This window comes from Streptomyces sp. NPDC002156 (assembly GCF_053593675.1).
Genome location: NZ_JBSFDA010000027.1, coordinates 1 through 57,241, shown reverse-complemented (window position 1 = coordinate 57,241; position 57,241 = coordinate 1). Strand labels below are relative to the sequence as shown.

At 71.3% G+C, this 57,241-nt stretch carries 48 protein-coding genes (1 of these 48 cut by a window edge); 23 read left to right on the top strand and 25 right to left on the bottom strand.

What is annotated here, in order from left to right; genetic code table 11:
* Nucleotides 1-1,448: the 5' portion of a methionine--tRNA ligase gene (gene metG / locus ACWCRB_RS14485; protein ID WP_450996343.1), read on the bottom strand. It extends 277 nt beyond the left edge of the window; 1,448 of the gene's 1,725 nt are visible here — the first part of the coding sequence; it begins with the start codon at nt 1,446-1,448; the stop codon falls past the left edge of the window.
* Between the two features lie 168 nt (nt 1,449-1,616).
* Nucleotides 1,617-3,395, bottom strand: coding sequence for a VWA domain-containing protein (locus ACWCRB_RS14480; protein ID WP_450996342.1), 1,779 nt, complete (start codon nt 3,393-3,395; stop codon nt 1,617-1,619).
* A gap of 322 nt (nt 3,396-3,717) precedes the next feature.
* Here ACWCRB_RS14480 and ACWCRB_RS14475 point away from each other — a divergent pair, with 322 nt between their 5' ends.
* Nucleotides 3,718-5,790 carry a PhoX family protein gene (locus tag ACWCRB_RS14475; RefSeq protein WP_450996341.1) on the top strand — a complete coding sequence of 691 codons (2,073 nt, stop codon included), beginning with the start codon at nt 3,718-3,720 and terminating at the stop codon, nt 5,788-5,790.
* Between the two features lie 11 nt (nt 5,791-5,801).
* Here the strand turns inward: ACWCRB_RS14475 and ACWCRB_RS14470 are convergent, their stop codons facing one another.
* Nucleotides 5,802-6,746: a LysR family transcriptional regulator gene (locus ACWCRB_RS14470; protein WP_450996340.1), complete on the bottom strand. Its 945-nt coding sequence runs from the start codon at nt 6,744-6,746 to the stop codon at nt 5,802-5,804.
* A 250-nt stretch (nt 6,747-6,996) separates the two neighbouring features.
* On the opposite strand from ACWCRB_RS14470, the gene snpA reads away from it, so the two are divergent.
* A complete protein-coding gene (gene snpA / locus ACWCRB_RS14465; RefSeq protein WP_450996339.1) occupies nt 6,997-7,632 on the top strand; it encodes a snapalysin in 636 nt (211 codons plus the stop codon).
* A gap of 102 nt (nt 7,633-7,734) precedes the next feature.
* Here the strand turns inward: snpA and ACWCRB_RS14460 are convergent, their stop codons facing one another.
* The 3 genes from ACWCRB_RS14460 to ACWCRB_RS14450 are packed head-to-tail and all read right to left on the bottom strand — an operon-like array spanning nt 7,735 to nt 11,500.
* Nucleotides 7,735-9,681 (bottom strand): FUSC family protein, encoded by a 1,947-nt coding sequence (locus ACWCRB_RS14460; protein ID WP_450996338.1) that lies wholly within the window; start codon nt 9,679-9,681, stop codon nt 7,735-7,737.
* 30 nt (nt 9,682-9,711) lie between these two features.
* Nucleotides 9,712-10,689 carry an endonuclease/exonuclease/phosphatase family protein gene (locus ACWCRB_RS14455; RefSeq protein WP_450996337.1) on the bottom strand — a complete coding sequence of 326 codons (978 nt, stop codon included), beginning with the start codon at nt 10,687-10,689 and terminating at the stop codon, nt 9,712-9,714.
* A 28-nt stretch (nt 10,690-10,717) separates the two neighbouring features.
* Nucleotides 10,718-11,500, bottom strand: coding sequence for an alpha/beta fold hydrolase (locus tag ACWCRB_RS14450; protein WP_450996336.1), 783 nt, complete (start codon nt 11,498-11,500; stop codon nt 10,718-10,720).
* A 101-nt stretch (nt 11,501-11,601) separates the two neighbouring features.
* Between ACWCRB_RS14450 and ACWCRB_RS14445 the strand changes: the two genes are divergently transcribed.
* Nucleotides 11,602-12,960 (top strand): aminotransferase-like domain-containing protein, encoded by a 1,359-nt coding sequence (locus tag ACWCRB_RS14445; RefSeq protein ID WP_450996335.1) that lies wholly within the window; start codon nt 11,602-11,604, stop codon nt 12,958-12,960.
* On the opposite strand, the gene ACWCRB_RS14440 is transcribed toward ACWCRB_RS14445, so the two are convergent.
* Entirely contained in the window at nt 12,866-13,807 is a 942-nt protein-coding gene (locus ACWCRB_RS14440) for a hypothetical protein (protein WP_450996334.1), read from the bottom strand. The two genes, ACWCRB_RS14445 and ACWCRB_RS14440, sit on opposite strands and share 95 nt — an antisense overlap.
* A 155-nt stretch (nt 13,808-13,962) precedes the next feature.
* On the opposite strand from ACWCRB_RS14440, the gene ACWCRB_RS14435 reads away from it, so the two are divergent.
* Nucleotides 13,963-14,394, top strand: coding sequence for an SH3 domain-containing protein (locus tag ACWCRB_RS14435; RefSeq protein ID WP_450996333.1), 432 nt, complete (start codon nt 13,963-13,965; stop codon nt 14,392-14,394).
* Between the two features lie 48 nt (nt 14,395-14,442).
* Here the strand turns inward: ACWCRB_RS14435 and ACWCRB_RS14430 are convergent, their stop codons facing one another.
* Nucleotides 14,443-14,856, bottom strand: a complete 414-nt coding sequence (locus ACWCRB_RS14430) for a hypothetical protein (protein ID WP_450996332.1) — start codon at nt 14,854-14,856, stop codon at nt 14,443-14,445.
* 99 nt (nt 14,857-14,955) lie between these two features.
* Between ACWCRB_RS14430 and ACWCRB_RS14425 the strand changes: the two genes are divergently transcribed.
* Nucleotides 14,956-16,167 (top strand): PP2C family protein-serine/threonine phosphatase, encoded by a 1,212-nt coding sequence (locus tag ACWCRB_RS14425; RefSeq protein ID WP_450996331.1) that lies wholly within the window; start codon nt 14,956-14,958, stop codon nt 16,165-16,167.
* A gap of 95 nt (nt 16,168-16,262) precedes the next feature.
* Nucleotides 16,263-17,909 carry a hypothetical protein gene (locus tag ACWCRB_RS14420; protein ID WP_450996330.1) on the top strand — a complete coding sequence of 549 codons (1,647 nt, stop codon included), beginning with the start codon at nt 16,263-16,265 and terminating at the stop codon, nt 17,907-17,909.
* Here the strand turns inward: ACWCRB_RS14420 and ACWCRB_RS14415 are convergent.
* A complete protein-coding gene (locus tag ACWCRB_RS14415) occupies nt 17,906-19,162 on the bottom strand; it encodes an amidohydrolase (protein ID WP_450996329.1) in 1,257 nt (418 codons plus the stop codon). The genes ACWCRB_RS14420 and ACWCRB_RS14415 overlap by 4 nt on opposite strands.
* Before the next feature lie 233 nt (nt 19,163-19,395).
* Between ACWCRB_RS14415 and ACWCRB_RS14410 the strand changes: the two genes are divergently transcribed.
* Complete coding sequence (locus ACWCRB_RS14410; RefSeq protein ID WP_450996328.1) at nt 19,396-20,190, top strand: membrane protein; 795 nt, start codon at nt 19,396-19,398, stop codon at nt 20,188-20,190.
* Between the two features lie 113 nt (nt 20,191-20,303).
* Here ACWCRB_RS14410 and ACWCRB_RS14405 read toward each other — a convergent pair whose 3' ends face one another.
* Nucleotides 20,304-21,131, bottom strand: coding sequence for an NPP1 family protein (locus ACWCRB_RS14405; RefSeq protein WP_450996327.1), 828 nt, complete (start codon nt 21,129-21,131; stop codon nt 20,304-20,306).
* 271 nt (nt 21,132-21,402) lie between these two features.
* Between ACWCRB_RS14405 and ACWCRB_RS14400 the strand changes: the two genes are divergently transcribed.
* Complete coding sequence (locus ACWCRB_RS14400) at nt 21,403-25,404, top strand: nSTAND1 domain-containing NTPase (protein ID WP_450996326.1); 4,002 nt, start codon at nt 21,403-21,405, stop codon at nt 25,402-25,404.
* On the opposite strand, the gene ACWCRB_RS14395 is transcribed toward ACWCRB_RS14400, so the two are convergent.
* Nucleotides 25,397-26,593 carry a glycoside hydrolase family 64 protein gene (locus ACWCRB_RS14395; protein WP_450996325.1) on the bottom strand — a complete coding sequence of 399 codons (1,197 nt, stop codon included), beginning with the start codon at nt 26,591-26,593 and terminating at the stop codon, nt 25,397-25,399. The genes ACWCRB_RS14400 and ACWCRB_RS14395 overlap by 8 nt on opposite strands.
* Before the next feature lie 110 nt (nt 26,594-26,703).
* Nucleotides 26,704-27,288, bottom strand: a complete 585-nt coding sequence (locus ACWCRB_RS14390) for a hypothetical protein (protein ID WP_450996324.1) — start codon at nt 27,286-27,288, stop codon at nt 26,704-26,706.
* Nucleotides 27,289-27,466: 178 nt separating this feature from the next.
* On the opposite strand from ACWCRB_RS14390, the gene ACWCRB_RS14385 reads away from it, so the two are divergent.
* Entirely contained in the window at nt 27,467-28,681 is a 1,215-nt protein-coding gene (locus ACWCRB_RS14385; protein WP_450996323.1) for a helix-turn-helix domain-containing protein, read from the top strand.
* Nucleotides 28,682-28,685: 4 nt separating this feature from the next.
* On the opposite strand, the gene ACWCRB_RS14380 is transcribed toward ACWCRB_RS14385, so the two are convergent.
* Complete coding sequence (locus ACWCRB_RS14380; protein WP_450996322.1) at nt 28,686-28,997, bottom strand: DUF6401 family natural product biosynthesis protein; 312 nt, start codon at nt 28,995-28,997, stop codon at nt 28,686-28,688.
* A gap of 57 nt (nt 28,998-29,054) precedes the next feature.
* Nucleotides 29,055-29,435, bottom strand: coding sequence for an ATP-binding protein (locus ACWCRB_RS14375; RefSeq protein WP_450996321.1), 381 nt, complete (start codon nt 29,433-29,435; stop codon nt 29,055-29,057).
* 119 nt (nt 29,436-29,554) lie between these two features.
* Here ACWCRB_RS14375 and ACWCRB_RS14370 point away from each other — a divergent pair, with 119 nt between their 5' ends.
* Together ACWCRB_RS14370 and ACWCRB_RS14365 are read left to right on the top strand one after the other, a co-directional pair.
* Entirely contained in the window at nt 29,555-30,403 is an 849-nt protein-coding gene (locus tag ACWCRB_RS14370) for a helix-turn-helix domain-containing protein (protein WP_450996320.1), read from the top strand.
* Nucleotides 30,363-30,626, top strand: coding sequence for a DUF397 domain-containing protein (locus ACWCRB_RS14365; protein WP_450996319.1), 264 nt, complete (start codon nt 30,363-30,365; stop codon nt 30,624-30,626). Before ACWCRB_RS14370 ends, ACWCRB_RS14365 begins: the two co-directional genes overlap by 41 nt.
* Here ACWCRB_RS14365 and helR read toward each other — a convergent pair.
* From helR to ACWCRB_RS14350, 3 genes are all read right to left on the bottom strand, one after another.
* Nucleotides 30,610-32,817: an RNA polymerase recycling motor ATPase HelR gene (gene helR / locus ACWCRB_RS14360; RefSeq protein WP_450996318.1), complete on the bottom strand. Its 2,208-nt coding sequence runs from the start codon at nt 32,815-32,817 to the stop codon at nt 30,610-30,612. The genes ACWCRB_RS14365 and helR overlap by 17 nt on opposite strands.
* Nucleotides 32,818-32,821: 4 nt before the next feature.
* Nucleotides 32,822-34,054 carry a glycosyltransferase gene (locus ACWCRB_RS14355; RefSeq protein ID WP_450996317.1) on the bottom strand — a complete coding sequence of 411 codons (1,233 nt, stop codon included), beginning with the start codon at nt 34,052-34,054 and terminating at the stop codon, nt 32,822-32,824.
* Between the two features lie 151 nt (nt 34,055-34,205).
* Nucleotides 34,206-34,451 carry a hypothetical protein gene (locus ACWCRB_RS14350; RefSeq protein WP_450996316.1) on the bottom strand — a complete coding sequence of 82 codons (246 nt, stop codon included), beginning with the start codon at nt 34,449-34,451 and terminating at the stop codon, nt 34,206-34,208.
* A gap of 259 nt (nt 34,452-34,710) precedes the next feature.
* Between ACWCRB_RS14350 and ACWCRB_RS14345 the strand changes: the two genes are divergently transcribed.
* The gene (locus ACWCRB_RS14345; RefSeq protein ID WP_450996315.1) at nt 34,711-36,231 is read left to right on the top strand and encodes an NCS1 family nucleobase:cation symporter-1; all 1,521 of its coding nucleotides are present in this window, start codon (nt 34,711-34,713) and stop codon (nt 36,229-36,231) included.
* Nucleotides 36,232-36,309: 78 nt separating this feature from the next.
* Nucleotides 36,310-36,549: a hypothetical protein gene (locus ACWCRB_RS14340; protein WP_450996314.1), complete on the top strand. Its 240-nt coding sequence runs from the start codon at nt 36,310-36,312 to the stop codon at nt 36,547-36,549.
* Nucleotides 36,550-36,642: 93 nt separating this feature from the next.
* On the opposite strand, the gene ACWCRB_RS14335 is transcribed toward ACWCRB_RS14340, so the two are convergent.
* Nucleotides 36,643-37,548: a hypothetical protein gene (locus ACWCRB_RS14335; RefSeq protein ID WP_450996313.1), complete on the bottom strand. Its 906-nt coding sequence runs from the start codon at nt 37,546-37,548 to the stop codon at nt 36,643-36,645.
* 112 nt (nt 37,549-37,660) lie between these two features.
* Nucleotides 37,661-37,825 (bottom strand): hypothetical protein, encoded by a 165-nt coding sequence (locus tag ACWCRB_RS14330; RefSeq protein WP_450996312.1) that lies wholly within the window; start codon nt 37,823-37,825, stop codon nt 37,661-37,663.
* Between the two features lie 129 nt (nt 37,826-37,954).
* On the opposite strand from ACWCRB_RS14330, the gene ACWCRB_RS14325 reads away from it, so the two are divergent.
* From ACWCRB_RS14325 to ACWCRB_RS14300, 6 genes are all read left to right on the top strand, one after another.
* On the top strand, nt 37,955-39,298 hold the full coding sequence (locus ACWCRB_RS14325; RefSeq protein ID WP_450996311.1) for a helix-turn-helix domain-containing protein: 1,344 nt from the start codon (nt 37,955-37,957) through the stop codon (nt 39,296-39,298).
* Between the two features lie 79 nt (nt 39,299-39,377).
* Nucleotides 39,378-40,415 (top strand): permease, encoded by a 1,038-nt coding sequence (locus ACWCRB_RS14320; RefSeq protein WP_450996310.1) that lies wholly within the window; start codon nt 39,378-39,380, stop codon nt 40,413-40,415.
* Nucleotides 40,412-41,176, top strand: a complete 765-nt coding sequence (locus ACWCRB_RS14315) for a TIGR03943 family putative permease subunit (RefSeq protein WP_450996309.1) — start codon at nt 40,412-40,414, stop codon at nt 41,174-41,176. The genes ACWCRB_RS14320 and ACWCRB_RS14315 overlap by 4 nt, the downstream gene beginning before the upstream one ends.
* 68 nt (nt 41,177-41,244) lie before the next feature.
* Complete coding sequence (locus ACWCRB_RS14310) at nt 41,245-41,853, top strand: RNA polymerase sigma factor (RefSeq protein WP_450996308.1); 609 nt, start codon at nt 41,245-41,247, stop codon at nt 41,851-41,853.
* Nucleotides 41,850-42,521, top strand: a complete 672-nt coding sequence (locus tag ACWCRB_RS14305; RefSeq protein WP_450996307.1) for a hypothetical protein — start codon at nt 41,850-41,852, stop codon at nt 42,519-42,521. The genes ACWCRB_RS14310 and ACWCRB_RS14305 overlap by 4 nt, the downstream gene beginning before the upstream one ends.
* A 128-nt stretch (nt 42,522-42,649) precedes the next feature.
* Entirely contained in the window at nt 42,650-44,737 is a 2,088-nt protein-coding gene (locus tag ACWCRB_RS14300; protein WP_450996364.1) for a TerD family protein, read from the top strand.
* A gap of 66 nt (nt 44,738-44,803) precedes the next feature.
* On the opposite strand, the gene ACWCRB_RS14295 is transcribed toward ACWCRB_RS14300, so the two are convergent.
* The 3 genes from ACWCRB_RS14295 to ACWCRB_RS14285 all read right to left on the bottom strand — a co-directional run bounded on the left by ACWCRB_RS14295 (nt 44,804) and on the right by ACWCRB_RS14285 (nt 49,949).
* Complete coding sequence (locus ACWCRB_RS14295) at nt 44,804-45,127, bottom strand: MiAMP1 family antimicrobial peptide (RefSeq protein WP_405536273.1); 324 nt, start codon at nt 45,125-45,127, stop codon at nt 44,804-44,806.
* A 134-nt stretch (nt 45,128-45,261) separates the two neighbouring features.
* The gene (locus ACWCRB_RS14290; protein ID WP_450996306.1) at nt 45,262-46,836 is read right to left on the bottom strand and encodes a hypothetical protein; all 1,575 of its coding nucleotides are present in this window, start codon (nt 46,834-46,836) and stop codon (nt 45,262-45,264) included.
* A 104-nt stretch (nt 46,837-46,940) separates the two neighbouring features.
* Complete coding sequence (locus ACWCRB_RS14285) at nt 46,941-49,949, bottom strand: BTAD domain-containing putative transcriptional regulator (RefSeq protein ID WP_450996305.1); 3,009 nt, start codon at nt 49,947-49,949, stop codon at nt 46,941-46,943.
* Between the two features lie 103 nt (nt 49,950-50,052).
* Here ACWCRB_RS14285 and ACWCRB_RS14280 point away from each other — a divergent pair, with 103 nt between their 5' ends.
* A complete protein-coding gene (locus ACWCRB_RS14280) occupies nt 50,053-50,808 on the top strand; it encodes an ANTAR domain-containing protein (protein WP_450996304.1) in 756 nt (251 codons plus the stop codon).
* 1 nt (nt 50,809) lies between these two features.
* Here the strand turns inward: ACWCRB_RS14280 and ACWCRB_RS14275 are convergent, their stop codons facing one another.
* On the bottom strand, nt 50,810-51,784 hold the full coding sequence (locus ACWCRB_RS14275; RefSeq protein ID WP_450996303.1) for a hypothetical protein: 975 nt from the start codon (nt 51,782-51,784) through the stop codon (nt 50,810-50,812).
* A 173-nt stretch (nt 51,785-51,957) separates the two neighbouring features.
* Between ACWCRB_RS14275 and ACWCRB_RS14270 the strand changes: the two genes are divergently transcribed.
* Complete coding sequence (locus tag ACWCRB_RS14270) at nt 51,958-52,950, top strand: nucleoside hydrolase (protein ID WP_450996363.1); 993 nt, start codon at nt 51,958-51,960, stop codon at nt 52,948-52,950.
* Between the two features lie 164 nt (nt 52,951-53,114).
* Here ACWCRB_RS14270 and ACWCRB_RS14265 read toward each other — a convergent pair whose 3' ends face one another.
* The gene (locus ACWCRB_RS14265) at nt 53,115-54,065 is read right to left on the bottom strand and encodes an LAETG motif-containing sortase-dependent surface protein (protein WP_450996302.1); all 951 of its coding nucleotides are present in this window, start codon (nt 54,063-54,065) and stop codon (nt 53,115-53,117) included.
* A gap of 322 nt (nt 54,066-54,387) precedes the next feature.
* Between ACWCRB_RS14265 and ACWCRB_RS14260 the strand changes: the two genes are divergently transcribed.
* The gene (locus ACWCRB_RS14260; protein WP_450996301.1) at nt 54,388-56,076 is read left to right on the top strand and encodes a glycoside hydrolase family 13 protein; all 1,689 of its coding nucleotides are present in this window, start codon (nt 54,388-54,390) and stop codon (nt 56,074-56,076) included.
* Between the two features lie 6 nt (nt 56,077-56,082).
* Here the strand turns inward: ACWCRB_RS14260 and ACWCRB_RS14255 are convergent, their stop codons facing one another.
* Complete coding sequence (locus tag ACWCRB_RS14255; protein WP_450996362.1) at nt 56,083-56,769, bottom strand: DUF4142 domain-containing protein; 687 nt, start codon at nt 56,767-56,769, stop codon at nt 56,083-56,085.
* Nucleotides 56,770-56,946: 177 nt separating this feature from the next.
* Between ACWCRB_RS14255 and ACWCRB_RS14250 the strand changes: the two genes are divergently transcribed.
* Entirely contained in the window at nt 56,947-57,141 is a 195-nt protein-coding gene (locus tag ACWCRB_RS14250) for a hypothetical protein (RefSeq protein WP_450996300.1), read from the top strand.
* The last annotated feature ends 100 nt before the right edge of the window (nt 57,142-57,241 follow it).

The window sequence follows — 57,241 nt, the reverse complement described above, 5'->3', positions numbered from 1 at the left end:
TCGGTCTTGATCTCCAGCCAGGGGGCCTTCTCCTCCAGGTAGGAGTTGCCCGCCGACCAGAGGGCGCGCAGGGCGGCCGCCGCCTTGCGGAACTGGAGCGCCTCCAGCTGGTTCTCGTACTCCGCGAGCAGCTCGGCGATCTGCTCGCCCAGCTTCGTCTCCGCCTCGCCGGCCGCCGAGCCCGCCGGGACCTCGTCGCCGAAGCGCTTCTTCGAGAAGGAGAGGACACGGTTGACGAAGTTGCCGAGGGTGTCCGCCAGGTCCTTGTTCACCGTGGCGGTGAAGTGCTCCCAGGTGAAGGAGGAGTCGTCGGACTCGGGGGCGTTGGCGATCAAGAAGTAGCGCCAGTAGTCGGCCGGGAGGATGGCCAGGGCCTGGTCGGTGAAGACGCCCCGCTTCTGGGACGTGGAGAACTTTCCGCCGTAGTACGTCAGCCAGTTGAAGGCCTTGACGACGTCGACCTTCTTCCACGGCTCGCGGACGCCGAGTTCCGTGGCCGGGAACATGACAGTGTGGAAGGGGACGTTGTCCTTGGCCATGAACTCCGTGTACCGGACGGGGTTGTCGCCGCCGTCCGCCTCGTACCACCAGGACTTCCAGTCCCGGTTCTCCGGGTCGAGGTCCGACCACTCCTTCGTCGCGCCGATGTACTCGATCGGGGCGTCGAACCAGACGTAGAAGACCTTGCCCTCCGCCGCCAGCTCCGGCCAGGTGTCCGCCGGGACCGGGACGCCCCAGTCGAGGTCACGGGTGATCGCGCGGTCGTGCAGGCCCTCGGTCAGCCACTTGCGGGCGATCGAGGAGGCGAGGTGGGGCCACTGGCCCTCGTGGGCGGCCACCCATTCCTCGACCTCGTGCTGGAGCTTCGACTGGAGGAGGAAGAGGTGCTTGGTCTCACGGACTTCCAGGTCGGTGGAACCGGAGATCGCGGACCGGGGGTTGATCAGGTCGGTCGGGTCGAGGACGCGGGTGCAGTTCTCGCACTGGTCGCCGCGCGCCTTGTCGTAGCCGCAGTGGGGGCAGGTGCCCTCGACGTACCGGTCCGGGAGGAAGCGGCCGTCGGCGGGGCTGTACACCTGCCGGATCGCGCGTTCCTCGATGAACCCGTTCTCGTTGAGCCGGCGGGCGAAGTGCTGCGTGATCTCGACGTTCTGCGGGGAGGAACTCCGCCCGAAGTAGTCGAAGGCCAGCGCGAACCCGTCGTACACCGCCTTCTGCGCGTCGTGCGCCTGCGCACAGAAGTCCGCCACGGGGATGCCCTGCTCCTTGGCCGCGAGCTCGGCCGGGGTGCCGTGTTCGTCCGTCGCGCAGATGTAGAGGACGTCGTGACCGCGCTGCCGCAGGTACCGGGAGTAGACGTCCGCCGGGAGCATGGACCCCACCATGTTGCCCAGGTGCTTGATCCCGTTGATGTACGGAAGGGCGCTGGTGATGAGGTGTCGAGCCATTGCGGGCTGCTCCCAAGTCGCTACATGGAGTGACGGTTTTGGTGTGTTTGGACCGTCTACGAACCTTGAAATCGTAGCCGACTGGTATGGGGCGCCCGCCTCCCGTTTTTGCTCGGTGGGAGGCGGGCGGGGTGGTGCGGGGTGGTGGGTGCGTGCGGTGTCTTTGCGCTACGGGCGCCAGTTCGCCAGTACGCCCTCGTACAGCTCCGTGTCCGTCAGTTCGCGCGGGGTCGGGCCCGCGTGGAAGAAGGACGTGTTGTCGGTCTTCAGCTTGCGGAGGTAGTCGAAGGCCTTGTTGTCCTGCTCCCCGAAGGCGACGAAGGAGAAGAAGACGGCCGGGTGGCTCTTCGCCGCGTCCGTGAGGGACTGGGTCGCGGGGGTCTTGGCGTCCGGGGCGCCGTCCGTCTGGAAGACGACCAGGGCGGGGTCGGTGGTGCCGGACTTCTGGTAGTGCGTGAGGACTTCCTCGACGGCCACGTGGTAGCTCGTACGTCCCATGCGGCCGAGGCCGGCGTGGAGTTCGTCGATCTTGTTCTCGTGGTCGGGGAGGGTCAGCTCGCCGGTGCCGTCCAGTTCCGTGGAGAAGAAGACGACGTGGACCTGGGCGTCGGGGTCGAGGTGGGCGGCGAGGGCGAGGGTCTGCTCGCCGAGGGCCTGGGCGGAGCCGTCCTTGTAGTACGGGCGCATTGACGCGCTGCGGTCCAGGACGAGGTAGATCTTGGCGGGGGTGTTGGTGAGGTTGAGGGTGGTGAGGGTTTCGGTGGCGGCGTTGTAGGCGGTGAGGAGGGTTGCGGGGACGGGGGTCTCGGCCTCGGCTTCGCCATCGGCCGTGTCGGTGTTCCCACCCGCACCGCCCGTGGCGCTTTCGTTGTCGGGTGCGGGTGGCCCCTGTGGGGCTTCCTCCGCGTCGGCGGCTGCCGGTTCCAGGTCGTCAGCAGGCTCGGACACGGACTCCGGTTCCGTTTCCGGCTCCGCCGTCACTTCCGGGGCTTCGGGAGCGGACTCCTCGGCGACCGCTTCGACCTCGGGCTCGGGGGTCGTCTCGACGACCGCCTCCGCCTCGGGCTCGGCGACCGCTTCAGCCTCGACCTCGGGCTCCGGCTCCGGCTCCGGAGCGACCTCGGTCACCTCAGCTACCGGCTCAGCCTCGGGTTCGGCCTCGGTCACCGGCTCGGCCTCGGGTTCGGCCTCCGGCGTCGGCTCCTCGGCGACAGGCTCGGCCTCGGGCTCAACCTCGGCTACCGGCTCGACCTCGGGTTCGGCCTCGGCTACCGGCTCGACCTCAGGTTCGGCCTCGGCCACCGGCTCGGCCACCGGCTCGGCCTCAGGTTCGGCCTCCGGCGTCGGCTCCTCGGCGACCGGCTCGACCTCCGGCTCAACCTCGGGCTCGGGGGTCACCTCGGCCACCGGCTCCGGCTCGGAGGTCGCCTCGACGACAGCCTCAGCCTCAGGCGCAACCTCAGGCTCGGGCTCCGGCGTCACCTCGCCCTCGGCAACCGGCTCAGCCTTTACCTCGGCCTCCGCCTCAGCCTTCTCCTCCGCCTCCGCCTCCGCCCCAACCTCAGCCGCCGGCTCCGCCTCAGTTGCCGCAGGCTCCGCCTCGGCGGTAACCGGCTCCGCCTCGATCGCCACCGGCGTCGCCTCAGCCTCGTCCACCGGCTTCGCCGGCTTCGGGACCGTTACGTTGTCGAAGGCTGCCGACACCAGGTCGTCCACCACCGATGACGGGGCGGGGGCCGGAGTGGGCTCCGGCGCAGGTGCCGGGATGGTCGCTTCCGGGGTTTTCGGGGGTTCCGTCAGGGTCGGTTCCGGGGACGGTGCCGGAATCTTCGGCTCGGTGGCCTCCTGCTGAGGAGCCGACTCCGCCTCCCGCGCGGGCGCCGCCTCGGCGTCCCGCCCCTTGCGTGACTTGCCGAACGCGTTCCGCAGGAGAGTGAGAATGCCCATGTGCGCAACCCTTCACGTGAGTTGTAGCCCGTCAATCCCTGGCCAGGACGGACACGTAAGGTTAGCGGGCCGCGCTGGCGATCTTGGGCTGGGTCTTTCACGGAACCCGACGGACGTCAAGGGTGCCACTCCGCCAACCTCGAAGTCCCCTCCCCGTCCCCCTCCCCACCAGGCCGCGAGCATGCCATTCGCGTCCCCAACACCCTTACCGCTCCCACAGGTTCACCGTCCGTTCACCCGGCGGCCCCGCCCCTGCACCCCCGCCCCCCTAGGTTCACGCTGACACCAAGGGCACGTATGGGGACACCAAGGGGAGAGTAAAGTGCGCAAGCTGCTGCCGTTGATCGGATCGCCGTCCGAATCGCATCCGGGTGGCCGGTCCGCGATGACCTGCCGTTTCCGGTGTGGTGACGCCTGCTTCCACGAGGTTCCCAACACCAGTACCAACGAATACGTCGGCGATGTGATCGCCGGCGCCCTCAGCCGCCGTTCCGTGATGCGGGCCGCCGCCGTCGTCACCGTGGCCACCGCGGCCGGTACCGCCGTGAACGTCGCCGGCGCCCAGGGTGCGGAAGCAGCCACCGCGGCCACCTCCGGTCACCCGCGCCCCTCCCACTCCTCCGTGCCGCGCGGCCTGCGCTTCACCGCCGTCGAGCCCAACACCGCCGACGCCGTGACGATCCCCGGCGGCTACAGCCAGAACGTCGTCATCCGCTGGGGTGAGCCCATAGTCAAGGGTGCTCCCGCCTTCGACCCGGAGAACCAGACCGCCGCCGCGCAGGCCGGTCAGTTCGGGTACAACAACGACTTCCTCGCCCTGCTCCCCCTGCACGGCAACCAGAAGATCCTCGTCGCCAACCACGAGTACACCGACGAGATCCTGATGTTCCGCGGCTACGACGCCGCCAACCCCACCCGCGAGCAGGTCGAGATCGCCTGGGCCGCGCACGGGCTCTCCGCTGTGGTGGTGGAGGGGGACCGGAGGACCGGGAAGCTCACGCCCGTACCCCGCCACCCGCTCAACCGGCGCGTCACCGCCACCACCGAGTTCCGGATCACCGGACCGGCCGCCGGGTCGGATCTCCTCAAGACCTCCACGGACCCGACCGGGCGGAAGGCCTTCGGCACGCTCAACAACTGCGCCGGCGGCACCACCCCGTGGGGGACCACCCTCCACGGCGAGGAGAACTTCAACCAGTACTTCGCCAACGCCTCCAGCGCCACCGACAAGCGGTACGGCATCGGCACCGGCGCCAGCGAGCGCAAGTGGGAGCGGTTCGACAAGCGGTTCGACGTCGCCCAGGAGCCCAACGAGGTTCACCGGTTCGGCTACGTGGTGGAGTTCGATCCTTACGACCCCTCCTCCACGCCCCGCAAGCACACCGCCCTCGGACGCTTCAAGCACGAGGGTGCCACCATCCGGCTGACCTCCGACGGGCGTCCCGTCGCCTACACCGGCGACGACGAGCGCTTCGACTACTTCTACAAATTTGTTAGTAGTAAGCGGATGCGGCACGGGGATTCGCGGTCCGTCCGCGAGCACAACCTCTCTCTGCTCGACGAGGGCACTCTCTACGTCGCCAAGCTCACCGGTGACTCCCCCGCCATCGAGATCGACGGCACCGGCAAGCTGCCCGCCGACGGTGAGTTCGACGGCAGCGGTACCTGGATTCCGCTGGCCACCGCCACCGCCAAGGGTGCCGTCTCGCACGTCGAGGGGATGAGTGCCGAAGAGGTCTTCGTCTTCACGCGGCTCGCCGGTGACAAGGTCGGCGCCACCAAGATGGACCGGCCCGAGGACATCGAGCCCAACCCGAAGACCGGCAAGGTCTACGTCGCCCTCACCAACAACACCAACCGCGGTGTCGGTACGAACGCCAAGGCCGACGAGCCCAACCCGCGCAACGCCAACAAGCACGGCCACGTCCTGGAGCTGACCGAGCGCTGGAACCGGCCGGAGAGCACCTCGTTCGCCTGGCTGCTCTTCCTCGTCGCGGGCGACCCGGACGACCCGGCGACCTACTTCGCGGGCTTCCCGAAGGACGACGTCAGCCAGATCTCCTGCCCGGACAACGTGGCCTTCGACCCGCACGGCAACCTGTGGATCTCCACGGACGGTGCCCAACTCGGTTCGCACGACGGCCTGTTCGGCGTGGCGACCCAGGGTGCCAGGCGCGGGGAGCTGAAGCAGTTCCTGACCGTGCCGAAGGGCGCCGAGACCTGCGGTCCGGTCATCGGGGAGCGCCAGGTGCTCGTCGCCGTGCAGCACCCGGGCGAGATCACCGGCGCGACCGTCGAGGCCCCGGCCAGCACCTGGCCCGACGGCCCGGGCACGTACGTCCGCCCGGCGGTCGTCGCGGTGTGGCGCAAGGACGGTTGCGACATCGGCAGCTGACCCAACGGTATCTAGGGGAGGGCTGGGACCGGGCGAGTTTTCGTACCGCTCTGTTCCAGCCACTCCCGGTACGCCGGTGCCTGCCGCGCCACCTCCTCGTACGCCTCCGCCAGCGCCGGATGCACTCCGTCGAGGTCCGTCTCCGTACGGGCCGCCAGTAGCAGCCGTACGCCGAGCGGGTCGCCGTGGAGTCGGCGTACCGCCATCTCGGGGCGTGGCAGGCAGGTCGCCTGGCAGACGGTGACGACCTCGCCGGTCGCCACCAGCGAGGCCGTGGTGTGGTAATCGCCGTGCAGGACACGGGGGTTGAGGCCGGCGGTGCGCAGCATGCGCAGTACGGCGTCGAACTCGCCGTCGACCGTCTCGTCCACCATCCAGCGGTCGCCGGCCAGCTCGGAGAGGTGGACGACCGGTCTCGCGGTGGCCGGGTGGTCGGCGGGCAGGGACACGAACTGGGGTTCCCGGTCGACCAGTACGCGCAGGCACACGCCGTCCGGGACCCGGAGCGGGCAGCCCTCGACCTCGTGCACGAACGCCACGTCCAGCTGGCCGTCGGCCACCATGCGCAGCAGCGCGTTCGCGGAGACGTCCATGCGGAGCGTGGGTTCCTGCTGGCGCTGGCGCAGTCGGCGGAGCCAGCCGGAGAGGGCGCGACTGGCCGTCGAACCTATGCGTAGTTGGGGGCCTTCTGCCGCTGCCGCCCTCGCCTCCGTGACGAGGGAGCGCATCTCAGCCACCAGAGGTCGGGCCCGGCTCAGGACCACCCGGCCGAGCGGTGTCGGACGGCAGCCGGCCCGGGTACGGGTGAACAGCTCGCCGCCCAGTTCTTGTTCGATCCGGCGCAACTGGGTGCTCAACGAGGGCTGGGCCACGCCTAGTTGGCGGGCGGCGCGGTGCAGGCTGCCGGTGTCGGCTATGGCGCAGAGCGCCCGTAGGTGTCTCACCTCTAGTTCCATGCGGGGGGCTCCGCCTGGGTTGCGCGCATGTTCGTGTCCATGTCATCCGACGGTACACAGAGTGCGGGTCGGTGGGGGCTGGTCGCGCAGTTCCCCGCGCCCCTTTGGGGCGCGACACCTCGTCCGGCGACAGAGGTACGAGGCCGGCGATAGGGGCGGGCTATCGCCACTTGCCATCATCACAGCCGCCGTACAGGGACCGACACTCACGATACGACGACTGACTCACCCCCCACTCAAGGAGTCATCGATGCGCAAGTCCACCTCTGGTGTCGTGGCGGCGGCGTTAGGTCTCAGCCTGGCAACTCTCGTGCTGGGTACGGCGGTTCCCGCGACGGCCAGTCCCACCGTACGGGCCTCGTACGCCGGGTCGGCCGAGGAGGCCGCCGCGAACAAGGCGTTCTTCGAGGCCGTACTGAAGTCCGTCGCCGAGAAGCGCGCAGCCAACCCGCGCTCGGCGGCTGCCGTCACCGTCGTCTACAACGCGTCCCGTGCGCCCTCCTTCAGCGCCGAGATAGCCCGCTCCACCTCGATCTGGAACAGCTCGGTGACGAACGTGAAGCTCCAGTCGGGCACCGCGGCCGCCGCCGACTTCACCTACCGCGAGGGCAACAGCTCGAACGGTTCGTACGCCTCGACGGACGGTCACGGCAGCGGCTACATCTTCATCGACTACGCGCAGAGCGAGCAGTACGACCCGACCCGTATCACCGCCCACGAGACGGGCCACGTCCTCGGTCTGCCCGACCACTACTCCGGCCCGTGCAGCGAGTTGATGTCGGGCGGCGGTCCCGGCACGTCCTGCACCAACGCCACCCCGAACGCGGCCGAACGTGCCCGAGTGAACCAGCTGTGGATCAACGGGCTTGCCGCAGCCCTGCGCTAGCACCCCAGCAGCACACCCCACGTAACACCCCAGTAGCCCCCACCCCCCACAGGCGCGGGCCGTCCCTCTGCACAGGGACGGCCCGCGCCCCCCTTCCTCCTCCTACTCGTGCGGTGACGTGATCGCCCGTGCCGCCGCCACCTCCTGCCGCAGCGGCTCCAGCACACTGTCCGCCGGTCCGCTGAGGTCCGTACGCACCGCGTACAGGGTCTCCACGCGGCGCAGTCCGTCCGACAACTCCCGCAGCTGTACGGCGACTTGCGCGATCTCGGCGTCGGACGGAGGCTTCGCGCCCTGCTTGATGTGGACCCGGGCCGCGGTCGTCGCGTCGACGATGCGTTCCACCGCGACGACCAGGGGCCACCAGGCCGCCGCCCGTCGTCCGGTGGGCGGCGGTTCGGTCAGGGCGCGCTGGAACTCCGTACGGACGACGGAGAGATCGCGGTAGAGGCGGCGCCGCATACGGGCGCGGACCGCACCCTCGGTGTCCGGGCGGAACGCCGATTCCACATAGCGGGCCGTGTCCGCGACCGCGTCGGCGAGGCGGTCGCCGACGCGGGTGTGCCAGCTCTCCGGCCAGAGGAGATAGCCCGCGACCAGGGCGATTCCGCAGCCCATGAGGGAGTCGAGCAGTCGGGGCAGCAGCAGGCCGGTGCCCTGGTGGTTGAGGATGTCGGAGAGCAGGAGGATCACCGGGGTGATGGCGGCCGTCTGGTAGCCGTATCCGCGCGGGGTGAACGCCGGGATCAGCGTGGCGAGGAGCAGGATCACCGGTACGTCCCACCAGCCGCGCGGCACCTGGACGAGCACCGCCGCCGCGACGACCAGCCCGGCGACCGTGCCCAGGGCGCGCAGCAGCGCCCGGGAGAAGACGGAGCCGAAGTCGGGCTTCAGGACGAAGGTGATCGTGAGAGCGACCCAGTACGAACGCGGGACCGGGACGATCGAGACCAGCACCTGCGCCAGGCCGATGCACAGCGCGAGACGTACGCCGTAGCGCCAGGAGTCGGCGGACAGGACGACGTCCCGGGCGGCGCCGGCGGCGCGTGCGCGCAGGGCGCCCGGTCGCCCTAGCCTGTCCTCGACCCCGGAGACACGCAGGTCGGGGGAGCGGCTGCCGACCACCTCGGCCGCGTGGCGCAGCGCCTGTTCGACCGCGCGGCCGGTGTGGTCGGTCGGGGCGGGGATGCTCTGCCCTATCGGGCCGCCGTAGCCCGTGTCGACGGCGTCGGCGAGGTGGCGGACCGCCTCCGGGACCTCGGGCGGCAGTGGGCGGCCGGCCTGGTGGGCGGCGGGGGCGGCTTCGACGACCGGGGTGATCGCGTTCAACTGGGCGAGCAGCCGCACGAGTTCGGGGCTGCGGCCGTGGTGGCGGGCGCGCCGGGCGAGGACGAGGTCGTACGACTGGTTGAGGGACTGGGTGACGGCCTGGCGGGCGTCCTCGTAGCCGTCGGTGGCGCAGGCGGCGAGCAGTTCGGCGACCGTACGGTAGGTCTGCGCGACCGCCGCCCGCTCCGGTACCCCCGACCGCAGCGGCCAGGCGAGCAGGGCGAGGGCCAGGACCAGCAGGCCGCCGCCGGACATCAGTACCGGCGCGAGCCACCACGCCCCCGGCAGCGGCAGGCCTGCCCCGATCACGGAGTTGAGGAGCAGCAGCAGTCCGGACACGGAGGCCACCGCGCCGATCGTCGAGATCATCCCGGAGACGAGGGCCACGCAGGTGACGGCGACGACGGCGGTCCAGCCCTGGCCGTAGACGAGTGAGCCGAGGGTGACGCCGAGGGCGCCGAAGAACTGGGGGATCGCGATGTTGAGGATGCGCATCCGGTAGGCGTCGGCGGTGTCCCCGATGACGCCCGAGAGGGCGCCCATGGAGGCGAGGGCGCCGTAGGAGGGGTGGTCGGTGGCGAGGCCGATGGCGAGGGGGAGCGACATGGCGATGGCGGCGCGGGCCATGGCGGGGCGGTTGACGGGCGGGGCCGGCTGGGGCTTGAGGTTCCGCACCAGCCAGTCGGGAGGTGTGAGGCCGATGGGGAACTCGCGGGGCATGGCCCCATTATCGCCGCAGGGGCGCCACTCTCACCGGGCGCGTTCGCGCTGGTGGAGGGCCAGGTCGACGACCAGCGCGCGGTGATCGCTGTCGGCGATGCCGAGAAAACGGGCGTCACTCGCCGAGAACTCCCCGGAGACGAGCACATGGTCGATCTGCGCGCCGGCCGTCGGCGCGGTACGGGCGGGCCAGCTCGGCGTACGGGCGGCCCCCGCCAGCCGGGCCGCGTCACGCAGTCCCGTGTCGAGGAGACGGCGGAAGGCGGCGTGGTCCTGGGAGGCGTTGAAGTCGCCCGCGAGGATGGTGGGCGTACGGGAGGGGTTCTCCGCGGCGAAGTCGCGCAGGGCGCCCAACTCCTTCCGCCAGAGGCCGACTTGGCCGGGGATCGGCGGCATCGGGTGGGCGAGCTGGACCCGTACGGAGTGACCGCCGGCCAGTTCGGCGACCGCACCGGGCATGCCCATCGTGCTGCCCGGAATGCCCTCCGTACCCTCCAGCGGAAAGCGGCTGAGGATGACGGAACCCTCGGAACCGGCCCCCGGGACGGCCTCCCGGTAGGGATAGACACTGTCGAAGGCGGTCGCGAGAGCGTCCTCGCAGCGGTACTCGCACTCCTCGACGAACACGAGGTCGGGCCGCTCCCGCCGCACGACCGGGATCAGCGCGCCGGTGCCCTCCCCGAACTCCACGTTGGCCGTCAGCACCCGTACCTCGGCGGCGACCGTCCCACCGGGCTCGCTCCCCGTCCCGTACGGCTGGGTGAACCACCCGGTGACCGCCAGCAGTACCGCGCCCCACACCATCCCGGCCCGCCAGCGCGCGAACAGCGCGAGGAGCAGGCCGGCGGCGGTGGGGGCGAGCAGCCAGGGCAGGAAGGCGAGCAGTTGCGGTACGGGGGTCACGGCATCGGCGTCGACGGCCCGGCACACGACGACGACACTGACCGCACCGAACCCGGCGCCCACAGTCCGGACCGCCGCCGTCACCCAGCCACCCCGTAGTCCCACGGCTCGACGATACGGGGGCCCGCGAGGCTCAGGGGGCCGTGTCGATGCGCGCCGCCAGGAAGTCGGCGAGGGCCCTGTTGAACTCCGTCGGACGTTCCAGGTTGGGCATGTGGGCCGCGTGTTCGATCACCTGGAGGGTGGAGTCGGGGAGCGCCGCGTGCATGGCCTCGGCGTCGGCGACCGGGGTGAACTCGTCGTCGGCGCCCACGACGACCAGGGCCGGGACGGTGAGCCGGGTCAGCAGGGGGCGGTAGTCGGGGCGCAGGGCCCGGCCCCGGAGTGCCGCCGCCGCGCCCCGGGGGTCCGTGGCCGTCATCATGCGGCGGACGTGGGCCTTGACACCCGCGTCGGCGTACGGCGCCACCATCTTCTCCAGCACCTCGTCGGAGTACCCGCCCATGCCCTCGCCGAGCAGCCGGTCCGCCATCGCGTTGCGGGCCACGTGCCCCTCCGGGGTCTCGGGTGCGGGGAAGGTGTCGGCCAGGACCACACCCCGGACGCGCTCCGGGAACCGGGCACAGCACTCCATGACGATCTGGCCGCCCATCGACAGCCCGCCGAGCACACACGACTCGACCTTCGCCTCGTCGAGCAGCGCCTCGATGTCCTGCGCGAACCGCGAGAGCGGGGTGACGGCGTCGGGGGCGAGCGGGGAGGTGCCGTAACCGCGCAGATCGGGGGCGATGACCTGGCGGGTGGCCGAGAACTCCTCGATCTGCTGGGTCCACATGGTGTGGTCGAACGGGTGGCCATGAATCAGAACAAGAGGGGCAAGGGGAATAAAGGGTGTATTCGGGGTAAGGGGAGCCATGTGGACAACCCTAGATCGCCCCAACTCCTCGGTGCAATAAGATCTTTGCTCTCGGTGCAATCCGGCCGGGACGGCAATTCGCTTCTGTACGGGGGTACTTGATGGACGACGACTACCGGCGTCTCGCCGACCGCATAGCCGACGACATCGCCAGCGGACGCCTCCGGCCGGGCGAACGGCTGCCTCCGCAGCGGGCGTTCGCGCGGCGGCGCGGGATCGCCGGGTCGACGGCCGGGCGGGTGTACGGCGAACTCGTACGGCGTGGACTGGTCGTCGGCGAGGTCGGACGCGGCACGTTCGTCCGGGCCGCGCCACCCGCGCCGAACGGGCGCGCGCTCGCCGAGCCGGTGGCCGCCGCCTTGGCCCCGAGGGTCAACATGGAGCTGAACTACCCTTCCGCGCCAGGCCAGTCGGAGCTGCTCGCCCCGGCGCTCGCGCCTCTCCTGCGGCCCGATGTGCTGACGGAGGCGCTGCGCCCGGCGCCCGCCGACGGCACCCCCGAGGCCCGGGCGGCGGTCGCCAGGCTCCTCGCCACCCCGGGCTGGCGGCCCGACCCCGACGGCGTCCTCTTCGCGGGCAACGCCCGGCAGGCGATCGCCGCCACCCTCGCCTCCCTGGTCCGGCCGGGCGGCCGGGTCGGCGTCGAGGCGCTGACGTATCCGCTGGTCAAGGAGATCGCCGCCCGGCTGGGCATCGTCCTGGTGCCGCTGGCCATGGACCAGGACGGCGTGCGCCCCGACGCCCTCGCCGCCGCCCACCGCAGCGCTCCCCTGTCCGCGCTGTACGTCCAGCCGACGCTGCACAACCCGACGTCGGTGACCATGGGCGAGGGGAGGAGGCGTGAACTCGCGCGGGTGGTGCGGGAGTTGGTGGTGCCGGTGGTGGAGGACCGGATCTGGTCGTTCCTCACCGACAGGGATGTGGGGGAGCCTCTCGCCGCTCACATACCCGAACTCGCCCATGTCGTCGACGGGTTGTCCAAGCGGGTCGCGCCCGGGCTCACCGTGGGCTTTCTCGTCGTACCGCCGGCCCGGGCGGAAGCCGTCGGGGCGGCCGTGCGGTCGGGTGGGTGGAGTGCGGGGCGGTTCGCGCTGGAGGCGGGTGTGCGGTGGGTCGAGGACGGGACCGTCGCGCGGCTCGTGGCCGCCAAGCGGGTGGACGCGGCGCGTCGACAGCGGCTGCTGGCACGGGAGTTGGCGGAGTTCGGGGGCGCCGTGCGGTCCGATCCGTACGCCTACTACGCCTGGTGGGAGTTGCCCGCGTCCTGGCGGGCGGACACCTTCACGGCCGCCGTCGCGGCGCACGGGATCGCCGTCACGCCCGGGGGCGCCTTCGCCGTGGGGCCGCAGCGGGCGCCGGACGCCGTCAGGCTCGGACTCGCGTCGGCTCCGGAACCGGAGCTGGCGCGGGCGTTGCGGACGCTCGCCGCAGTCGCCCGGCGCGGCCGTACCGGTCGGTGACCCACATGCTGAGGGCGACGGCGAGACCGAGGGCGAGGAGCAGCCAGGAGACCGTGCGGAGGGTGGCCGTCAGGGCGTCGTAGACGGCGCCGGCGGCCGGTGCGGAGACGCCCGGCGGCAGGTCGGAGAGGGTGAGACGGCGGACGATCACGAGCGCGACGCCGAGCAGCGCCCCGCCCAGCGCCGTACCGAGGGCGGTCGCCGTGATCGCACGGCGGCGCCGGACGGCGAGTGCGATACCGGTGACGGCGAGGACGCCGGCCGTCACCGGAAGCCAGAAACCGGCGACTTCGAGCACGCGAAAACCCTTCCGGAGCGGTACGAGATCCTGGGCGGGCAGCACCGCGACCTCGGTGTGCGCGATGGGGATGTGGCTCGCCAACGGCACGTGGTCGTCGGTGAGTTGGCGCTTGACCTGGGCGGTGACCGGCGCGAGGTCGATGGTGACGGCGCCCTCGCCGCCGTAACTGCCATAGGGGCTTTGTGTGCTGGGGTCGTCGTCGCGCAGGGCGTGCAGGACGGCCTCGTGGGTGGCGCGGTTGGCCGTGTCCCAGGCCGCACGGAAGGCCTCGGTGCGGGTGAACGAGTGCACCGCGTCCTGCACGAAGTGGTTGGCGCCGACATCGAAGGGGCCGACGTCGATCGCGTGCACGATCCCGGCGCCGAGGTTGTCCGCGATGGCGTCCTGGACGTCCGGGTTCTCGGCGAGCGGCGCCATCATGGTGACGTACCGGCCGGTGTCGGCGAGCCCGTACGCCGCCCAGGCCGAGAGCGCGCCGAAGGGCAGCAGCAGGCACGCGAGGGCGGTGAGGGCGGCCGACAGGGCGCTCCGGAGACGGTGAGGCACTCCCCCAGGCAAGGGCCCGGGGGCGGGAAGCGCGAGCCGGTTGACTGCATATGGGCGTGCGGGACAAGCCTCTGCGGTGGAGCCTCCGGTGGAGCGTTCACCCGAACGGGTGTTTCCTGGTTTTGGGGCGAAGGAGGGGAAGAAGGAGGCGGACCATGCGCACCACCCCGGCCTTGCGGACTCTGACCGCGGCCCTGTTCACCGGCGGAATCCTGGCTGTGCCGGTCGGTACGGCGATGGCGGCCACGCCGGCCGGTGCGGACGGCTCCCGAATCCGGGGCACCGTCGTCTCCGCCGGTGACCTGAACCTGCGGAAGCAGCCGACCACCGACTCGGCCGTCGTCGGGCAGCTCTCACCCGGCAGCCACGGCCACGTCGAGTGCTCGGTCGTCGGACAGACCGTGCGCGGCGACCCGCACTGGTACTGGCTGCCCGGCGTCAACGCCTGGGCCAGCGCCGCCTTCATCGACACCGGAGGCAGGTCGGTGCCCAGTTGCACCGACCCGTGCCCCGAGTGGAAGGACGACGACGGCCAGTGGAGCTTCTCCGGGACGTGGAGCTTCAGCTGGAACGTCACCTTCGGCTGAGGCTTGAGGCTTGGAACTGGTTCTCGGCTGAGGCTTGGAACTGGTTGCTCATTCCACCTTGTGACCGGCCGCGTCCTCGTGCGTGTAGTAGCGGTAGAACAGCACCGCGAGGACGAACCCGGCCACCATCAGCGCGTTCCCCGTCGACCGCAGCACACTCGCCCCGGTCTGGCTGTACAGGAACCCGAACGCGACCCCGGCGAACGAGGCCCACGTCACCGCGTGCAGCTCCCGCTTCAGGCGCGGTGCCAGCGCTCGTACGCCGATGAAGGCCACCACGAACGCCAACGCGGTCACAAAGCCGAAGAGGACGTTCCAGCCGGTGATCGGGCCGCCGTCGCGCCGGTTGGCCGCGGCCCAGAAGCCGTAGACCAGCCCGAGCAGGACGGGCAGCGTCCGGTTCACGGCCTGGTGGGTCCGGGCGCTGAAGATGTCCGGGTAACCGGGCGTCGCGTGAGCCATGAGAGTGCTCCTCTCTTCTCGCCCCCGCCCTCCAGAGCACACCTGTGAAAGGCCGCTGGCAAGTCGACAGGGGGAGGCGGCCGTGTTTCGCTGGGTTCCATGAAGCCGGTGGGCCGGGCGGGCCCGGTGGGCAGGGTGGGCACGGACGAGGGGCCCGCCCTCCCGCCCGTCCCCGCCGGGCGCGGCCTCGGCTGGCTGCCGCCGCTGGTGCTGCTCATCGGGATCGCGGTCCTCGACTGGAACACCACCGGCGAGTTCCGGATCATCTCCTGGATCGTGCTGGTGCCCGGGATCGCCGCCGCGCTGTGCGGAGTGATCGGCACGTCCGTCTTCGCGGCCCTCTCCCTCGCCACCTACGTCTTCGTCGACGGCGCCTGGCCGCACCAGTACCAGACCGGGCTGCCCGACTTCATCCTCGTCGCCCTGGGCGGGGTCCTGGCCGTCCTCGCCTGCGCGGTCCGGGTGCGCGGTCAGCGGCGCATGCTGCACATGCGGGACGTCGCCGAGACCACCCGCCGTACGGTGCTGCGCCCGCTGCCCCCGGGCTGGGGCGGCCTCGACCACGCGGCGGTCTATCTCGCCGCCGACGCCGTCGCCCGGGTCGGCGGCGACTTCTACGACATCCAGCCCGGCCCGCACGGCACCCGGGTCCTCATCGGTGACGTCCAGGGCAAGGGGCTCGGCGCGGTCGAGGCGGCGGCCGCTCTCCTCGGCACGTTCCGGGAGGCCGGGTACCACGAACCGGCGCTCGCGACAGTCGCGGAACGGCTGGAGGTACGGATGCTGCGGCACGTCCGCTACCGGGCGGCCGTCGGCCGTGACGAGGGGGACCGCTTCGCGACGGCCGTGCTCATCGGCTTCCCCGAGGAGGCAACGGAGGCAACGGAGGCAACGGCCGAACTCGTCGTCGAGGTCGTCAACTTCGGGCACGAGCCCTCCCTGATCGTGTCCCCCGACGGGGTACGGAGTCTGCCGCCGGGGGACGGACTCCCGCTCGGGCTCAGCGAGTTGACGCTCGGCGGCGACGCGCTGCCGTCCGTGGCACGGGTGCCGCTGGCCGCCGGGGAGACCCTGCTCCTCGTCACCGACGGGGTCACCGAGGCACGGGACGCCGACGGGGTCTTCTTCCCGCTGCGCGAACGCGTCACCGAGGCCGTCGCCGAGGATCCGCGCACCGCCGAGCCGCCGCGCCTGGTGGCGTTCGTACGGGACGGCACGCTGCGGCACTGCGGTGGTCATCTCGCCGACGACACCACGGTGTTCGCGGTGCGGGTCGTACAGGCCGACGTACAAGCCGACCAAAGAGGGTGATAGCCCTCCCGGCAATCCCCCTTCGCAGTCGCACCGGTTACGGTGCTGCTTAGGTACGTGACTGTCGTGAGGGAAGTGAGGGGAGGGACGGGCTCATGGCTGGAACCACAGGAACCACCGGAACCACCGGAACCGCTTTTCTGCTCGCCGCCTCGCCCATGGGCAAGGGCTGTCTCGTGGACGCGGCGTCCGTGCTGCCGGTTCTCGCCGCCGTCTCCCCCGCCGTGCTGTCCGGCACCGACACCGCGAACGTCGTCGAACTCGCCGACCCGCTGGAGCCGCAGGCCGTCCTGACCCGGCTGCGGGCGGCTGCGGTGGCCCCTGGTCCCCTCACCATCTACCTCACCGGCCAGCTCCAACTGGACCGTAAGCAGCACCTTCCGCATCTCGCGCTGGCGCGTACGACGCCTGCGACGGTTCGCTACACCGGGTTTCCGTGGCACTGGATCGGGGAGGAGCTGCGGCTGCGCGCCCCGGGCACGACGACGCTCTTCCTCGACCTGCATGCCGATGCCGCCGCGTGGCAGTACGTCACTGGGCGGCCGTTCGAGGTGGGGCGGGGCGTGAGTGTGTACGGGCGGGTGGCTCCGCCGCCGGGGCGGCGGGTGGTGGCTGTGCCGGCGTACATGCGGACGGTCGCGACGATTCTGCGGAGCGGGTATCGGCCGGATGCGGGGCAGTTGCATCAGGCGGTGCTGGGGCGGTTGTCGTCGGAGGGGGCGGCTCTTGGGGATGTGGTGCTGGCGTGGGACGCGGGGGTGAACGCCGGGGTTGTTTCGCCCCCGCCGCCCCTACCCGTCCCATCCGTACCTGGGGGCTCCGCCCCCAGACCCCCAGAACGCGCTGAACGCGCTCGTCCTCAAACGCCGGACGGGCTGGAGAGGCGGGCCGGAGCTGAAGGGGCACCCGGCGGAGCTGCTGAGGCACCGCCCGGGCTGAAGGTACTGGCCGGTGCCGAGAAGACGCCCACCGGCGCCGATGAGGTCCCGGACGTACTGAAGGTGCTCACCGGAGCCGATGGGGTGCCGGGCGGGCTGGATGTGCTGGCCGGAGCCGAGAAGGCACCGAGCCGGGGAGACCAGGCACCGGCCGGAGCTGAAATGGTTCTCGGCGGAGCCGAAGAGGTGCCGCACGGACTGAAGGTGCTGGCCGGAGCAGGAACGGCAGCTGGCCGAGGCGACCAGGTGCCGGGCCGGGGCGAAGCCGCAGCGGACCGTGGCGACAAGGCGCCGGGCCGAGCCGAGAACGTACCGGACCGAGCCGAAAACGTACCGGGCCAGAGCCGCAACGCCCCGCCCGGGCCCGACAGCGACCCCCACACCTTCATCACCTCCGCCGTTCAAGCCGGTCGTCACGGCGACGCCGATGTGCTTGCCGCTCAGTGGGAGCAGGCCGCCTACCTGGCTCACGGTGCCGCCTCCGAAGACGCGCTGCACTGGACCGAGGTCCGGGCCGATCTCGCCATGTTCGCGGGGGATCCGGCTCGGAGTTGCCGGGCTTGGTTGGCCGTTGCCGGGACTCGGCTCAGTGCTGGGCAGGCGCCAGATGCACCCGCCGTCGAGGCGGCTGTCGACCGGGCGCACCACCAGTGGACGAGCCTCGGCGAGAGCGCCGACGCGCGTGAACTCGGACCCGTGGTCGTCGAGTTGAGGCGCCGCGTGCCGGGGCGGCGCGAGGGTGCGGTACGGCATGCCGAGCGGCAGCTGGAGAAGCTGGGGTCGGCCCAGCGCGTGCCCGGTTAGGGCACCACCGTCAGTACCGTCAGCGCCCCCGACACCAGCGTCCGTACCCCCGGCGCCACCGTCGACAGGTCCGGGGCGAACAGTGGGCTGTGGTTGCTCGGGACCGCCGCGAGCTGTGTCATCAGGTCGCCGCTCCCCTCTGCCGCGTTCCACGCCTCCGCCGGTGTGGTCGTCACGAACCAGTAGCTGTACGGGAGTTGGTCCACCGCCAGGTGGGCGAAGTCCTCGCTGCCCATCGCCGGGCCGGGGTCGAAGACCGTGCCCGTGCCGAAGACCTCGCGGTGGGTCTCCGCCACCTGTTCGTCGAGCGTGGCGTTGTTCACCGTGACCGGGAACGTCGCGCCGACCCGGATCTCCGGCTCGGTCGGGCAGCCCGCCGCCAGGCACTCGCCCTGGGCGATGCGCCTGATCGCGGCCAGCATGCGGTCCCGTACGTCGTTCGACTGGGTGCGCAGGTTCAGGGCGATACGGGCTGTGGTCGGGATGATGTTGTGGCGGGTGCCCGCCTCGATCACGCCGACTGTCAGGACCGCCGAGTCACGCGCCGCCACCTCGCGCGAGACGACTGTCTGGAGGCGCGTGACGATGTACGCCGCCGTCACCACCGGGTCGATCGTCGTTTCCGGGCGGGAGCCGTGGCCGCCTCGGCCGTGCACCACGATGTCCACGTCCGTCGACGCCGACATGATCAGGCCCGGCACGTGCGGGTACAGGCCCGCCGGGCCCGGTGCCGCGTGCTGCGACAGCAGGGCGTCCGGGCGCGGGAAACGCTCGTACAGGCCGTCCGCCAGCATCGCCCGCGCGCCCTCGCCCGTCTCCTCCGCCGGCTGGCCGACCAGGATGAGGGTGCCTTGCCAGGTGTCCCGGCCCGCCGCGAGGGCTTGGGCTGCTCCCGCCAGCCATGTCACGTGCAGGTCGTGGCCGCAGGCGTGCATCACGCCGGGGACCGTGGAGGCGTACGGCAGGGCCGTCTCCTCGTGCACCGGGAGCGCGTCCATGTCGGCGCGGAGCAGGACCGTCGGGCCGTCGCCGTTGCGCAGGACGCCCACGACGCCCGTGCCGCCCACGCCCTCCGTCGTCTCGTACCCGGACTTCCGCAGGCTCTCCGCCAGCAGCCCCGCCGTGCGGTGTTCCGCCAGGGACAGTTCCGGGTGGCGGTGCAGGTCGCGGTACATGTCCTCCAGCGCCTGGACCGGGAGTTCGGCGGTCAGGTCGAGCGCTGTGCGGGCTGCGGGCGAGGGAGTCGTCGTCACGGAGGCAGCGTATTCCCCGGATGTGCAGATCCAGGTTCACTCGTTCGGCCGCGCACCCCCGGCCGTCCCCCGCCCCCGCTGATATCCACGAGGAGAGCCCCGTGCCCCTCAGGGGCGCGGGGCTGTGACATTTGCGGCTCCGCCCCGTGGGCGCGACCAGCCCCCACCGGGCTGCAGACAGAACACGACGCATCCCGCGGAGCGCACATCACCTAACGAAGGAAGACCACCCCATGGTCACCAGCAGCAGTACCAGCACCACGCTCGCCGTCGACTTCACCCAAGGCCTCGACGACGCCTGGTCGAAGATCGCCCAGTTCGTGCCGAAGCTCATCGGCTTCCTCGTCATCCTCGTCATCGGCTGGTTCGTGTCGAAGCTGATCGCCCGTGTGCTCGACCGCGTCCTGCGCAAGGTCGGCTCCGAGCGGCTGTCCGAACGGGCCGGTACGGCACGGTTGTTGCGGGACTCCGCGTACGACATGACCGGCATCGTCTGCCGGATCGTCTACTACGCCCTGATGCTGATCACGCTTCAGCTCGCCCTCGGCGTCTTCGGCGCCAACCCGGTCAGCACGATGATCAACGGCATCGTGGCCTGGCTGCCGCGCGCCATCGTCGCGGTCGTCCTCATCGTCGTGGCGATGGCCATCGCGAACGCCGTGCGCGGGATCGTCGCCGGCGCGCTCTCGTCCGTGTCGTACGGCCGTACGGTCGCCGCCGTCGTCTGGGGCTGCATCGTGGCGCTGGGCGTCATCGCCGCCCTCGGCCAGGCGGGCATCGCCACCGATGTCACCCGGCCGGTGCTGTACGCCGCTCTCGCCACGGTCGCCGGCATCCTGATCGTCGGGCTCGGCGGCGGCATGATCGAGCCGATGCGCCAGCGCTGGGAGCGGATGCTGACGACGGTCGAGCGCGAGACCGTGACCGCCAAGGGGAGCGTCAGCGCCTATCAGGCGGGGCGTGCGGACGCCCTCGCCAACCAGCCGGTGCGGGAGCGGACAGACCTGCCGCGTACGACCGACATGTGATCCATACGGTCATGACGGGTGCCGCCGGTGGGACGGAGGGGGAGTTGATGTCCCACCGGCGGCCGTTCATGCGGGGCCGGGCGTCACGAACCCGGTGTCGCTGACCCGGGGGGTCAGAACGCCGGGATCGCGGACTTGGCCCGGCTGTCGGCCTCGCGGGCCTTGTTGATGTTGGCCTGGAGGTTGCCGGTCAGCGGGAAGTTGGCCTTGCCCCACTTGGAGTTCCACAGGGCGTTGCGCGGCGCGTCGGCCATGTTCTCCATGGTCACCAGGGCCGGGCGGTCCCAGGTGCCGTTGCCCCAGACCACCGGGCTCTCGCCCCACTTGGCGAAGCGGAAGGCGTGGGTGCTCGCGCCGTCCTTGTGGTAGACGATCTCGACGCGGTTGAAGTTCTGCTCGCCGTTCACCCGGCCCATCGGCACCTCGTTGATCGGGTGGGTGCTGTAGCCGCCGTGCCGGGAGGCGGACAGGAAGCGGGGGCTCTCCTCGCCCTGCTTCTGGAAGACCACGACGGACTCCCAGTCGTGGCGGTGGCCGAAGGCGTCGGCGCCGTTCAGCGTCTGGTCCTTCTCGAAGTAGAGCGCGTAGACGTACGCGCACCAGCCGTTCTTGCACCAGCCCTGCGAGTACGTGTTGGCCTTGCCGGGGTGGCGGCAGCCGCCGGTGATCGTCCCGGTGTTGTCGAGGCCGCCGTTGAGCTTGCCGCTCGCGTCGACCGCCGCGACGGGGAAGCAGCTGTCCGAGTCGTAGTCGAAGAGCGGCATGTACTTGTTCTGGAAGGTGCTCGCGTTCCACGGCAGCGGGTTCAGGACGGCGGCGTTGGCGCTGCCCGTGAGTCCGACGGTCAGGCCGGTGGCGCTGAGGGCGACGAGCGCGGCCCTCGCGAAGCGGGACTTCTTGCGGTTCTTGACTGCCTGGACTGCCTTGACTGCCTGAGACATGCGGGTGCTCTCCACTTGCTCGGTGCGGGGGGCGGTGCTGAACCGAGACTGGCAAGCGCGGAGTTGACCGGCACCCCTTTTCATCACGTCAATCAATTCCCGACGCTCCACACCACGTTGTTCGGCGCCGCTTTCCATGGCTGTCATCCGCGCCACACCTCGGCCACACAGTGTTTACGCCGCATCCGTACCGAACGTAGGTTGACCGCCCCGAAAGCGGTTGCCATCCGCTGCGTCGGCGTGAACGAAGTGGACGAAAGTGGGTGGACCCGTGGGGCGTCCCGAGAGACCCGTGGACCCCGAGGCGGGTCCCGTGCAGCGGCTCGCTCATGAGCTGCGGGAACTGCGCAAGGCGGCCGGCGGCCCGTCGTACCGGACGATGGCCGAGGCGGCGGGCTTCTCCGCGACGACGTTGTCCGACGCGGCGGCGGGGAAGCGCTTGCCGTCACTCCCCGTGGTCCAGGGGTACGTACGGGTGTGCGGCGGCGACCCGGGTGAGTGGGAGACCCGGTGGAAGGACGCCGACGCGGAGGCCGCGGGCGCCCTGCGCGCGGAGACGGAGGACGCGGCGCCGCCGTACCGGGGGCTCGCCCGTTTCGAACCGGACGACCGCGCGCTGTTCTTCGGCCGGGACCGGCTGGTGGACGAGCTGAAGGAGCTGGTGTGCTCGCACCGGTTCGCGGTGGTGTTCGGGGCGTCGGGGAGCGGGAAGTCGTCGCTGCTGCGGGCCGGGCTGATCCCTCGGCTGCGGGAGGAGATCGCCGACCTCGGCTGCCCGGCCGTGCTGCGGGTGCTCATGCCCGGGGCCAGACCCGCACAGACGTACGGGCATCTGCTGGTCCCCGCCGAGGGGGAGCCGGAGAGCTGGGTGGTGGTCGACCAGTTCGAGGAGGTCTTCACCCTGTGCCGGGACCGCGCGGAGCGGAACCGGTTCATCGACCTGCTGCTGGCGGCCCGCGACCCGAGGAGCAGGCTCAAGGTCCTCATCGCAGTACGCGCCGACTTCTACCCCCGCTGCGCCGAACACCGCGACCTCGCGGACGCGCTGTACGGGGCGGGCCTGCTGGTCGGCCCCATGACGGCGGACGAGCTGCGGGAGGCGGTCGTCGGCCCTGCACAGGCCGCCGGACTCCTCGTCGAGCGGGAGTTGACCGCGCGGATCGTGGACGAGGTCCTCGACCAGCCGGGCGCGCTGCCGATGCTCTCCCACGCCCTCCTCGAAACCTGGCGTCGGCGGCGCAGCCGGCTCCTCACCCTCAGCGCGTACGAGGCCACGGGCGGGGTGAGCGGCGCGATCGCCGCGACGGCCGAACAGGTGTACGGACACCTGTCCCCGCCCCAGGCACGCACCGCCCGCCGGCTGCTCCTCGGCCTGATCGAGCCGGGCCGGGGCACCGCCGACACCCGGCGCCCCCTCACCCGCGCCGAACTCGCCGAATGGGCCGACCGGGACGTCCCGGCCGTAGTGGAGCAGCTGGCCCGCAACCGCCTCGTCACCGTCGACGAGGACGACATCCAGCTCGCCCACGAGGCACTGATGACCTCCTGGCCGAGGCTACGTGGCTGGATAGAGGAGGACCGCGAGCGCATCCGCCACCACCGGCGGCTCGCGGAGGCGGCGCGTGCGTGGCTGGAGCACGACCGTGATCCGGGTGCGTTGTACCGGGGGAGCCGCCTGGTCCGCGCGGAGGAGTTGTTCGGGGTGTCCGGGGCGTCCAGGGCGTCCGGGGGAGCCGGGGCAGCTGGGGCGGCCGGGAGGGCCGGGAGCGGTGGCGGGGGAGCCTCTGACCGGCCCCGGGGATGGCGACCTCGGGGATGGCGGGCGCGCGCCAGCGCCCCGCCAGGGGCGCGGGGAACTGCGCGACCAGCCCCCACCGCCCCGCGGCGAACGAACAACCCGCCAACCGAAGCGCTCACTACCAGCGCCCCTGAACTGACCGCCCCGGAACGGGAGTTCCTCACCGCTGCCCTCGAAGCCCGCGAGGCCGAGCGCCGGGCGGCGACGGTCACCGCTCGCCGCTCCCGCACCCTCGTCGGCGCGCTGTCCGCCGTACTGGCCGTGGCGACGCTCATCGGACTCGCCGCCTGGACGCAGCACGAGGACAACGAGAGGCACCGCACCGACACCGCCGCCCGCCGGATCGCCGAGGTCGCCGACGCGATGCGGACGACCGACCCGCACACCGCGATGCTGCTGGGCGTCGCCGCCTGGCGCGTCTCCCCGCTGCCCGAGGCCCGCCGCGCCCTGCTCGGCTCCCTCGCCCAGGCGGAACACGCCATCTTCACCGACCCCGCCCCGGGCAACGGCCCCGCACGCTTCCTCGCCGACTCCGGCCGGACGCTGCTCAGCGTCGACGGCCGCACCTGGCGTACCTGGAACGTGCTCAAGGGTCGCCGCACCGCCTCCGGACGGCTCCCGGCCGGGCAGGTCCTCGCGGCCGGCCCCGACGCCCGGGTCCTCGCGATCGCCGGGGACGACGGCATCCGCCTGTGGGACACGGCCACCGACCGCTGGACCGGCGACCCGCGCCCCCTCCCCTTCACCTCCGACGCCGACATCACCACGGGCGGCTACCTCGTGAGCGACATCGACGACGACCGGGTACGCCTGCGGTCCCTGACCGACGGAGACGTGCTGTACGAGGGGCGGGCGCCGGGCCTGGTCACCCCGGCCGTGAGCACCGACGGCCGCCTGGTCGCCGTCTGCCCCGCCGACGGCTCCCCGCAGGTCTGGGACACCGCCCGCCACCGCGTCCGCCCCGGCCCGTGGGAGCGGGCCCAGGGCCTGTGCGGCGAGGAGGAACAGACGGCCCTGGTGTTCGGCGGCGCCGGCGGCGACCGCCTCGCCGCGCTCTCGAAGTCCGGCGCGAAGGTCTGGGACACCGAGTCGGCCCGCGAGGTCGCCGACATCGCCGAACCGGGCGCGGAACGGGCCGTGTTCACGAAGGACGGCACTTTCCTCGCGACCGCCGACGGCGAGGAGATCCGGGTGTGGCGGCTGTCCGACCCGGCGGCCCCCGTGTTCCGGCACCCCCTCAACAACCAGCACCTGTACGGACTTTCCTGGGACCCCGCCCACCCGAACATCCTGCGCTACCTCGAAGGCGGCGCCGTCCACTGCCTGGAACTGGGCCCGGCGGTCACCCCCTCCTGGCGCGAGCACCCGCTGACGGCCGTACGGATGAGCCCGGACGCCCGCACGTACGCCACCGCCGAACTCGTCGGCGACCGCTACCGTTTCGAACTCCGAGCCACCTCCGACGGCCACCTCCTGAGCACTCTCCCGGCCCCGCCCCGGCCGGTGTCGACCGACCCCGCCGACCCGGTGATCCCGGAGCACATGGTGGCCCTCCTCGCCTTCAGCCCCGACGGCAAGACACTCTCGTACGGCGTCTCGGCCCCCGGCAGGAATGCGGCCCCGCAACGCTTCACCGTCTGGGACACCACCCACGCCCGAGCCCGCGCAACCCTGGACCTGGCGACCGGCGAGTCCGCCGCCCCGGTGGTCGCCCTGGCCCTGGGCCCAGCGGGCGACACCCTGTACGCGACCCGCCTCCCGGTACTGGGCGAGCCGACGAACGAGGCGTGGACGACCGTGACGGGTCCTCGACCGACGGTGATCCCCGGCCTGACCAGCACCCACCTGGCCGTCCGCCCCGACGGCCGCCTCCTCGTCGGCGACAACCGAACCGCCCGCCTGCCCGCGACGAAGACCGGCGGCAACGTCACCGGCAAGGTCACCGGCAACGTCACCGGCAAGGTCACCGGCGAGGAGCTGGTCCAGGGCGAGCAGATCGGCGCCCTCGCCTTCGCCGCCGACGGTTCACGCCTCGCGGCGGGCGACCAGACCGGCCGAGTGGCCCTGTGGGACGGCGAGTTGAGCCACCGTACGGGCATCCTGCGCAACGTCTTCCCCGCTCCCCTCGGCGAGGAACCGGAGTCGGTCAGCGCGCTGGCGGTCAGCCCCGACGGCGCGACCCTCGCCGTCGGCGGCAGCACCGGCACACTCCAGCTCTGGGACATCGCCACCCAACAGCCCCTGGGCGGCCCGCTCACCACACCCGGCGAGCAGATCGACTCCCTCGCCTTCGGCGCCGACAGCGGCACGCTGTACGCGGGGAGCGCCCATGTCCCGCTCCAGCGGTACGTCGTGGACGCGGACCGGGCGGCCACCCGGGTGTGCGCCCGGGCGGGCGCCGGCGCCGATCTCTCGCGGGAGCAGTGGGAGACGTACGTGCCGGAGGTGCCGTACCGGAAGGTCTGCGTCAGCTGAACGGGTCGAGCGTGATGTACGCCGTCTGCGGGTTGCTGTCGTTGACCAGCGACTCGTGGGCGCCGACATCGTCGAAGGCGAAGGCGTATGCCTTGCCGTCGGCCATCTGCGCGTGGATCGTCCGGGCGTAGTGGTTGGTCACCGAGTCCTGGTAGAAGCCGGCCGAACTCGTGTCGGGCTGGCTGGAGTTGGTCAGGAGCGTGGAGCGGTTGTAGCCGGCGCACAGGGTGCGGGAGATCGGGCCGCGCACCTGGTCGTTCGGGGCGTCCAGGAGCTTGTGGCAGCCGAAGACGCTGTCGGCGTCGGGCTTCTGGAAGGTGGTGACGACCGCGCCGGAACCGTTGGTGAAGTTCATGACGTTGCCGGAGACCCTGCCGTAGTACTTGGTGGCGGGCTGGTCCGCGAAGGGCGTCACCGTCAGCGTGGACGTGGCGTACTTCGTCCACACCCGGTTGATGTAGTCGTCCATGACGGTGCCGGGGAGGGCGCCCGCCTCGATGCCGTGGCCCGGGGAGAGGGCGCGCAGGATCGTCCCGTCGGAGCGGGTCTTGACGAGGCCCGCCCAGCCGCCGGGCTGCGCCCGCAGGGCGTTGAAGACCCCGGCGTAACCGCCCGCTTTCAGATGACCGGTGTTCTTGACGGCACCGGAGGTGTTCTTGACGCCGACCGCGTACGGGGCCGAGAACATGTCGACCTGCGTGCTGTTGAGCCACAGGCCGGCGTCGTTCAGCGTGTACTCGGTCCAGTTGAAGAGGATGTTCGCGTTCGGGTCGGAGGGATTCTGCACGGCGGGCTGCACGAGACCGCCGGTGGTCAGCTTGAAGACCAGCTTCTGGCCGTAGGAGAAGTAGACCCGCCCGGAGAACTTCGGCATCCGGAGCGTCATCGTCTGCCCGTTGGCCGGACCGGCGATCGACGCGTCGGGCGCGGGGGTCGGCGGGTTGCCGCCGACGGGCCAGGCGTGGAACGTCCCGTTGGCGTCGGCCCAGCCCTGCTGTCCGGTCGAGAGCAGGGTCCCGATGTTGTAGACGTAGATCTGGTCGCCGCGCCCGGAGTTGTTCTTGAAGTCGAGCGGGATGGTCGTGGGCACCGCGGCCGCCGCGCGGGTCACGGGCCCGGCGGCCGTGAGTCCCGTGGCGACGGCCGCTGCGGCGACCAGGGGCACCAGCACCTTCCGAGTGGCAAACAAGTTCGTCCTCCTCGTGTCCTCGCATGCGTGCTGTGTTTGCTGCGCGTGCTTGAGAGCGCTCTCAGATTGCTCTCGTGAACGGGACACGTCAAGGTCTAGACCAAGATGGGTCAGCGAGCGCTCGTGGTCTCGATGCCGGAGATGTGGTTGTACCGCTCCACCAGCACGAAGAGCTTGATCTTCTGCGTCGTTGTCCCGCTGCCGAAGGTCAAGGTGACGACGACCTCGTGACTGTGACCCATGCTCCCGTTGTCGGCCACCGTCCACCGCACCGGCACGTTCTGGGCCCGCAGGACGCCGTCCACCCCGTTCTTCTTCTCCCAGGCCGCCAGCCGCTTGGCGAAGTCGGGCGTCAGGTAGTGCTTGCGGAGCGCCGTGGCCAGCGCGGCATCCGGGTCCGTGTAGTCGCCCTTCGCGTCGACGTACGCGCCGTAGAAGTCGGCGACCCGGGTCACCACTTGGCCGGTTGTGCCGCTGATCGGCTTCTGCGCGGTGGCGGCCGCCTTTGTGGACACCTTCGCGGAGGCGGGGACGGACGCCTGCGCCGACATCTGCGTCGACACACCGAGTCCGACAGCCAGGGCGAGGCCGACGGCGACGGCCGCGAGGCGGCGGCCCGGACGACGGTGTGCGGGGTGGGCGGGGCGTGCGGGGTGTGCGGGGGACTTCTTGTTCATGTCGTTCACGCTGTCCATGTGCGTATTCCTTTTCTCATGTGCCACTGCGCCATGTCGTTCGGTGCGACACCAAGAGCATTGGCGGTCGCCGGAGCCGGGCACAACGGCCGCCGACGGTGGAACCATCCCGGCCCGTCTGACGTGCAGGGACATGAGTGCCTGGGATACGGGAACGCGGGCGGACGACGGAGGAACGGTGTCGATTCGGGACGACGTCGATGAGGTCGATGAGGTCGAGGAGTTCGCGGCGCTCCTGCGCGGCCTGAAGGACCGCACGGACCGGAGTTACGGCTCCCTGGCCCGCCGCCTCCACATGAACACCTCCACGCTGCACCGGTACTGCGCGGGCGAGGCGGTGCCGCAGGACTTCGCCCCCGTGGAGCGCCTCGCGGCCTTCAGCGGGGCGACCCCGGAGGAACGGCTCGAACTGCACCGGCTGTGGTTGTCGGCGGTGGCGGCTCGGCAGCGGGTGGGTGCGGCGGGGTCGGCGGCGGAGGAGAAGGCGGCGGAAGTGGCGGCGCCGGAACCGGCACCGGAACCGGCACCGGAATTGGAATCGGAACCGGACGCCCCCGCACCCGCACCCGCCCCCACACCCACACCCTCTCCCGCTCCCCGGCCCTGGTACCGCCGCCGACGATTCCTGACGTCCGTCGCTGTCGCCTGCGCGCTGCTGGCCACTCTGAGCAGCGCATATACGTCTGTCCTGTCGGACGACCCCTCCTCTCCCGGCCCCCGGCAGGAGGCGGATCCCGCCCCGGCCGCGAAGCCGGCCACCGGCCTGCCCCTCGCCTGGACCACCGACTCCCTGGTCTGGGACAAGGGCTGCGGCCACGACTACGTCATCGACCAGCCGCCCGTACGAGTGCCTCCGCCGCCGGTGGAGCAGGACGCCGGGGTGTGGGCGGCGACGCAGGGTGCGGTGCACGGGCGCCATACGACGGTGCAGGTGTCGGTGCAGGGGAAGTCGTCCACGGCCGTGGTCCTGGAGGCACTCCACGTCCGTGTCGTCAGCCGCGGCACCCCGGCCACCGGGACCGCGTACGCCATGGACCAGGGCTGCGGCGGTGATCTCACGCCCCGCCGCTTCACCGTGAACCTGGATGCCGACCGCCCCGTCGCCCACCCGAAGGACGGCACCGACAGGGAACAGACCATCCCGGCCGTGCGCTTCCCGTACCGCGTCTCAGCCGAGGACCCGGAGGTGCTGCTGGTCGACGCGACGACACAGGCGTACGACGCCCGCTGGTACCTCGAACTCGACTGGTCGTCCCAGGGCCGCACCGGCACGATCCGCATCGACGACCACGGCCGCCCGTTCCACACGACCAGCGTCAAGGGAATGCCGCACTACTGGTACGGCACGAACGACGCGGGCGAGCGGGCCTGGGTCCCGTACGAAAGGCCCTAGGTCGTCATTCGGTGGGCGCGGCGAGGAGGTCGTGCCGCTCGACCAGCCAGCTGATAGCGGTGAGGCGGCACACCGCGTAGTCGTGGCCGACGGGTTCGCGCCAGTCGAGTTCGTCGAGGGCGTCGAGGAATCCGAGGGCGTAGTCGGCGAGGTCTTCGCGGTGCGGCTGCCGGGGGACGAGCCCGGGGTGATTGGCTTGCAGTCGCTCCCGTATCTCCGCGACGTGCTGGTCCACGGCGGCCGTGAAGGCAGGCTCGAACACGAACTCCGCGAAACGGGGCGCGAACGCGCTGCTGATCTTGGCCAAGGGGGACATCGCTCCACGGTATGCGGGAGGAGGGGGCAGAAGGAGGGGGGTATGTCATGGTTTCCATCACACCGGCTCCTTGCTCTCGCACTCGAACCAGACGGTCTTCCCGGTACGTGTGGGATGCGTGGGCAGGCTGTACCAGCCCCACCGGTCGGTGACGGCCTCGACGATCAGGAGTCCGCGCCCGCGTTCTTCATCCACAGCTGTGGAAAACTCCGGACCCCGCGGTTCCGTGTCGGTGACCTCGACGAGGACTCCGTTGGTCCGCCGCAGGATCAGTACGGTGGCACGCCGGTCGGGAACATGCCGTACGACGTTGGAGACCAGCTCGGTCAGGGCGAGGGTGGCGGAGTCGGCGAGGCCGGGCATGCCCCAGACGTTGAGGTACGTCCGCAGGATGCACCGCAGGTGCCGGGCCGAGTGGTCACCGAGGGCGAAGTTCATGCCGTACCTCGACCCAAGTGGGCTTTCGTCATTCACGTCACCAGAATGGAGTGCCGTGGTTACGCTGGGCTACATCGTGAATCCAACGACGCGAAGCGTCAGCTTGGAGGTGGCCCGCTGTGCCCAACATCCGCGAACTCGACCCCAGTGCCTCTCCGCTGGACTACTTCGGCTTCGAGCTGAGGAGGAAGAGAGAGGAAGCAGGCCTGACTCAGGGGCAGTTGGGCGGCTGCATCTTCTGTACGGGTTCCCTGATCGGCCAGGTCGAGACCGCGACGAAGGTCCCGACCCGGGAGTTCGCCGAGCGCGTGGACGCGGCGCTGGGAGCGGACGGGATGTTCTCGCGGCTGGTGGGGCTGGTGCTGCGCAGCCAACTCCCGCACTGGTTCCAGGCGTATGCGGAGATGGAGGCGCGTGCGACCTTCATCTCCACGTATCAGGCTCAGTTGGTGTACGGCCTTCTGCAGACCCCGGAGTACGCGCGGGCGGTGCTCGGCGTACGGAACCATGCGGACCTCGACGCACAGGTGGCCGCTCGGATGGAGCGGCAACGGATCCTGGAGCGAGAGCAACCGCCGGTGGCGTGGGTGGTGTTGGACGAGGCGGTACTGCACCGGCAGATCGGCAGCCGGGAGATCATGCGAAACCAACTCTCCCGCCTGTTGGAACTGCCTTCGGACGGCTGGACCCAGGTTCAGGTGCTGCCCTTCGCGGCCGGTCAACACCCCGGGTTGATGGGCTCGTTCACTCTCATGCGCTTCGACGACGACCCGAACATCGTCTACACCGAGGACTTCGTCCAGGGGCACATGACCGCCAATCCGGACGCACTCAGGGAAGGCTTCCTCCGATACGATCATTTGCAGGCCGCTGCCCTCTCCGTGGAGGCTTCGGCCGAGTTGATCGCTCGGGTGATGGAGGAGCGTTATGGGCACCAGGCAGGACCTGTCGGCAGCGCGGTGGCGTAAGTCGTCGTACAGCGGCGACACGGGCGGCGAGTGTGTCGAGTGCGCCCCCCTCGGCACCGCCGCTTGGCGTAAGTCCTCGTACAGCGGCAACACCGGAGGCGACTGCGTCGAAGTCGCCCCCCTCACCCCCCACATCGCCGTCCGCGACTCAAAGGCCCCCGACCTGGGCGCTCTCACGCTCACGCCGGAGGCCTTCGCCGCGTTGGTCAGCTGGACCCGGTGAGGACGACGAGTTGCTGCGTCGCCCGAGTCATCGCGACGTAGCGATCCACCGCTCCCTCGATCCCCTCGCCGAACGACTCCGGGTCGATGACGACCACCAGGTCGAATTCGAGCCCCTTGGACAGCTCCGGGGTGAGTGACCGCACCCGGGATGTCGCTTCGTACCCGGGGTCACCGATGACGCACGCGATGCCGTCCGCGTGCGAGGCGAGCCAGGTGTCGAGGACGCCGTCCAGGTCGGACACCGGACCGTGGACGACAGGGACACCGCCGCTGCGGATGGACGTAGGGACGTTGGCGTCGGGGAGGGCGGCCCGGATGACCGGCTCGGCCTCGGCCATGATCTCTTCAGGCGTCCGGTAGTTGATGCTCAGCGAAGCCATGGTGACGCGGTCAAGACCGACCCGTTCGAGCCGCTCTTCCCACGACTCCGTGAACCCGTGCCGGGCCTGCGCGCGGTCCCCGACGATCGTGAAACTCCTCGACGGGCACCGGAGAAGCAGCATCTGCCACTCCGCGTCGGTCAGTTCCTGGGCCTCGTCCACGACGATGTGCGCGAACGGACCGGCGAGCAGGTCCGGGTCGGCGGTGAGCAGTTCGGACTCGTCGACCAGGCTGACCTTGGCATCCTGGCCGCGCAGCATCCGCACCAGACCCACCCCTTCGTCTCCGTCGGCGCCGGAGGCGGACGCCGCGTCGATGAGGTTGTCGACGACCTGGTCCATACGCTCGCGCTGGGCGGCGAGGACGGTGTCGTGCCTGCGCTTCCGCCGGGCCGCCTCCGGGTCACCGAGCCGCTGCCGGGCCGCGTCGAGGTACGGCAGGTCGGACACCGTCCAGGCGTGGGCGTCCGCGCGCTGGAGTGTCCGTACGTCCGCAGGGCTGAGCCAGGGCGCGCACATCCGCAGATAGGCGGGGACGGACCACAGGTCTCCGACCACGTCGGTCGCTTCGAGGAGCGGCCAGGCGCGGTTGAAGGTGCTGACCAACTCACCGTCCCCCGCAAGGGACTTGCGCAGCTGGGCGGGCGAGACGCCGAGGTCGTTGTCCGGGTCGGCCTCCTCGTGCTTCTCGGCGAGGATCGTCAGCAGTTCCTCCCAGACCTGGTCGCGGGCCTCGTTGTGGGGCACGCCGGGGGCGGATTCGAAGGCGACGGCCCAGTCGCCGGCGGTCAGCCGGACCTCGGACCAGGGGGTCGTGACCGTGATTCCCCGGGTCGGTGGCTCCTCGTAGAAGCGGACGGCCTTCTCGATCGCCTTCACCAGGTCGACGGACGACTTCAGCCGGGCCACGTCCGGGTCGGCCTCGACCGCCGCCGACGCACCCTCGTCCACGAGGTCCCGCAGGGTGCAGGTCTGCACGCCCTCCTCGCCGAGGCTGGGGAGGACGTCGGCGACGTACGCGAGGTACGGCCGGTGCGGACCGACGAACAGCACGCCGCCGCCACGGCGTTGATGACCGAGACGCGGGTCGGCGTAGAGGAGGTAGGCGGAACGGTGCAGCGCGACGACCGTCTTGCCGGTGCCCGGCCCGCCGTCGACGACGAGCGCGCCCCGCGAACCCGCGCGGATGATGGCGTCCTGGTCGGCCTGGATGGTGCCGAGCACGTCACGCATACGCGGCGACCGGTTGCTGCCCAGACTGGCGATGAAGGCGGACTGGTCGTCGAGGGCGGCGGAGTGTTCGTCGAACTCGCCCGCTGCGAACACCTCGTCCCAGTAGTCGCTGATCCGGCCGTCGGTCCAGCGGTACCGGCGCCGGCTCGCCAGCCCCATCGGGTTGCCGTGGGTGGCCCCGAAGAACGGCTCGGCGGCGGGCGAACGCCAGTCGAGCAGCAGCCGACGCCCGCTGCTGTCGGTGAGGCCGAGCCGTCCGACGTACACGGGCTGCTCGGGATCGTCCGCGCCGACCATGTTCCCGAGGCAGAGGTCGAGCCCGAAGCGGCGCAGGGCGCGCAGCCGACCGGTGAGTTGGTGGATTTCGGTGTCCCGGTCCATGGCCTCGCGCCCGGTACCGCCGGGCGCCCTGCGTGTGGCGTCGAGCCGGTCGGACAGCTCGGCGATCGTCTGTTCCAGACACTCCGCGATGGCGGCGAAGTGCTGCTCGTCGCGGGAGATCAGCTTCGGGTCGGCCTTGGCCGAGAGCCGCTCGGGAAGGTCGAAAGCACTGGTGGCGGCGGTCAGAGGTGTCACTGGATCAGCTCCGATCCGAGTCGAGCAGCAGCTTCGCGGCGACGTTCGCGCCGTCGGTACGGACGGTGGGGGCCACGGCGGTGGCCCGTTCGCGGGTCTCGGGGGCGAGGGCGATGGTGAGCGCGGCGGAGAGGGACTCGAAGGTCGGCGTCGGACCGTCGTGCACCGCCCCGATGCCCAACTCGGCGACCCGGGCGCCCCAGTAGGGCTGGTCCACGAGCTGCGGCACGATCACCTGGGGCGCACCGGCCCGCGCGGCCGTGGTCGTCGTACCGGCGCCGCCGTGGTGCACGACGGCGGCCGTACGGGGGAACAGGGCCTGGTGGTTGACGTCGCCGACGACGAAACAGTCGTCCTGCTCGTCGACGAGCCCCAGGTCGGCCCACCCGCGCCCGAGGAGCACCCGCCGCCCCTGCGCACGCACGGCCTCGACGGCGACCTGGCCGACGTCGGCCGACTCCCGCATGGGCATGCTGCCGAACCCGACGTAAACGGGCGGCTCACCGCCGGCGAGGAACGCCAACAGGTCGCCGGACAGGGGCCGTTCGTCGGGCAGCATCCAGGCACCGGTCTGCACGACGTCGAGATCGGAGGGCCCCGTTTCCTGCTGTGGCCAGGGGGCGAGGACCGGGTCGGCGGCGAGCAACGGCCGCTCGGTGAAGACATGCCGGACGATGTCGTCCACGACGGCCTGCCCGACCGCCTGCCGATGGGAGTTGATACCGGGCCCGTAAAGAAGGCCGAAGTTCTCGGAGTTGATCTCCCAGAGCACCCGGTTGTCGGTCTCGTCGGGCGGGAACGGCCGCCCGGGCAGCGCGTGCGGCCTGTGGTGGAGGGACGGCAGCATGGTCGGAAAGTAGGCCACGTAGGAGAAGGGAACGCCGAGCTTCTCGGCCACGGACCGGGCCGCGGCCACGGCAGGAACGAGCCCGGTGGCGACGACGGCATCACACCCCTCAGCTCCCGCCAGGACCGCCTCGTACTGGGCGACGGTCAAGGCGGCGGCCCGCTGGGGCAGCCCCTCCGGTGTCATCGGAGCGCCCCCGGTCACCACCGCACGCACCGGATCGGCGGCCGGCACGAACTCCACCCCGACCCCGGCCAGCAACTTCGCGAACTCCTCGTCCGACGGCGCACACACCCGCACCTCGGCACCGAGTCCCCGCAGCGCGACGGCGAGCGCGGCCATCGGCTGGACATCCCCGCGCGACCCATAGGTGGACAGCAATACACGCACTTCGAGACTCCCCGTTTCCGCAGTTCCACGGCCTAGACCGGAGATTCTGCGGGACAACGGGGGCCTTGCCGCAAGCCCCCCTGTGCGCTATACCTTGAGTACGGCAAGGAGTTCAGAACTCCTTGCCTTTGTTGTTTCCGGCCCGGGCCGCTCAGCCCTGCGCGCTCCTTTTCCTCCTTCTCGATCTGAAGCGGGCGAAGATCCAAAGCAGCCCGCAGGAGATGACCACACCCCCGACCAGATCGAGCAGGGCATCCACCAGCTTCTCGACGGAGAACCCGAAGCCGAGCACGAACAGCGCGAACACGAACCTCAGGACCGCGCTGCCCAGAAGCATGAAGGCCACGAATGCGAGCGGGACCTCGTGCCAGCCCGTGCGCGCCCTTCGCCACTTCATGTTCTGCACTTCATGTTCTGCCGCTTCTCGTCTTCTTCAGCCATGGCGTTCCCGGCCCAACCTCTTCTTGATCGCATCCCCGTGGCGATGTAGCAGGGTACGACGACCAGGCGCTGATCGACACGGCCCCGTTTCGTTCAACGGAAAAGAACTTCCGTTGACGGGTCGGTTACGTCTGCGGCATTTGGGAGAAACACCCTGCCCGTTCTCTTTACGCCATCCGGCGCCATCGTGGCGACCCGCGCAGGAAGAGAACGCGATGACGGACACGGACAGAGACGCGGAGGGCACGGACACCAAGTCCGTGCCAACCTCGACGCCGCTCCCCGAGGGCTACTCCCCCCGGCTCTACAACGAGGACCTCGCCCCGGCCACCGAGCGCAAGTGGGGCGCGTTCAGCATCTTCAACGTGTGGACCTCGGACGTACACAGCCTGTACGGCTACTTCCTCGCCGCGAGCCTGTTCCTGGTCGCCGGTAACACCTTCAAGTTCCTGATCGGCATCGGTGTCGGATCGCTGATCATCTACTACCTGATGACGCTGATCGGAAAGGCGGGCGTGAAGACGGGCGTCCCGTATCCCGTCCTCGCCCGCGCTTCGTTCGGCACCTTCGGCGCCAACGTCCCCGCACTCGTACGGGCCGTGGTCGCCACCTTCTGGTACGGCGCCCAGACCAGCGCGGCGGCGGGCGCGATCGTGGCCTTCCTGATCCGCTACGACGGCCCGAAGGACCTGCACGAGACGACCCGCCTCTTCGACCACAGCGGCCTGGAAGTGATCTGCTACCTGGCCGTCTGGGCGGCCCAACTCCTCATCATCAGCAAGGGGATGGAGACGGTCCGCCGGTTCCAGGACTTCGCGGGCCCGGCGGTCTGGCTGATGATGCTGGTGCTGGCGGTGGCCCTCTCGGTGAAGGCGGGCACCCTCTCCCTCTCCATCGACATGCCGGCCAAGGACCTGGCCGCGCTGGCGAAGAGCGCGACGGGTCTGGACGTGACGCCGGGTTCGTTCGCCGCGATAGCGGCCATCGCGGCGACCTGGGTGACGTACTTCGCCGCGCTGTTCCTGAACTTCGGCGACTTCGCCCGCTTCACCCCGGACGAGAAGACCCTCAAGAAGGGCAACGTCTGGGGCCTGCCGGTGAACCTGATCCTGTTCTCCCTGGTGGCGGCGCTGACAACGGCCTCTGCCAGCAAGGTGTATGGCGAGGTAATCCTCGAACCGGCCGCGATCTCCGCCAAGTTCGACAGCGCGTTCCTGGTCCTCCTGGCCGCCCTGACCTTCGCGGTGGCAACGCTCGGCATCAACGTCGTCGCCAACTTCGTGAGCCCGGCCTTCGACTTCGCCAACGTGGCCCCGAAGCACATCAGTTTCAAGCGAGGCGGCCTGATCGCGGCGGTCATCGCCCTCCTCCTCTACCCCCTCCACCCCTGGGACAACGCCCCGAGCTTCGTCAACGCCATCGGCTCGACGATGGGCCCGATCTTCGGCGTGGTCGTCGTCGACTACTACCTCCTCCGCAAGGCCCAGCTGAACGTCCCCGACCTCTACAAGGAGGACGGCGAGTTCCGCTTCCAGGGCGGCTGGAACATACGCGCCTTCGCGGCGGCGGCAGTGGGGGCTGTCTTCTCCAGCATCCTCCCGACGTACGGCCCGTCCGGGTACGGGGCGGCACTCGGGCCGTACTCCTGGTTCATCGGGGTGCTGGTCGCGGGGGCGATCTACTTCGGGGTGAGCGGGGGGAAGAGCCCGCTGACGGGTTCGCGCTCGTCCGAGTGACTGTTCCGAATTCCGTATCCGACCCGTCGCTCAACTCTGGGACAGTCGCGCTGAACGAGGGCGAAGGAGGCCTGTGCCATGGTGATGGCGGCGGGGTCGGGCATCGTGCAGGCCTTCGAGCTGTTCAGCGCGGCGGCCCCCGAAGGCTGGCGTGCTGGCATCCCCGTCCACCTCCTGATCGACCGGGAGGAGGGCGAGGTCCTGGTGTACTCCGAGCCGTCGGGCGACGACTACGCCAAGAGCCTCAAGCACAGACTGGGCCTGACCGTGCCCTTGCCCGCGCCCTTGGGGTTCGAGCTGGTCACGGCGGAGTTCTGAGGGGCGGCTCGGTCTCCACGACCCTGACCGGGGCCTGGAGACCGGCCTCATGTCACACCGCCCACACCGCCCACACTGCCCACACCGCCGGGATCAGCTCCCGCAGTACGACACCGTCCGTACGAACCCGCCGAGGTTCTCGTCGTCGGTGCCCAGGAGGGTGTCCGTGGAGTCGGGGAGGCACTCCACCGCCTCGATCTTGTAGCCGGGGAAGGTTCCGAGCACCGTCGGGGACGCCCCGAGGGTGATCCGTACCCGGCCCGCCGCCGATACCGTCACCCGGCCCGTGTCGCTCACCGCCGAGTCGAACGGGCCGTTGTCGCCGGCGTCCGATGCCGAACTCGTGAGGATGCGGCCGGAGGGGGTCACCGAGATGTCGGAGATGTGGCGTGTGGATGTGGCGGTCGGGTACGGCGCCTGGTAGGGGCGGCGGGTCACCGTGCCGAACAGGGGCTGGCCCCAGGGGGCGAAGGTCAAGGGTGCCGCGTAGAGCGTTGCGGGGCGGGCCGCGCCCGCTCCCCGGTCCGCCCACAGGGCCGCGAGTTTTCCGTTCTGGGCGACGATCGCGAAGCTCTCGAAGTCGTCGCCCTCGCCGATCGTGGGCAGCGGCGTGTAGTCGACGACCGTCGCCGTGGGGCCGTCGACCTTCAGGCGGAAGACGACCCCGCGGCCGGTCAGCGCCAGGTACTCGCCCGGCGCCCCGGGGATGGCCTCGATGGCCTCCAGGTCGACGGGCTCCGCCCCGGACCAGGTGATCGGGGAGATGCCGTCGGCGCCGTCCCAGTGGGTGATCCGGGACAGCCGCTTCTGCCCGGACCCCTTGTTGTCGTGCACGGCGAGCACGTTCACCCCGGTGCCGTCTCCGGTGCGGCCCTCGTAGGCGAGGCCGCTGACCCCGCTGCGGGCGTCACCGCCGACCTGCTGCCATACGACGTCCGCATCGGCCGGAGCCGTGCCGGGCATCGTCAGCAGCGCGGTCGCCGCGGTCAGCCAGGCCATACGCTGCAACATCGGGAGTCTCACCGGGGCGCTCGCCTTCTCCGTCCGACAGACGCGAGAGCACGCGCCGGACCTCAGGCTATTGATCATGGTGAGCGCGGCCCAGCGACGATTACCCCAAGTGGTGGAGCGCGAAGTCGGACTCGGCGGGCGCGGACGGCGCAGCCTCCGGGGGCCGCTGCGGCTCCGCCGCCCGCGCCGGCCCCGCGTTCGCTGCGATGATGAGTGTGGCGGCGGCGACGATCGCCGCGCAGATCGCTCTGGTGTGTGAGAGCACGGCAACCTCGCAACAACAGCGACGACAGCAACAACAGCGATAACAGCGATGTATTAAGCGCGTTTAATCCGTGGCTTAACGTAGAGCTTGACGGACCTCAACGGCAAGTAGGCGCAGGGGAGTTGGGCGATGGCGGAGCGCGACGACCCGGAAGTCATCGGGCGCAGGGTGCAGCGGCTGCGTATCGAGCAGGGGCTGACGCAGAGGCAGTTGGCGGAGCCCGCCTACACCCCCGCGTACATCTCCACGCTGGAGGCGGGCCGCGTACGGGCCTCCGACGAGGCGCTGCGGCACATCGCCGAGCGGCTCGGGGTGGCGTACGAGGAGCTGGTGACCGGGCGTCCGGCCCATCTGGCCACGGATGTTCGGCTCCGGCTCACCGACGCCCAGCGCACCCTCGCCACCGGCGAGACCGAGGCGGCGGCCAAGCAGTACGGCGAGTTGAGGGAGGAGGCCGCGCGGCTCGGGCTCCTCCCCGAAGAGGCCGCCGCGCTGCTCGGGCTCGGCGAGTGCGGGGTGGAGACCGGTGATCTCGCCGCCGCCCAGGAGCACTTCGAGCTGGCGGAAAGGTGTCTGGCCGACGGGCCGCTCACGGGGCGCGTGCCTGCTCTACGGGGGCGGGCCGTCGCTCACTATCTCGCCGGTGAACTCCGTTATTCCGTATACCTTCTCGAGTCCACGATCGACGAGTTGAACCGCAGCGGGCTGCACGATCCCGATGCGCTGCTGCCGCTGTACGCCAGCTCCATCGCCCCCTACATGGACATGGGCGCCCACGCCCGGGCCGCCCAGGCCGCCGAACTCGCCCTCGCACTCGCCCCGCAGGTGAGCGACCCCGCGCTGATCGCCCGCATGCACCGGCAGGTCGCCCGGACGATGCTCGCCGAGGGACGGTACGCGGAGGCCGACGCCTCGCTCGCGAAGGCCTCCGAGCTGTACCGGCAGCTCCAGATCCGTACCGAGCTGGCCAACTGCCACTGGATGCGCGGGTATTTGTACGCCCAGCAGGGCGAACTCGCCCGTGCGGAGGGGGAGTTGCGGGAGGCGCAGGCCATGCTCTCCGCCAAGCGTGCCGCCCTCTACAGCAGCCAGGTCGCGGTCGAGCTGGCCGACGTACTGCACCGGCGTGGCAAGTCCGAGGAGGCGGCGGCGCTGCTGCACGACGTACTCGGGGACTTCTCGTCGGAGCGCGGCGCCATGCACTCGGCCGCCGCCCACCGGCTCCTCGGCATCATCGCCGAGGACGCCCGGGACACCGAGACGGCGGAGGAGCACTACGTACGCGCCCTGAGCGTGCTGGAGCGGGCCGGTGCCGCCGGTGACCTGGCCGACCTGTGCCGGCTGCTCGGCGATCTGCTGCGCCGGACGGGACGCGTCGAGGCCGCGCTGGACGCCTATCGGACGGGGCTGGGCCACCGTACGGCCCCCGGGACGACCACCCTCGGGCCCGCGCCCGCACAGCCTCCTCTTTGACGAAGGTTGGGTGGCGCACAGTCCCGGGGGTTAGCCTGCGGCCGGACCTCTGCACACTTCACCGGGACGGTACGAGCGCGTGGACAGCGAGCACGGCGGCGGGTACGGCCAGTACGGCGGCGGGGCTCGTGTGGTCGACGGGCTGCGGTTCGCCGTCCGCGCGGTCTTCTACGCCGTCGTCGCCGGGCTCGCGCTGATCGTCATCGCGACCGTCGCCTCCGTCCTCGGTCCGACCCTCGCCCTCGACCTGTACACGCCTGCCGTGGCCGCCTGGTGGACGGTGTTCACGGCGGTCGTCGTCCAGGCGGTGCCCTTCCTGCTCCTCGGCACGGTGGTGTCGGCGGCGATCGCGGCCTTCGTACCCGAGAAGGTGTTCACCCGGCTGCTGCCGCGCAACCAGGCGCTCGCCGTGCCCATCGCGGGCGCCGCCGGGGTCGTACTCCCGGGGTGCGAGTGCGCGTCCGTGCCGGTCGCGGGGAGCCTGATGCGGCGGGGCGTGGCTCCGGCCGCGGCACTCGCCTTCCTCCTCTCCGCCCCGGCCATCAATCCCGTGGTGCTCGTGGCGACCTCCATCGCCTTCCCCGGGCAGCCGGACATGGTGCTCGGGCGGCTGGTCGCCTCCCTCGCCACTTCGGTGATCATGGGCTGGCTCTGGGCGCGGTTCGGGCGCGACGAGTGGCTGCGGAAGCCGACGTCGGCCGGTGGGTCGGCGGACTCCGGCTGGCGCGGGTTCCTGCCCGGGCTCCAGCACGACTTCCTGCACGCGGGCGGCTTCCTGGTACTGGGCGCGGGCGCGGCGGCGACCTTCAACATCGTCGTACCGAGATCCGTGCTCGACGTGTTCACCGGCTCGCCCTGGCTGTCCGTGCTGCTGCTCGCCGTACTGGCGGTGGTGCTGTGCGTGTGCAGCGAGGCGGACGCCTTCGTCGCGGCCTCCCTCAGCGGCTTCTCGCCCACGGCCCGGCTCGCCTTCATGGTGGTCGGCCCGATGGTCGACCTGAAACTGTTCGCCCTCCAGGCGGGCACCTTCGGCCGGTCCTTCGCCGTCCGGTTCTCCTCGGCGACGTGGGTGGTCGCGGTCGCCAGCAGTGTTGTCGTCGGGTGGTGGTTGCTGTGAGGCGGTACGGGGCTGCCGTGCTGTTGCTGCTCACGGGCGGGGCGGTGCTGCGGATCTCGCTGTTCAGCGAGCTGTATCTGCGGTATGTGCAGGTGGGGCTGCGGCCTTACCTGGTGGTGTCCGGGGTGGTGCTGGTGGTGCTCGGGGTGGTGGCCGCCTTGGCCCGGCGGGGCGAGGCGGAGGCGGACGGCCACGAGGATGACGGTCACGAGCACGACGGTGGTGTGCACGACGGTGCCGACGACGGTCATGGTCACAGTCATGGCCACGGGCCCCGGATCGCCTGGCTGCTCACCCTTCCCGCCCTCGCGCTGCTCCTCTTCCCGCCGCCCGCCCTGGGCTCGTACAGCGCGGACCGGGAGGCGGCGCAGCAGGCCGCGCAGGGCGTGGGCGCGTTCCCCGCGCTGCCCGCCGGGAATCCGCTGAAGCTGACGGTCGGCGAGTTCAGCTCGCGCGCGATCTTCGACAGCGGACGGTCCCTGAAGGGCCGTACGGTCAGTCTGACCGGCTTCGTCACCCACGGGGACGACGGCACCTGGTACGTCACCCGCCTCCTAGTCTCCTGCTGCGCGGCCGACGCGGCGGCGGGCAAGGTCGAGATCCGTGACGCCGACGCCCCGGTGACGGACACCTGGGTCACGGTCACCGGGACATGGGTGCCCAAGGGCAAGCTGGGCTCGGACGCGGCCTGGCCGCCCGTGCTGGACGCGGGGTCCGTGAAGAAGGTCCCGGAGCCGTCGAACCCGTACGAGAAACGGTGACTGTCGCTCGTAAGTGAGCGGCGGTGAAAGGATCCCCCCTGTGCCGGACAAGGCAGGTCGTGGAATCCATGACGGAGACGGAACAGAGGGCTGCCCGGGATCAACGGGTCCGCTTCGAGGCGCTGGCGCATGTCGTGACGGAGCCGCTGCATCGCTATCTGCTGCGGCGCGCCGACGCCGACCAGGTCGACGACATCCTCTCGGAGACGCTGCTGGTGCTGTGGCGCAGGATCGAGGACGTACCGGGCCTGGGGGCACCGGGGCACGTCCTCGACCCGGACGCCGTACTGCCCTGGTGCTACGGCGTGGCCCGTGGCTGCCTGGCCAACGCCCGCCGCGCGGACCGGCGTAGACGCTCCCTGCTGGAACGCCTGACGTGGACGGCGCCGGGCGCGGCGAGGGAGACAGGGGACCCCGACCACACCGCCCTGCACGCGGCGCTCGCCCAACTCCGCGCGCTGGACCGGGAGGTGGTCCTCCTGTGGGCGTACGAGGAGCTGACCCCGAGCCGGATCGCCGAGGTGACCGGCCTGAGCGCGAACGCCGTGAGCATCCGGCTGCACCGCGCGAAAAAGAGACTGGCGGCCCAACTGGAGCGAAAGACCGCCCCACGCCCCGGACATGAGACGGACGAAGGACAAGAAACCGGAACCGGAAACGGAAGGAGCAGTCGATGAACGACGACGAGTTGCTGGCCCACCTGAAGGCCACGGACCCGGCACTGACCTCGAAGGCTCCCCGACCCGACGTCACCCGTCTTGTGGAGGCCACGATGAACACACCCACGAACACGACGACGATCACGCCCGCCAAGAGTACGGAACGGCGCCGCCGCTTCCTCGTACCGGCGATGGCGTTCACCGCACTGCTGCTGGTGGGAGGCGGTGTCACCTGGGGCGTCGCGCGGGGCGGGGAGAGCACGGCGGACACCGCGGGGGCAGGTGTGGCGGGAGGCGGCTCGGTGCCCGGGCTTGAGCCCCAGACCCTGATTCTCCCTGACGGCGACTCGACGGCGGCGGTGAAGTGCGCGGCGCCCACGCCCGACTCCCTGCGCCGCCACGGCCTCGCCTTCGAGGGCACGGTGACGGCCGTGGACGGCGACCGCGTGGTTCTCCGGGTCGACCACTGGTACCGCCTCGACCCCAACCTGGCCAACCCTTCCCACGAGGTCCGCCTCAGCAGCGACAACGACAACTCGGAGGCTCCGGAGTTCCCGCTCGGCGCCCACTACCTCGTCACCGCCGACAGCATCAACGGAATCGTCCCGATCTGCGGCGGCACGACCGAGGCGACGGACGAGGCGAGGGCCATGTTCCGGGAGGCGTTCGAGACCTCCGGAAATTAGCGGACAGCGGGTCCCTTTCGGCTATTTGGGGTTATTGGGTGCTGTGCGGCGCTAGGGTTCCCTTGATGCGCGGGGTGTGGTGCGCGTCACATGTCGCTACGGTGCATCTGGGGGGCCTCATGCACGAGATGGTCAAGGGCGCCAACGTCGGTCTGTCGGCGCTGAGCGGGGACGTCGGCTCGGTGATGGTGCGGCTGAGCTGGAGCAGTCCGTCCGGGGAGGGCGACGCGGATGTGTCCGTCCTGCTGCTGACCGCCGACGGCAAGGTGCGCGGCGACGGGGACTTCTACTTCTACAACAACCCCGTCGCCGCCGACGGCAGCGTGCAGCTGCTGGGCAAGGCACCCACGGCCGACGGCAACGAGGACCGCATCACCTTCGACCTGACGGCCATCGCGGACGACGCCGAGCGGATCGTCGTCGCGGCGAGCCGCTACGAGGGCGCCCGCTTCTCCGACCTGCACGACCTGTGCCTGACGCTCGCCGACGGCGCCGGCGAGAGCCTGCTGCGCTTCTCCATCGAGGACCCCGGCGAGGTGAGCGCCCTGCTCTTCGGCGAGCTGTACCGGCGGGGCGGGGACTGGAAGTTCCGGGCGATCGGCCAAGGGTACGAGTCCGGACTCGCGGGCCTGGCAACGGACTTCGGGGTCGACATCGACGACGAGGCGGAGGCCGACGTAGAGGTGGAGGCGGAGGCGGAGGCGGAGGTGCAGGGTGGCGAGCCCCTGACCGCCGTCATCCCCACGCAGGCGGCGAGCGAGCTCCCGGTGGAGTCCGTACCGCCCGTGCCCCTCGCACAGCCCGTACCCCCCGTACCCCCGCCGTCGGAGCAGCAGTCGGCGGCCAAGGCAGCGCCCCGCCCCCGTACCGCGAAGAAGAAGGTCACCCTCCCCAAGGTGGCCAAGAAGTCCCTCGCAGAGAACGACTCCTGGCGCGTGGCGAGGCTCTTCCCGGCCTCCGCCCTCAAGAGCGACCGTGAGCGCGAGACCCGGGCGACCTCCGTGCTGCTGTCGGTGATGACCCAGGTCCCGGAGTTCGGGCGGCGGTTGACGGCGGCGTTCGGGGCGCCGTCCGGCCGGATGGAGACGTTCACGGAGGTCAGCCTGCCCAACGGAGACACCCCGCGCCGCCCCGACGGTGTGATCCGGGTCGAGCGGGCCGGCAAGCTCTGGACGGCGCTCGTCGAGACGAAGACGAACGGCAACTCCCTCAAGCCGGACCAGGTGCAGGCGTACGCGGACATCGCCGCCCGGCGCGGCTACGAGGCCGTCATCACGCTGTCCAACGACGTCGAACTCGACGGCAGCCCGCTGGTCGAGGTCAAGATGGACGGCCGGCGCAAGCACAAGGTCGCCCTCTGGCACCTCTCCTGGGCCGAAGTCGCCCACCAGGCCCAGATGCTGATCCGCCACGAGGGCGTCGGCAACGCGGCGCACGCCTGGCTGCTCCAGGAACTGCTGCACTACCTCCAGCACGAGAACTCCGGCTGCCACGGCTTCCAGAACATGGGCCCCGCCTGGGTCCCCGTACGCAACGGCATCGACGACGAGACCCTGTGCCAGGGCGACTCGCGCGCGGTCGACGTCGTCGAGAGCTGGGAACGGCTCGTCCGGCAGGTGTGCCTGCGGCTGGGCGGCGAACTCGGCCAGAAGGTACTGCCCGTGCAGCGCACGAAACGCGGCAGCGACCCGCGCACCCGCCGTGCCGCCCTCGCCGACCGACTCTGCACCGACGGCCGGCTGGAGGCCGAACTCCGGATCGACGGCACCCCCGGCATCCTCGCCCTCTGCGCCGATCTGCGCACCGGCAAGCTGCGTACGTCCATCGAGATCGCGGCGCCCGAACAGGGCTACCCGCTCACCTGGTCCAAGCGGCTCGTACGCCAACTGTCCGACGCCCCGGCCGACTTGCACGTCGAGGCGCTGCTCGCCGGCCAGGCGCCCGGTCCACGCGGCACCCTGGAACGCCTCCGCCCGGAACCGGCCGACCTGCTGCCCAAGGACGGCACGCCGATCACCGGCTTCCGCCTGTCCCTCTTCCGCGGCATGGGCAACACCCGCGGCAACGCCGAGTCCGGCTTCATCCGCAGCGTCGACGAATCCGTGGACCGCTTCCACGCCCACGTCGTCGTCCACCTGGACCGGCGCACGGCGTCGTCGCCCCCTTCGTCCGCCTCTTCCTCGTCCCGTGCGCGGGAAGCGGTCGCCGCGGGCTGAGCCCGAGTGGCCGGTGCGGGGGTATCGGCGATACCCCCGCACCGGGCCGCTCAGCCCGTCAGACGCTCAGCAGTGGAAGAACACGCTCTTCCAGCCGAACGGGTCCCGGCTCTCCTGGCTGCCCCGGAAGGTGTGGTGGACCAGGCCCTGGCAGTCGGGCTCGTTGTACATCGCGGCCGTCTGGCCGGTGTACGTGAAGCGGTAGGCCGCCTTGTGGGCGGGGCTGATGTTGTTGCAGCCGCAGGCGGCCACCTGGCTGGCGCTGCCGGTGTTCTGCGGGCCCTCCCAGCTGAGGAAGGTGCTCGCGAAGGCCGTGCCGCTGCCCAGGACGAGTGCTCCGGCGAGCATCGTGGCGCTGACGGCGGTACGGAGGGCTTGTCGCGTACGCATGGGACTCCAGTTCGTTCGTGGTGTCGCTGGTGCTGTTGCTGACCTGCTCGTCGCCGGTGTGGGCGACGGCCGAGGCGGTGCGCGTCGGCGGGCGCGGCCGACCGGGACCAGCAGGACCTGCGGGGTCGTCCGGCTCACCGGGAGCCGACGACCGCGCCGACCCGGGAGTCCTCCGGGTCCCGGGCCAGGTTTCCCTCCATGTCGACCCACGTCTCGTGCCACGCGTGCCCGTGCTGCGGGCCCCGCTGCCAGGTGTGCGTCACTCTGCCCTGCGGGTCGCGGCCGAAGACCGACAGGTCGCCGCTCGGGTTGAGGACGACCGCCGGGTCGTCGGTGAGGGTGCCGTGCAGGGGCGTCCAGTCCGACCAGGGGCCGCCCGTGCCGGTCTGCCAGCGGTGGTGGAGGGCGGAGTCCGTTCCCCGGGCGAACAGGACCATGCCGCCGTCCCGGCCGACCAGTGCCGTCGGCCGGCCCTGTACGGCGCCGCCCATGTCGGCCCAACTGCCGTGCCAGGCATGGCCGTTCTCGGGGCCGCGCTGCCAGGTGTGGGTGATCCGGCCTTCGGGGTCGCGGGCGAAGACCGACAACGCCCCGTTCGGACTCAGTACCACCGCCGGATCACTCGCCAACCGCCCGCCCAGCGGCCCCCATTCGGACCAGGGACCCCCGGTGACCGTCTGCCACCGGTGATGCAGCGAGCCGTCCCTGCCCCGGACGAAGAAGACCATGCCGCCGTCCCGGCCGACCAGTGCCGTCGGCCGGCCCTGCACGGCGCCGCCCATGTCGGCCCAACTGCCGTGCCAGGCATGGCCGTTCTCCGCACCCCGCTGCCAGGTGTGGGTGATCCGGCCTTCGGGGTCGCGGGCGAAGACCGACAGTGCGCCGTTCGGGCTGAGCACCACCGACGGGTCGCTCGCCAACCGGCCGCCCAGCGACACCCAGTCCGGCGCCCACTCCCCTGCCTGCGACTGCCAGGTGTGCCACAGCGCGCCGTCGTTCCCGCGCACGAACGACGCGAGTTTGCCGTACCGGCCCACCAGGGTCCACGGCCTGCCCACCGCACCCGGCGCGGGCCGCCCGAGCGGTGTCCAGGGCGACCAGGCGCCGCCCGGCGCGTTCTGCCAACGGTGGTTCACCGCACCGGAGTCGGCCACGCCCGACAGCACCATGCCCGCGCCGTGGTCCACCACCGACGGCACCCCGACACTCACCCGGGGCCCGCCCGGCACCGGGCCGGGACCGGTCCACCAGCTCGTCTCCTTGCGGGCACCCGCCCAGCCGAAGCTGAAGTGCACATGGTCGGTGTGCGGGCTCGTCCCGGTGTACGGGGTCCAGCCGGCGCCCGCCCGGTAGGCCTGCCAGACGCGCCGGTTCCAGATGATGTACATGATCCCGAACCGCCGGGCCAGCGCATGAGGGTTGCCGTGCCGGTCGGTGGCCAGCAGCCAGTCGATCAGGTCGTCGGCGATGTGCCCCTGGGTGTGCGCGTCCACACCCCAGTCCCAGGCCCGCCCCTCCTTGTGCTCGCTCACCCCGGGCTTGCCGCACTCCCTGCCGATGCCCAGGCTCCGGGTCCCCGGGTAGGCGGCGAGCACCAGGTCCCGGAAGGCGAGCAGACCGGGCTTGGCGGCCGGATCGCAGCCCCGCTGTCCCTCGTACCGTGCGTAGTCGTCGATGCGTGGACCGAAGTCCGGGGTGGTGGGCGGCATGGGGCGCACTCCTCGCTCAGTCGTGCCGGACGAGGCGATCCGCCCCGTCCGACGTCCTGTGCCTCACCCTTCCGACCCGCGCTGTCACTTCGGTAACGGCCCGGTCACTCCGGGTCAGCGCTGCTCGTCGTACGGCGGAACACCTCGTGGGCGATGCCCAGGGCCAGGGCGATACCGTCCTCGGCACCCACGCCCCGCTCCCAGGCCGCCGTGTACGCGGGGGCGGCCAGGTGTTCCCGTACGGCCGTCGTCGTACGGTCGTGCAGGGCGGCGACGGGGCGGAGTCCCGCCAGTTCGGCGCCTGTCACCCGGCGGTAGCCGTGGGCCGTGCCGAGGACGACGACCGCGTCGGTGTGGTGGCCGAGGGCGCCGATCGTCCAGCCGAGGGTCTCCAGCGTCCAGGCCGGGCCCCAGTTGTCGCCGACGGAGTGCTGCCGTACGAGCGCGTCGCACAGGGGCATCAGGGCGCGGGCCGGGTCGCCGTGCAGCAGCTCGGTGAGGCCCGTGGTCCACAGGCTCCAGGTGATCGCCCATCCCGCGCAGGCCGCCTCCGCCTCGGCGACGTACAGGTCACAGACGGCGCGCGCCTCGGCGGCCTCGCCCAGGAAGGTCGCGGCCAGGGACCAGAACATGGTCGCCATGTGCGCGTCGCCCGTCAGCCCGGCGGCGATCAACCCCTCACGGGCCAGGGCGAGTTGACGTACGCAGGCCGGGTCGGAGCGCATGAGCAGCCCGCGTACGCCCTTGATGTAGGTGATGGGCGGAGGCCCGTCCGGCTCACCCTCCGTGGACTCCGTGGACTCCGTGGGGCAGACCGCCGCGATACGGATCGCTGCCGCCGCGTGGTCCCCCTGGAGCGTCGCGATGAACGCGCTCACGGTCGCCGCCATGACCGCCACCGGTTCGTCGGGGGCCGGGTCGAGGCGGGCGGCCAGGGTGTCGACCCAGTGGCGGGCCTCGCCGAGGGTGCTGGCGAAGAACCAGCAGCGGGAACGCATCAGGTCGATGGCGATCTCGGTGCCGGTCAGGGCCTGGGCGCGGTCGGGGTGGAGATGGCAGAAGTCCAGCGCCGAGCGGAAGTTGGGCAGTTCCTGGCGGAGGCCGACGAGCCAGCCGACCTCGTCGGGGCCGCACCATTCGGCGGCGGCGCGGGTGGTGAGCGAGCGGTAGTACTCGCTGTGCCGGATACGGAGGCGGGTGTCGTCGCACGTGGCACGCAGGCGGTCCGTCCCGTACTGGCGGATGGTCTCCAGGAGCCGGTAGCGGACGGTACGGCGGCCCGTACCGCCTCCGCTTCCCGTTCCGCGCTGGTGCTCCACCGTCACGACCGACTTGTGCACGAGGCCGTCGACCAGGTCGAGCACGTCCTCCCGGGCGATGCCCTCGCCCGTGCACACCGCCTCGGCGGCCCGCAGGTCGAAGCCGCCGACGAACACCGACAGCCGTGCCCACAGCAGCCGTTCGCCCGGCGTGCACAGGCTGTGGCTCCAGTCGAGCACCCCGCGCAGGGTGTTGCGGTACCGGCCGGGGGAGGGGCCGGCTGCCGCCCGTGGGTGGGAGAGGAGCCGGAAGCGGTCCTCCAGGCGCTCCAGCACCTCCTCCACGGTCAGCGAACTCAGCCGCACTGCCGCCAGTTCGATCGCCAGCGGGATGCCGTCCAGCCGACGGCACAACTCGGCGGTGGCCGTACCCTGCCGATCGGGCCGGTCATCGGGCTCCGCGCCCAGGGTGGCCGCGCACGCCGTCGAGCGGTCGACGAGCAGCCGTACCGCCTCGCTCGGCCTGCCGTCGGCGCCGTCCCGCAGGGTCAGACAGGGCACGCGCAGTAGATGCTCCCCCGGTACGCCGAGCCGCTCGCGGCTGGTGGCCAGCACCCGCAGTCCGGGCGCCGCGCGCAGCAGCCGCAGCACCAGCGCGGCCACGGCGTCCACCAGGTGCTCGCAGTTGTCCAGCACGAGCAGCAGCCGCCGGTGCCGGAGATGGTCGTCGACCGCGTCCGCCACCGAGCGCGCCGACTGGTCGCGCAGCCCCAGCGACTCGGCGACGGCCCGCTCCAGCAGCGCCGGATCGGTGAGCGCGGCGAGGTCCGCCAGCCAGACGCCGTCGGGAAAGGCGGACGCCGACCGGGCCGCCGTACGCAGCGCGAGCCGGGTCTTGCCGACCCCGCCGGTCCCGGTCAGCGTGACCAGCCGCGAACGCTCCAACAGGCGCCCCGCATCGGTGAGTTCCTTCTCCCGGCCGACGAACGAGGTGGTCTCGGCGGGCAGGTTCCCGGGAGCGGCCGGAACCTGTACGGAGGGAGCGGCGCTGCCGATGTCCGAAGGGCCGGGGTCCAGTTCGGGCGCCGCCGTGAGCATCCGCTGGTGCAGGGACCGGAGTTCGGCGCCCGGATCGATGCCCAGCTCCTCGGCGAGCAGCCCGGCGACCCGGCGGAAACACGCCAGCGCCTCGCCCTGCCGGCCGCACCGGTACAGCGCCAGCATCCGCTGTGCCCAGAACCGCTCCCGCAGCGGATGCAGTTCGGTCAGCCGCCGCAGTTCCGGCAGCGCGTCGGCGGGCCGACGGCACGCGATGACGCTGTCGATCCACAACTCCTGTGCGGCCAGGCGCTGTTCGGACAGCGTGGCGACGACGTCCGGGAACCGCTCCGCCGGCAGATCGGCCAGCGCCTCCCCGCGCCACAGACCGAGCGCCGCCCCGGACAACTCCGCCGCCCGCTCCGCCAGCCCCCCAGCCAGCGCCGCCCGCCCCTCCCCGACGAGCACGCCGAACCGGTGCGCGTCCAGTGCGTCCGGCGCCACGGCCAGCACATATCCGAGCCGGTCGGTCAGCAGCACGCCCGCACCGAGCACCCGGCGCACCCGCAGCACATAGTTCTGTACGGCGTTCCGCGCGCCCTGCGGCGGCTCGTCGCCCCACAGCCGGTCCACCAGGGCGTCCACACCGACGACCTGACCGGCGTCGACCGCCAACGCGGCGATCAGCACCCGGAGTTGGGCGGCACCGACGGCCACCCGCTCCCCGTCCCGTACGACGGTGAGCGGCCCCAGGATCCCGAACTCGTACCGCGCCCCCGTCCGTGACCTCGCCCCTGCCCCCACCTGTGCGCCCATTGCGACGATCCTAGAACGCAGCGTAATCACCGCGCTACGGCGTGTGCATGGCGTAAAGGCGCTGTCCTGGGTACTCGGAACCTCCGAAGGGCCCAGGGAGGCGATGACCGTGCGATTCGGGGACGGTCGGAGCAACGGACCGAGCGACGGTCGCAGCGATGGCCGGAGCAACGGCCGGACCGCCGAGACCATCGTCGAGCGCGTACGGGACTCCCGCCCCGGTGAGATTCCCGCGCGGCTGTGCGCCGTCGCCGTCGAACTCCTGCCGGTGACCGGCGCGAGCGTGTCGCTGCGCGCCGACGGCGTGCCCCTGCGGCTGACCGCCACCGACGACCGGGCCGCCCAACTCACAGACATCCAGGCGACCTTGGGCGACGGCCCCTGCCCCTGCGCCGGCGCCTCCGGCACCCCCGTGCTCGCGTCCGACCTGACCGCCGGCCGGGACGCGCGCCGCTGGCCGGTCTTCGCCCAGCAGGCGACGGCGGCGGGCGTGTGCGCGGTGTACGCGCTCCCGCTCGGCAGCGACCGGGTCTGCGTGGGCACCCTCGACCTCTATCGCGACACCGTCGGCGAGCTGACCTCCGACGAGCTGTGGACGGCCGGATGCGTGGCGCGGCTGGTGACGGTGTCGCTGACGGATCTGTCCCGGACGGCCCGGCTCGACGGACGGGACGGGCTGGTGGATCTGGCCGACCACGACGAGATCCACCAGGCCGCCGGGATGATCATGGCCCAGCTCGGCATCGGCGCGGACGACGCCCTGGCCCGCCTCCGCGCCCACGCCTTCGCCCACGGCCGCACGGTGCTGGTCGTGGCCCGGGACGTACTGGGCCGACGGAGGCGGCTCGACAGGGAGTGAGTCAGTACACGTCCTGGTCCGCGTCTGCGTCCGCGTCCGTGTCTTGGTCCGAGTCCGTGTCCGTGTCCGTCTCCGTCTCGGGCTCCTGCCCGTCCTCCTGTACGTCCTCCTGATCCTGCTCCCGGTCCGGCTTCTGCGTCGGTGTCGGGCTCTGGCCCTGCACCGGGGTCTGCGGCAGGGCCGACGTCTCGTTCCTGGTCTGCTTCAGGCGTTCGGCGCCGACCTGGAGCGCGTGGACCGTGTACTCCGTGCGGGGCTCGGTCAGGCCGCCGTTGGTGACGAGGATCGCGTCGTCGCCGACCCGTACGGCGGCCAGATCCAGGGTGAGCGTGGCCGGGGCGCCGTCCAGCTCGCCCCTCGTCGACAGCCGCAGGCCCTGCCTGGCCTCCCCGGCCTCAGGCAGCCCGACCTCCGTGACCCGCACCTCCTGCTTGGCGCCGCGCGGGCTCGTCGCCGTGAACCGTGCGCACTTCTGCGGCATCGTCTTCAGCCAGGCGAGCTGCTTGTCCACGTCGGCGCGGTGGGCGGCGGTGACCTGGTAGCGGAGCTGGGCGCCCTCGTCGTAGTCGTCGAACCCGGCGACGGCCCGGGCGCCGGCCGGCTCGCCCAGCAGCTCCTCCGTGTACACGGCGTCGAGGAGGCGTCCGCAGTCGGCGTTGTCCGTCGTCGCCTTGAGCAGCGCGTCCCGCCAGAGCGCCGCGCCCTCGGTACGGGTCCACGGCGCCCCGAGGTCGGCGTCGGTGAGGAGCGCGCTCTGCGCCTGGACGTCCGTGAGGGCGGGCGGAGGGGTCGCCGCCTTCGCGATCGGGGACGGAGCCTTCGGGGAGGCGGCGGCGGGCCGGGCCTGCCGGCGTTCCGTGGTGTCCCCGGCGCCACCGTCCCCGTCGTGCATGCACGCGGCCATCGTCAGCAGGGTGCCCATCCCGAGGGCCGAGGCGAGGAGACGTACCGCACGGGGAGAGGGCCGACGGGTCATCAAGGGGTTCCTCCAGAAGTGCCGGTACGTCGGATTCCTCCTCCGACGGCACCATCGCGCGCGCACTCCCACCAGCGGGCCGGGCCGTACGGGTGACTCGCCCCAAGGGACACGTGGCAGCCTGTGCAGCCGGGAAAGGAGCCCTCACTGTGACGACCGCCCAGCCCAACCCCCTGGCCCAGCAGGCAAGTTCAGCCGACCCCGACCCTGCCCCCATCCCCGTGATCATCGACTGCGACACCGGCGTCGACGACGCCCTGGCCCTGCTGTTCGCCGTACGCCACCCGGGACTCGACCTCCGCGCGGTCACCTGCGTCGCCGGGAACACGGACGTCGACCAGGTCGTACGGAACACCCTCACCGTCCTCGACCGGGCCGGCGCCCCCGACCTGCCCGTCGCGCGCGGCGCCGAGCGGCCGCTGATCGAGCCCGCGCGGCCCGCCTCGCATGTGCACGGGCGGGACGGCATGGGCGATCTCGGCCTGCCCGCGCCCACCACTCGTACCGCCGTCGACGTGGACGCGGTGACCCTGCTGCGCCGCGAGATACTCGGCTCGCCCCGCCCGGTCACCCTCATACCGACCGCGCCGCTCACCAACATCGCCCTGCTGCTGCGTACGCACCCCGAGGTGACCCGGAACATCGAGCGGATCGTCTTCATGGGCGGCGCGGTGGCCACCGGCAACGCCACGCCGGTCGCCGAGTACAACGTGTGGCACGACCCGGAGGCCGCCGCCGTCCTGCTCACCGCGGGGGTCCCGATCACGATGTACGGCCTGGACGTCTTCCAGCGCGTCGTCGTCCCGGCCGCCGACGTCCAACGGCTGCGCACGAGCACGGAACCCGGCGCGAGTCTCGCCGGCGAACTGCTGGCCCACCGCGACCCGGCCGCCTCAGGCGACCCCACCCCCACCGGCGGCCTCGGCGACGCGGGCGCCGTCTGCGCGGTAGCCGACCCGCCAGGCCTGACCACCAGCCTCCTCCCGGTCGAGATCTCCCTGGCCCCCGGCCCGACCCGAGGCCAGACGGTCGTAGACCGCAGGCGCCGCCACGGAGAGTCCGAGATCCACCAAGGAGCACGTGAACAGCCCCTGGTGGACGTGGGCTTGGACGTCGATGTGAACCGCTACGTGAAGCTGTACCTGCAGACGATCGAGACCCGATAGGGCGGGGCGCCAGCCCCCGCCCCAGGGGCGCGGGGAACTGCGCGACCAGCCCCCACCGAGCCCGCAGACAGACACCCACGCACCGCTGCCGGAAACTACGTCGGCCCTGTGCCGCTCACGAGGAGCGGCACAGGGCCGACGTACTCAACCACTACCAAGTCGGACTAGGCACCGGCGCGAGCCGACTTCCGCCGCTTCGTCGCGACGACGATCGCCGCCCCACCGACCAGCAGCGCAGCCGCACCCCCTGCGATCGGCCCGGTGGCGCTGCCACCACCCGTCTCGGCCAGCGGCGGCTCGGAGCTGTCCGGGCTCGTCGGCGTGGCCGGCGGGGTCGACTCCGGCACCGACTCGGACGGCGTCGGCGTCGACGGCGTCTCGGAGGCGGGCGGGGGCGTCTCGGACACCGGCTCGGAGGGAGTCGGCGTACCCGGGGTCTCCTCGGCCGGAGGCGGCGTCGCGGTCGGGGTGCTCGGAGTCTCCTCGGCCGGCGGAGGCGTGGTCGTGCAGTCCTTCGTACCGCCGTTCCAGGCGGCGATCAGCAGGTCCTTGATGACCGGACGGTCAGGACCCTTGGGCAGCTCGCCGTGCTCGAAGCCGTCGTTGGCGCCGATCTTGCCGTCGAACTTGGTCTTGCCGCGGTACAGGTCGATCTGCGCGAAGCAGCCCGCGTCCGGCACCGCGATGTCGAGCGAGTCGGTCTGGCCCTGCTTGACCGTCACGGTGTCGAAGTCGACGAAGACCTGCTCGCCGGAGGTGCCGAAGGTGGCGCCGTGGGCGAGGTAGGAGGCGAGGGAGGCGGTGCAGGTGGTGGCGTCACCGGCGGTGCGGACCTGGATGTGGACCTTGCCGTCGTCGGTCGGCTTGAGGTTCTGGTCGTCGACACGGACCGAGTCGAAGAAGTTCTTCCCGTCGAGGGAGAACTGGCAGCGGTCGGTCTCGGTCTTCGTGCCCGCGCCGGCGCCGGGCTTGTAGCCGCCGGTCTTGGCACCCCAGCCGTCACCGCCGGGCGTACCGGTGGCCCAGGCCCCAGAGGCCGAAGCCGCGCACAGGGCGAGCGCCGCTGCGCCCGTCCCCAGCAGGCGCAGCGCGGTGACACGTCTCGCTATGGACATGCGGATCCCATTCTTCGCGTGGGCGAGAACCCGGGTACGGCGAGAGGGCAGCACGTTGCGGCCGGGCCGTACCGGGGGAATGTGGTCGAAGGAACGCCGGGCTCATCGGTCAAATGCGCCACAGCGTTCGCACATCGTCGATCTTGCGGACCGGAGTGTCAACTCAGGGAACTGCAAAGGGCGTTCTCGGGTCATCACAAATCCGCCACACAAGGAAGGATGTGTTCCGGGGGCGCGTGCGTTCACCTTCCCGGCGAATTGGACAGAGTTGGGCTTGTCGTAGTCCGCCCATGCACCACCGGTCGCAGCAAGGAGACAACGAGTGCCCGAACCGACTCCGGACCTTTCCTCCCGGGACCCCGACTGGTGGCGCCAGGCCGTCGTCTACCAGGTGTATCCGCGCAGCTTCGCCGACGCCGACGGCGACGGACTGGGCGATCTGAAGGGCATCACCCAGCGCCTCACGCACCTGGCCGCCCTGGGTGTGGACGCCCTCTGGCTCAGCCCGTTCTACCCCTCCGAACTCGCCGACGGCGGCTACGACGTCGCCGACTACCGTGACGTCGACCCCCGCCTGGGCACCCTCGACGACTTCGACGCCATGGTCGCCGAGGCGCACCGGCTCGCCCTCAAGGTCATGGTCGACATCGTCCCCAACCACACCTCGCGCCGGCACGTGTGGTTCGAGGAGGCCCTGCGCTCGGCGCCCGGCTCCCCGGCCCGCGACCGCTACGTCTTCCGCGACGGAAAGGGCGAGCACGGCGAACTCCCGCCCACGGACTGGCAGTCGGTGTTCGGCGGCAGCGCGTGGAAGAGGGTGGAGCCGGACCAGGCTCCCGACGGCCAGTGGTACCTGCACCTCTTCACACCCGAACAGCCCGACCTCAACTGGGCCAACGAAGAAATCCGGGCGGACTTCCGCACCACGCTCCGCTTCTGGTCCGACCGGGGCGTCGACGGCTTCCGCATCGACGTCGCGCACGCTCTGGCGAAGGACCTCGACGTCCCGCTGCGCGACCTCGGCGCCCCCGAACTGAGCGCCGAGGCGGCCCTCGCCACCCTCCCGCCCGGCACCCACCCCTTCTTCGACCGCGACGAGGTCCACGAGATCTACCGCGACTGGCGCAAGATCCTCGACGCCTACACCCCGCCCCGCATGGCGGTCGCCGAGGCCTGGGTCCCGGGCACCCGCCGCGCCCTGTACGCCCGCCCGGACGAACTCGGCCAGGCCTTCAACTTCGAGTACCTGCAGGCAAGTTGGGATGCGGCCGAGCTGAAGCAGGTGATCACGGACTCCCTCGCGACGGCCCGCTCGGCGGGCGCGTCGGCCACCTGGGTCCTCTCCAACCACGACGTCGTACGCCACGCCTCCCGTCTGTCCCTCCCCCCGGGCACCGACCCGAACACCTGGCTCCTCTCGAACGGCACCGCCCCACCGCTCGACGAGCGGGCAGGCCTGCGCCGCGCCCGTGCGGCGACCCTCCTGATGCTGGCGCTGCCGGGTTCGTCGTACGTCTACCAGGGCGAGGAACTGGGCCTCCCCGAGGTCGCCGACCTGCCGCCCGAGGCCCTCCAGGACCCGATCTGGGAACAGACGGCCCACACGAGCAAGGGCCGCGACGGCTGCCGGGTCCCGCTGCCCTGGACGACGACCGGCCCGTCGTACGGCTTCGGCGCGGGCGCGGCCTGGCTGCCGCAGCCGCCGCACTTCGCGTCGTACGCCGTCCAGGCACAGGACGGCATCGAGGGCTCGACCCTGGAGCTGTACCGCACGGCCCTCGCTCTGCGCCGCCGCCTGCTGTCGGGCGAGGACCTGACCTGGACGCCGGAACAGGCGCCGGGGGTCCTGGACTTCACGCGCACGGACGGCACGGCGGGCTGGCGCTGCGTGACGAACCTGTCGGACGTGCCGGTCCCGCTTCCGCCGGGCGAGGTACTGCTGAGAAGCGCACCGCTGGAGCCGGCCGGGGGTCTGGGCCCGGACACGACGGTCTGGCTCGGCCAGGAGTAGGGGGCCTCACCCCGCTGTCGGACTCGGAGAAGCGTTCGGCGGCGGGGTGAGGACGACCGTCGGGGAACCCGGCACCGGGACGGGCGGAGTGACGTCGGAGGCGGGCAGTTTCGGCGGGGTGGTCTCCTGGAACAGCACCTGGTCGAAATTGACGAGCCCGGTCTTCTCCATGACCGTGATGTGGTCCAGGACTGTGGTGTTGGCCTGGTCGGCGAGGGCGCGCACCAGCGTGTTCTTGGTGGTGGACCGGATCTTGGCGACGGTGTTGAAGATCGACCCATGGGTGACGCGCAGGATGTTGGCGAAGTCGGTGTCGAACTGCTTCCCCCTGCTGTCCGCGTTCAGGGTGTTGATGAACCCCTGCTGCTGCGGACTGGGCAGGTTGGGGATGGTGACCCCGAGCTGCGGAGCGATCTGCCGTACGGTCGCGTCCAGCGCCGCATGCCCGGCGACGAGATGCTGTCCGGCGGTGATGACGGCAGGCGAGGTCCCCTTCGCTATGGCCATCTGCCCGACCGGGTACTCCCACAGCCCCGCCGCCCGCACCTTCACGACGAAGTCCCGGTCGGCCTCCGTCAGCGGTCCTGTGGAGGTCTGGGCGACGATCCGCGAGGGCGAGCTGGACACGGTCTGGACGCCGAGCATCGCGGGATAGGCGAGCGCGGCCAGCGTCAGCGCCAACGCGCCACCCACGACGAGGGTGCCGGTCGAGCTCCGGTTGAAGCGCACGTTGCCTCCTGTTGCGACGGGGGGTCGTCGAGGAGGAGTACGGCTGTGGGGCCGCCCGGAACCTTTGCTCTCCGTAAGGCCTGCGCAAAAGGTGGGCCATGGCTGGCAGGATGTCGCGGGTCGTCCACGGAGGGGAAGATCATGGAGATAGCCGTGCTGAGCGGGGTCCTGGCGCTGGTCGTCGGGGGGTGCGTGTGTGTCGTGTGGGCGGCTCGGGGTGGGCCGCGGTGGGTGCGTGTGGTGGCTCGCGTGACGTTGTTCGCGGGAGAGCTGGCCCGCAAGTCCGATTCGAGCCGCAAGTCCAACGACCAGACGGCGTCGACCGACAGCTCGTGAAGCTTTTTCGCCCCCGCCGCCCCTACCCGTCCCATCCTCGGGGGCGCTGCCCCCGAACCCCCGTATCGCGCTGAACGCGCTCGTCCTCAAACGCCGGACG

Coding starts and splice junctions, on each gene's coding strand:
- ACWCRB_RS14340 (WP_450996314.1), top strand. CDS start 36,310: ATGGTGATGGCGGCGGGGTCGGGCATCGTGCAGGCCTTCGAGCTGTTC.
- ACWCRB_RS14265 (WP_450996302.1), bottom strand. CDS start 54,065: ATGTCCATAGCGAGACGTGTCACCGCGCTGCGCCTGCTGGGGACGGGC.
- snpA (WP_450996339.1), top strand. CDS start 6,997: ATGCGCAAGTCCACCTCTGGTGTCGTGGCGGCGGCGTTAGGTCTCAGC.
- ACWCRB_RS14480 (WP_450996342.1), bottom strand. CDS start 3,395: ATGGGCATTCTCACTCTCCTGCGGAACGCGTTCGGCAAGTCACGCAAG.
- ACWCRB_RS14290 (WP_450996306.1), bottom strand. CDS start 46,836: ATGCCGCCCACCACCCCGGACTTCGGTCCACGCATCGACGACTACGCA.
- ACWCRB_RS14375 (WP_450996321.1), bottom strand. CDS start 29,435: ATGAACTTCGCCCTCGGTGACCACTCGGCCCGGCACCTGCGGTGCATC.
- ACWCRB_RS14435 (WP_450996333.1), top strand. CDS start 13,963: ATGCGCACCACCCCGGCCTTGCGGACTCTGACCGCGGCCCTGTTCACC.
- ACWCRB_RS14445 (WP_450996335.1), top strand. CDS start 11,602: ATGGACGACGACTACCGGCGTCTCGCCGACCGCATAGCCGACGACATC.
- ACWCRB_RS14295 (WP_405536273.1), bottom strand. CDS start 45,127: ATGCGTACGCGACAAGCCCTCCGTACCGCCGTCAGCGCCACGATGCTC.
- ACWCRB_RS14285 (WP_450996305.1), bottom strand. CDS start 49,949: ATGGGCGCACAGGTGGGGGCAGGGGCGAGGTCACGGACGGGGGCGCGG.
- ACWCRB_RS14390 (WP_450996324.1), bottom strand. CDS start 27,288: ATGGACAGCGTGAACGACATGAACAAGAAGTCCCCCGCACACCCCGCA.
- ACWCRB_RS14275 (WP_450996303.1), bottom strand. CDS start 51,784: ATGACCCGTCGGCCCTCTCCCCGTGCGGTACGTCTCCTCGCCTCGGCC.
- ACWCRB_RS14335 (WP_450996313.1), bottom strand. CDS start 37,548: ATGGCCTGGCTGACCGCGGCGACCGCGCTGCTGACGATGCCCGGCACG.
- ACWCRB_RS14345 (WP_450996315.1), top strand. CDS start 34,711: ATGACGGACACGGACAGAGACGCGGAGGGCACGGACACCAAGTCCGTG.
- ACWCRB_RS14405 (WP_450996327.1), bottom strand. CDS start 21,131: ATGTCTCAGGCAGTCAAGGCAGTCCAGGCAGTCAAGAACCGCAAGAAG.
- ACWCRB_RS14430 (WP_450996332.1), bottom strand. CDS start 14,856: ATGGCTCACGCGACGCCCGGTTACCCGGACATCTTCAGCGCCCGGACC.
- ACWCRB_RS14380 (WP_450996322.1), bottom strand. CDS start 28,997: ATGTCCCCCTTGGCCAAGATCAGCAGCGCGTTCGCGCCCCGTTTCGCG.
- ACWCRB_RS14425 (WP_450996331.1), top strand. CDS start 14,956: ATGAAGCCGGTGGGCCGGGCGGGCCCGGTGGGCAGGGTGGGCACGGAC.
- ACWCRB_RS14280 (WP_450996304.1), top strand. CDS start 50,053: ATGACCGTGCGATTCGGGGACGGTCGGAGCAACGGACCGAGCGACGGT.
- ACWCRB_RS14325 (WP_450996311.1), top strand. CDS start 37,955: ATGGCGGAGCGCGACGACCCGGAAGTCATCGGGCGCAGGGTGCAGCGG.
- ACWCRB_RS14300 (WP_450996364.1), top strand. CDS start 42,650: ATGGTCAAGGGCGCCAACGTCGGTCTGTCGGCGCTGAGCGGGGACGTC.
- ACWCRB_RS14310 (WP_450996308.1), top strand. CDS start 41,245: ATGACGGAGACGGAACAGAGGGCTGCCCGGGATCAACGGGTCCGCTTC.
- ACWCRB_RS14350 (WP_450996316.1), bottom strand. CDS start 34,451: ATGAAGTGGCGAAGGGCGCGCACGGGCTGGCACGAGGTCCCGCTCGCA.
- ACWCRB_RS14410 (WP_450996328.1), top strand. CDS start 19,396: ATGGTCACCAGCAGCAGTACCAGCACCACGCTCGCCGTCGACTTCACC.
- ACWCRB_RS14365 (WP_450996319.1), top strand. CDS start 30,363: ATGGGCACCAGGCAGGACCTGTCGGCAGCGCGGTGGCGTAAGTCGTCG.
- ACWCRB_RS14470 (WP_450996340.1), bottom strand. CDS start 6,746: ATGGAACTAGAGGTGAGACACCTACGGGCGCTCTGCGCCATAGCCGAC.
- ACWCRB_RS14305 (WP_450996307.1), top strand. CDS start 41,850: ATGAACGACGACGAGTTGCTGGCCCACCTGAAGGCCACGGACCCGGCA.
- ACWCRB_RS14250 (WP_450996300.1), top strand. CDS start 56,947: ATGGAGATAGCCGTGCTGAGCGGGGTCCTGGCGCTGGTCGTCGGGGGG.
- ACWCRB_RS14420 (WP_450996330.1), top strand. CDS start 16,263: ATGGCTGGAACCACAGGAACCACCGGAACCACCGGAACCGCTTTTCTG.
- ACWCRB_RS14460 (WP_450996338.1), bottom strand. CDS start 9,681: ATGCCCCGCGAGTTCCCCATCGGCCTCACACCTCCCGACTGGCTGGTG.
- ACWCRB_RS14450 (WP_450996336.1), bottom strand. CDS start 11,500: ATGGCTCCCCTTACCCCGAATACACCCTTTATTCCCCTTGCCCCTCTT.